Annotated in this window: 52 protein-coding genes, 2 tRNA genes and 1 pseudogene (2 of these 55 cut by a window edge); 27 read left to right on the top strand and 28 right to left on the bottom strand. The window is 62.3% G+C overall.

All coding sequences use genetic code 11. The annotated features are described in order from the left end of the window. Both ABEH27_RS10810 and ABEH27_RS10805 read left to right on the top strand, forming a co-directional pair. A protein-coding gene (locus tag ABEH27_RS10810; protein ID WP_346613573.1) for a hypothetical protein crosses the window boundary here: on the top strand, positions 1–30 show its 3' end. Its footprint begins 240 nt before the window's first position; the window shows 30 of its 270 coding nt (coding positions 241–270); its start codon lies beyond the left edge, outside the window; it ends in the stop codon at positions 28–30. 4 nt (positions 31–34) lie between these two features. Beyond that, on the top strand, positions 35–307 hold the full coding sequence (locus tag ABEH27_RS10805) for a DUF3077 domain-containing protein (RefSeq protein WP_346613695.1): 273 nt from the start codon (positions 35–37) through the stop codon (positions 305–307). A gap of 129 nt (positions 308–436) precedes the next feature. Here ABEH27_RS10805 and gbcB read toward each other — a convergent pair whose 3' ends face one another. Beyond that, entirely contained in the window at positions 437–1,537 is a 1,101-nt protein-coding gene (gbcB, locus tag ABEH27_RS10800) for a glycine-betaine demethylase subunit GbcB (RefSeq protein WP_346613572.1), read from the bottom strand. Positions 1,538–1,832: 295 nt separating this feature from the next. Between gbcB and gbcA the strand changes: the two genes are divergently transcribed. Beyond that, on the top strand, positions 1,833–3,125 hold the full coding sequence (gene gbcA, locus ABEH27_RS10795; protein ID WP_346613571.1) for a glycine-betaine demethylase subunit GbcA: 1,293 nt from the start codon (positions 1,833–1,835) through the stop codon (positions 3,123–3,125). 35 nt (positions 3,126–3,160) lie between these two features. Here the strand turns inward: gbcA and ABEH27_RS10790 are convergent, their stop codons facing one another. The 7 genes from ABEH27_RS10790 to ABEH27_RS10760 form a co-directional block, all read right to left on the bottom strand. Then, positions 3,161–4,027 carry an RHS repeat-associated core domain-containing protein gene (locus tag ABEH27_RS10790; protein ID WP_346613570.1) on the bottom strand — a complete coding sequence of 289 codons (867 nt, stop codon included), beginning with the start codon at positions 4,025–4,027 and terminating at the stop codon, positions 3,161–3,163. A gap of 807 nt (positions 4,028–4,834) precedes the next feature. Next, positions 4,835–5,605, bottom strand: coding sequence for an electron transfer flavoprotein subunit beta (locus ABEH27_RS10785; protein ID WP_346613569.1), 771 nt, complete (start codon positions 5,603–5,605; stop codon positions 4,835–4,837). A gap of 10 nt (positions 5,606–5,615) precedes the next feature. Next, complete coding sequence (locus ABEH27_RS10780) at positions 5,616–6,848, bottom strand: electron transfer flavoprotein subunit alpha/FixB family protein (protein WP_346613568.1); 1,233 nt, start codon at positions 6,846–6,848, stop codon at positions 5,616–5,618. Further along, the gene (dgcB, locus tag ABEH27_RS10775) at positions 6,848–8,800 is read right to left on the bottom strand and encodes a dimethylglycine demethylation protein DgcB (protein ID WP_346613567.1); all 1,953 of its coding nucleotides are present in this window, start codon (positions 8,798–8,800) and stop codon (positions 6,848–6,850) included. Before dgcB ends, ABEH27_RS10780 begins: the two co-directional genes overlap by 1 nt. A 164-nt stretch (positions 8,801–8,964) precedes the next feature. Continuing rightward, positions 8,965–11,025 (bottom strand): dimethylglycine demethylation protein DgcA, encoded by a 2,061-nt coding sequence (gene dgcA, locus ABEH27_RS10770; RefSeq protein WP_346613566.1) that lies wholly within the window; start codon positions 11,023–11,025, stop codon positions 8,965–8,967. Positions 11,026–11,040: 15 nt separating this feature from the next. After that, a complete protein-coding gene (locus tag ABEH27_RS10765) occupies positions 11,041–11,571 on the bottom strand; it encodes a DUF5943 domain-containing protein (RefSeq protein ID WP_027594293.1) in 531 nt (176 codons plus the stop codon). Between the two features lie 77 nt (positions 11,572–11,648). Next, positions 11,649–12,626, bottom strand: a complete 978-nt coding sequence (locus tag ABEH27_RS10760; protein WP_139667934.1) for a dipeptidase — start codon at positions 12,624–12,626, stop codon at positions 11,649–11,651. A gap of 285 nt (positions 12,627–12,911) precedes the next feature. On the opposite strand from ABEH27_RS10760, the gene ABEH27_RS10755 reads away from it, so the two are divergent. Continuing rightward, a complete protein-coding gene (locus tag ABEH27_RS10755) occupies positions 12,912–13,313 on the top strand; it encodes a lysozyme inhibitor LprI family protein (RefSeq protein ID WP_346613565.1) in 402 nt (133 codons plus the stop codon). 127 nt (positions 13,314–13,440) lie between these two features. On the opposite strand, the gene ABEH27_RS10750 is transcribed toward ABEH27_RS10755, so the two are convergent. After that, the gene (locus ABEH27_RS10750; protein WP_346613564.1) at positions 13,441–14,385 is read right to left on the bottom strand and encodes a GlxA family transcriptional regulator; all 945 of its coding nucleotides are present in this window, start codon (positions 14,383–14,385) and stop codon (positions 13,441–13,443) included. Positions 14,386–14,531: 146 nt separating this feature from the next. Between ABEH27_RS10750 and choX the strand changes: the two genes are divergently transcribed. The 4 genes from choX to ABEH27_RS10730 all read left to right on the top strand — a co-directional run bounded on the left by choX (position 14,532) and on the right by ABEH27_RS10730 (position 17,961). Further along, positions 14,532–15,476, top strand: a complete 945-nt coding sequence (choX, locus tag ABEH27_RS10745; RefSeq protein WP_346613563.1) for a choline ABC transporter substrate-binding protein — start codon at positions 14,532–14,534, stop codon at positions 15,474–15,476. A 123-nt stretch (positions 15,477–15,599) separates the two neighbouring features. Further along, positions 15,600–16,484: a 3-keto-5-aminohexanoate cleavage protein gene (locus ABEH27_RS10740; protein WP_346613562.1), complete on the top strand. Its 885-nt coding sequence runs from the start codon at positions 15,600–15,602 to the stop codon at positions 16,482–16,484. Positions 16,485–16,502: 18 nt separating this feature from the next. Next, positions 16,503–17,468: an L-carnitine dehydrogenase gene (locus ABEH27_RS10735; protein ID WP_346613561.1), complete on the top strand. Its 966-nt coding sequence runs from the start codon at positions 16,503–16,505 to the stop codon at positions 17,466–17,468. Positions 17,469–17,478: 10 nt separating this feature from the next. Continuing rightward, a complete protein-coding gene (locus tag ABEH27_RS10730) occupies positions 17,479–17,961 on the top strand; it encodes a thioesterase family protein (protein WP_346613560.1) in 483 nt (160 codons plus the stop codon). 67 nt (positions 17,962–18,028) lie between these two features. Here ABEH27_RS10730 and ABEH27_RS10725 read toward each other — a convergent pair whose 3' ends face one another. After that, positions 18,029–19,615, bottom strand: coding sequence for a M12 family metallo-peptidase (locus ABEH27_RS10725; protein ID WP_346613559.1), 1,587 nt, complete (start codon positions 19,613–19,615; stop codon positions 18,029–18,031). 372 nt (positions 19,616–19,987) lie between these two features. Between ABEH27_RS10725 and ABEH27_RS10720 the strand changes: the two genes are divergently transcribed. Then, positions 19,988–20,245: a hypothetical protein gene (locus ABEH27_RS10720; protein ID WP_346613694.1), complete on the top strand. Its 258-nt coding sequence runs from the start codon at positions 19,988–19,990 to the stop codon at positions 20,243–20,245. Between the two features lie 198 nt (positions 20,246–20,443). Here the strand turns inward: ABEH27_RS10720 and ABEH27_RS10715 are convergent, their stop codons facing one another. From ABEH27_RS10715 to ABEH27_RS10685, 7 genes are all read right to left on the bottom strand, one after another. Beyond that, complete coding sequence (locus tag ABEH27_RS10715) at positions 20,444–22,111, bottom strand: ABC transporter ATP-binding protein/permease (RefSeq protein WP_346613558.1); 1,668 nt, start codon at positions 22,109–22,111, stop codon at positions 20,444–20,446. Further along, entirely contained in the window at positions 22,108–24,876 is a 2,769-nt protein-coding gene (locus ABEH27_RS10710; RefSeq protein WP_346613557.1) for an insulinase family protein, read from the bottom strand. The genes ABEH27_RS10715 and ABEH27_RS10710 overlap by 4 nt, the downstream gene beginning before the upstream one ends. A gap of 29 nt (positions 24,877–24,905) precedes the next feature. Continuing rightward, positions 24,906–27,686, bottom strand: a complete 2,781-nt coding sequence (locus tag ABEH27_RS10705; protein WP_346613556.1) for a TonB-dependent receptor — start codon at positions 27,684–27,686, stop codon at positions 24,906–24,908. Positions 27,687–27,890: 204 nt separating this feature from the next. Next, positions 27,891–28,862: a FecR family protein gene (locus ABEH27_RS10700; RefSeq protein WP_346613555.1), complete on the bottom strand. Its 972-nt coding sequence runs from the start codon at positions 28,860–28,862 to the stop codon at positions 27,891–27,893. A gap of 88 nt (positions 28,863–28,950) precedes the next feature. Further along, positions 28,951–29,466, bottom strand: a complete 516-nt coding sequence (locus ABEH27_RS10695; RefSeq protein WP_346613554.1) for a sigma-70 family RNA polymerase sigma factor — start codon at positions 29,464–29,466, stop codon at positions 28,951–28,953. Between the two features lie 186 nt (positions 29,467–29,652). Continuing rightward, positions 29,653–30,759: a GlxA family transcriptional regulator gene (locus ABEH27_RS10690; RefSeq protein ID WP_346613553.1), complete on the bottom strand. Its 1,107-nt coding sequence runs from the start codon at positions 30,757–30,759 to the stop codon at positions 29,653–29,655. Between the two features lie 394 nt (positions 30,760–31,153). After that, entirely contained in the window at positions 31,154–32,530 is a 1,377-nt protein-coding gene (locus ABEH27_RS10685) for an L-serine ammonia-lyase (protein ID WP_346613552.1), read from the bottom strand. A 442-nt stretch (positions 32,531–32,972) separates the two neighbouring features. Between ABEH27_RS10685 and ABEH27_RS10680 the strand changes: the two genes are divergently transcribed. The 3 genes from ABEH27_RS10680 (at position 32,973) to choV (ending at position 36,025) form a co-directional block, all read left to right on the top strand. Then, positions 32,973–33,920: a choline ABC transporter substrate-binding protein gene (locus tag ABEH27_RS10680; RefSeq protein WP_346613551.1), complete on the top strand. Its 948-nt coding sequence runs from the start codon at positions 32,973–32,975 to the stop codon at positions 33,918–33,920. Positions 33,921–34,001: 81 nt separating this feature from the next. After that, positions 34,002–34,850 carry a choline ABC transporter permease subunit gene (gene choW / locus ABEH27_RS10675; protein ID WP_346613693.1) on the top strand — a complete coding sequence of 283 codons (849 nt, stop codon included), beginning with the start codon at positions 34,002–34,004 and terminating at the stop codon, positions 34,848–34,850. Further along, on the top strand, positions 34,847–36,025 hold the full coding sequence (gene choV, locus ABEH27_RS10670; RefSeq protein WP_346613550.1) for a choline ABC transporter ATP-binding protein: 1,179 nt from the start codon (positions 34,847–34,849) through the stop codon (positions 36,023–36,025). Before choW ends, choV begins: the two co-directional genes overlap by 4 nt. Positions 36,026–36,146: 121 nt before the next feature. On the opposite strand, the gene hisF is transcribed toward choV, so the two are convergent. From hisF to ABEH27_RS10640, 6 genes are all read right to left on the bottom strand, one after another. Further along, positions 36,147–36,917: an imidazole glycerol phosphate synthase subunit HisF gene (gene hisF, locus ABEH27_RS10665; protein ID WP_176509087.1), complete on the bottom strand. Its 771-nt coding sequence runs from the start codon at positions 36,915–36,917 to the stop codon at positions 36,147–36,149. A 10-nt stretch (positions 36,918–36,927) separates the two neighbouring features. Beyond that, on the bottom strand, positions 36,928–37,665 hold the full coding sequence (gene hisA / locus ABEH27_RS10660; RefSeq protein WP_060494680.1) for a 1-(5-phosphoribosyl)-5-[(5-phosphoribosylamino)methylideneamino]imidazole-4-carboxamide isomerase: 738 nt from the start codon (positions 37,663–37,665) through the stop codon (positions 36,928–36,930). Between the two features lie 27 nt (positions 37,666–37,692). Beyond that, positions 37,693–37,953 (bottom strand): DUF2164 domain-containing protein, encoded by a 261-nt coding sequence (locus ABEH27_RS10655; protein ID WP_346613549.1) that lies wholly within the window; start codon positions 37,951–37,953, stop codon positions 37,693–37,695. Continuing rightward, the gene (gene hisH / locus ABEH27_RS10650; protein WP_346613548.1) at positions 37,954–38,592 is read right to left on the bottom strand and encodes an imidazole glycerol phosphate synthase subunit HisH; all 639 of its coding nucleotides are present in this window, start codon (positions 38,590–38,592) and stop codon (positions 37,954–37,956) included. It lies immediately after the preceding gene. Further along, entirely contained in the window at positions 38,593–39,186 is a 594-nt protein-coding gene (gene hisB, locus ABEH27_RS10645; protein WP_346613547.1) for an imidazoleglycerol-phosphate dehydratase HisB, read from the bottom strand. A 212-nt stretch (positions 39,187–39,398) separates the two neighbouring features. Then, positions 39,399–41,057: an OFA family MFS transporter gene (locus tag ABEH27_RS10640; protein WP_346613546.1), complete on the bottom strand. Its 1,659-nt coding sequence runs from the start codon at positions 41,055–41,057 to the stop codon at positions 39,399–39,401. 370 nt (positions 41,058–41,427) lie between these two features. Between ABEH27_RS10640 and ABEH27_RS10635 the strand changes: the two genes are divergently transcribed. The 5 genes from ABEH27_RS10635 to ppk2 all read left to right on the top strand — a co-directional run bounded on the left by ABEH27_RS10635 (position 41,428) and on the right by ppk2 (position 46,351). Beyond that, a complete protein-coding gene (locus tag ABEH27_RS10635; RefSeq protein ID WP_346613545.1) occupies positions 41,428–43,671 on the top strand; it encodes an AsmA family protein in 2,244 nt (747 codons plus the stop codon). Beyond that, entirely contained in the window at positions 43,668–44,735 is a 1,068-nt protein-coding gene (gene mutY, locus ABEH27_RS10630) for an A/G-specific adenine glycosylase (protein ID WP_346613544.1), read from the top strand. The genes ABEH27_RS10635 and mutY overlap by 4 nt, the downstream gene beginning before the upstream one ends. After that, positions 44,732–45,004, top strand: coding sequence for an oxidative damage protection protein (locus tag ABEH27_RS10625; RefSeq protein WP_346613543.1), 273 nt, complete (start codon positions 44,732–44,734; stop codon positions 45,002–45,004). The genes mutY and ABEH27_RS10625 overlap by 4 nt, the downstream gene beginning before the upstream one ends. Positions 45,005–45,094: 90 nt before the next feature. Further along, positions 45,095–45,170, top strand: a tRNA-Phe gene (locus ABEH27_RS10620). Between the two features lie 194 nt (positions 45,171–45,364). Next, the gene (gene ppk2, locus ABEH27_RS10615; protein WP_346613542.1) at positions 45,365–46,351 is read left to right on the top strand and encodes a polyphosphate kinase 2; all 987 of its coding nucleotides are present in this window, start codon (positions 45,365–45,367) and stop codon (positions 46,349–46,351) included. 4 nt (positions 46,352–46,355) lie between these two features. Here ppk2 and ABEH27_RS10610 read toward each other — a convergent pair whose 3' ends face one another. Further along, positions 46,356–46,892, bottom strand: a complete 537-nt coding sequence (locus ABEH27_RS10610; protein ID WP_346613541.1) for a hypothetical protein — start codon at positions 46,890–46,892, stop codon at positions 46,356–46,358. Positions 46,893–47,018: 126 nt separating this feature from the next. Here ABEH27_RS10610 and ABEH27_RS10605 point away from each other — a divergent pair, with 126 nt between their 5' ends. Further along, a complete protein-coding gene (locus tag ABEH27_RS10605; RefSeq protein WP_346613540.1) occupies positions 47,019–47,462 on the top strand; it encodes a hypothetical protein in 444 nt (147 codons plus the stop codon). Positions 47,463–47,633: 171 nt separating this feature from the next. Here the strand turns inward: ABEH27_RS10605 and gabP are convergent, their stop codons facing one another. After that, positions 47,634–49,019 (bottom strand): GABA permease, encoded by a 1,386-nt coding sequence (gene gabP, locus ABEH27_RS10600; protein WP_346613539.1) that lies wholly within the window; start codon positions 49,017–49,019, stop codon positions 47,634–47,636. A 649-nt stretch (positions 49,020–49,668) separates the two neighbouring features. Here gabP and ABEH27_RS10595 point away from each other — a divergent pair. The 5 genes from ABEH27_RS10595 (at position 49,669) to ABEH27_RS10575 (ending at position 53,969) form a co-directional block, all read left to right on the top strand. Beyond that, positions 49,669–50,442, top strand: coding sequence for an ABC transporter ATP-binding protein (locus tag ABEH27_RS10595; protein WP_346613538.1), 774 nt, complete (start codon positions 49,669–49,671; stop codon positions 50,440–50,442). Between the two features lie 13 nt (positions 50,443–50,455). Beyond that, entirely contained in the window at positions 50,456–51,217 is a 762-nt protein-coding gene (locus tag ABEH27_RS10590) for an ABC transporter substrate-binding protein (RefSeq protein ID WP_346613537.1), read from the top strand. Positions 51,218–51,271: 54 nt separating this feature from the next. Beyond that, complete coding sequence (locus ABEH27_RS10585; protein WP_346613536.1) at positions 51,272–51,967, top strand: ABC transporter permease; 696 nt, start codon at positions 51,272–51,274, stop codon at positions 51,965–51,967. Further along, positions 51,964–52,653: an ABC transporter permease gene (locus ABEH27_RS10580; protein WP_346613535.1), complete on the top strand. Its 690-nt coding sequence runs from the start codon at positions 51,964–51,966 to the stop codon at positions 52,651–52,653. The genes ABEH27_RS10585 and ABEH27_RS10580 overlap by 4 nt, the downstream gene beginning before the upstream one ends. A 110-nt stretch (positions 52,654–52,763) precedes the next feature. Next, complete coding sequence (locus tag ABEH27_RS10575) at positions 52,764–53,969, top strand: methyltransferase (RefSeq protein WP_346613534.1); 1,206 nt, start codon at positions 52,764–52,766, stop codon at positions 53,967–53,969. Between the two features lie 364 nt (positions 53,970–54,333). Here the strand turns inward: ABEH27_RS10575 and ABEH27_RS10570 are convergent, their stop codons facing one another. Beyond that, the gene (locus ABEH27_RS10570) at positions 54,334–54,606 is read right to left on the bottom strand and encodes a DUF3077 domain-containing protein (RefSeq protein WP_346613533.1); all 273 of its coding nucleotides are present in this window, start codon (positions 54,604–54,606) and stop codon (positions 54,334–54,336) included. Next, complete coding sequence (locus ABEH27_RS10565; RefSeq protein WP_346613532.1) at positions 54,603–54,878, bottom strand: hypothetical protein; 276 nt, start codon at positions 54,876–54,878, stop codon at positions 54,603–54,605. The genes ABEH27_RS10570 and ABEH27_RS10565 overlap by 4 nt, the downstream gene beginning before the upstream one ends. A gap of 544 nt (positions 54,879–55,422) precedes the next feature. On the opposite strand from ABEH27_RS10565, the gene ABEH27_RS10560 reads away from it, so the two are divergent. From ABEH27_RS10560 to ABEH27_RS10550, 3 genes are all read left to right on the top strand, one after another. Beyond that, positions 55,423–55,671, top strand: coding sequence for a hypothetical protein (locus ABEH27_RS10560; protein WP_346613531.1), 249 nt, complete (start codon positions 55,423–55,425; stop codon positions 55,669–55,671). A gap of 98 nt (positions 55,672–55,769) precedes the next feature. After that, a tRNA-Thr gene (locus ABEH27_RS10555) sits at positions 55,770–55,845 on the top strand. 299 nt (positions 55,846–56,144) lie between these two features. Then, complete coding sequence (locus ABEH27_RS10550; RefSeq protein ID WP_346613530.1) at positions 56,145–56,468, top strand: helix-turn-helix transcriptional regulator; 324 nt, start codon at positions 56,145–56,147, stop codon at positions 56,466–56,468. On the opposite strand, the gene ABEH27_RS10545 is transcribed toward ABEH27_RS10550, so the two are convergent. Then, entirely contained in the window at positions 56,465–56,815 is a 351-nt protein-coding gene (locus tag ABEH27_RS10545; protein WP_346613529.1) for a type II toxin-antitoxin system RelE/ParE family toxin, read from the bottom strand. The two genes, ABEH27_RS10550 and ABEH27_RS10545, sit on opposite strands and share 4 nt — an antisense overlap. A 184-nt stretch (positions 56,816–56,999) precedes the next feature. Here ABEH27_RS10545 and ABEH27_RS10540 point away from each other — a divergent pair. Beyond that, positions 57,000–57,042 (top strand): annotated as a pseudogene (locus ABEH27_RS10540) (tyrosine-type recombinase/integrase) (its annotated part continues 398 nt past the right edge of the window); the annotation flags it as partial.

The following is a 57,042-nucleotide window of genomic DNA, read 5'->3' as shown; positions in this document are numbered from 1 at the left end:
CGGCTTTATGGCCAAAAGGCAGAGGGATGACGATATGGCGGACGAAACCAAATCCACGGCCACGATCGGTGCAGAAACGTTCCTCGAAGTGGGTAACCCGCCGATTGACCTGTTAAGGGTCCAGCCGGGTATTCCCATCGATGATACCTATGAACAGGTCTCGGTCCTGCTGGGCTACATCAAGCATCTGGTTCGAGAGGGAGATATCGAGGATGACCACAAGTTGCTGGGCGCTGCGGACTACCTGAGTGCTTTGGCCAAAGCTTTGATGAATGACATCGAGATGGCCAAGAACAGATTGCATTGACCTCTAGGGCCTCTTCGCGGGGCAAGCCCGCTCCCACAGGTACTCCACTGCCCTCAGGTTCAGTGCAATACCTGTGGGAGCGGGCTTGCCCCGCGAATGGGCTGCAAAGCAGCCCCCTGGGCCCTCGGATCAGTAATCGATCCGCACATCCCCTTTAGGCACACTGCAGCACGACAGAATGTAACCCTCAGCCTCGTCTTCCTCGGTAATCCCGCCGTTGTGTTCCATCTCCACCTCGCCACCCAGCTTGAGCACCTTGCAAGTGCCGCAGATGCCCATGCCGCAGGCTTTCGGAATCATCAGGCCAACCTTGGCCGCCGCCGCATGCACGGTCTCGCCCGGGGCGATGCGGATGCTCTTCTCGCTGCCGATGAACTCCACCAGGTTGAGATCCGAGACGTCCACCTCCGGCGCGTCGGCGGCCTGCTCGGCGTGCTCCACGGCATCGGCCTTGGCCTCCGCAGGCGTCGCCCCAAACGACTCCTCGTGGTAGTTCTTCATGTCGAAGCCAACCGCTTCGAGCATGCGCTTGACGGCGGTCATGTACGGCGTCGGGCCGCAGCAGAACACCGTGCGCTCCATGTAGTCGGGCGCGATCAGCTCCATCAGCCGCTGGTTCAGGTAGCCGCGGTAGCCCGCCCAGGGCTCGCCCAAACCGTGCTTCTCGCAAATGATGTGCAGGCTGAAGTTGGGGATGCGCGAGGCCATCTGCTCCAGCTCGCGGTGGTAGATGATGTCTTTCGGCGAACGGGCGCTGTGCACGAAGACCATATCGACGTTGGCGTTGGTGTCGTAGAACCAGCGCGCCATCGACATCACCGGGGTAATGCCGACACCACCCGACAGGTACAAGGTCTTGCCCGCCGGGAAATCGATGGCGTTGAACAGCCCCACCGGGCCGTGCACCGGCAGCTCGGCGCCTTCGTGCATGGTGTCGTGCAGGTGATTGGAAACCAGACCGCCCGGTACGCGCTTGACGGTGATCGAGAAGCTGTAGGGCACCGATGGCGAACTGGAGATGGTGTAGGAGCGCATCACCGGCTTGCCTTCGATTTCCAGCTCCAGGGTGACGAACTGCCCAGGCTTGAAGAAGAACATGATCGGCTGGTCGGCCATGAAGCAGAAGGTGCGCACGTCCCAGGTCTCCTGGATGACCTTGACGCAGCGCACGATGTGGCGGCCGTTGGCCCAGGTCTGGGTGGTGACCGGATTGAGGAAGGTATCGGACATGTTCATCTCCAGCGGCCGACTCTGGCCCTTTTCATGGCTGCGATAATGCGCAAGCTGAACGCGACGTACATTCCTGCCTGCGACATCGGCGTGCTTATCGCGACCAGCCCCGTGATACAAGGGCTGGCGCGTCGTAATTCAAATCGGCCATGTCGCCCATGGATACGGTTCGCGCCGCCTTCGGACGCACACTCCACGGCAAAAGAAACTGCCTTTTTCTGGCAGCCAGTCTTGCGGCACCACAACAACGATTAGCCACCTTTTGCCGGCCGCACACGGCCCCGAGGATTACACGATGGACGTCACCGCAACCCTGAGCCTGGGCGATCCACTTGAACCTGCACGCAAGGCAACCGCCGAGATGCTGCAGACCCGCGAGCGCACCTACTCGCTGCCCCAGCCGTTCTACACCGACGAGCGTCTGTTCCAGATCGACATGCAGGAGATCTTCCAGAAAGAATGGCTGATCGCCGGCATGACCTGCGAGATCCCGGCAAAGGGCAACTACATCACCCTGCAGATCGGCAAGAACCCGATCCTGGTGGTGCGTGGCGCCGAGGGCAAGGTGCACGCCTTCCATAACGTCTGCCGCCACCGCGGTTCGCGCCTGTGCGTCAGCGACAAAGGCAAAGTGGCCAAGCTGGTCTGCCACTACCACCAGTGGACCTATGAACTGGACGGTCGCCTGCTGTTTGCAGGCACCGAAATGGGCGCCGACTTCGACATGAAGGCGTACGGCCTGAAGCCTGTGAACGTGAAGGTTGCCGGTGGCTACATCTTTATCAGCCTGTCGGAAAACCCACCTGCCATCGACGAGTTCCTGGCCACGCTGGAACACTACATGGAACCTTACGACATGGAGAACACCAAGGTAGCGGTGCATACCACCTTGATGGAAAAGGCCAACTGGAAGCTGGTGCTGGAAAACAACCGCGAGTGCTACCACTGCAGCGGTTCGCACCCGGAGCTGCTGCAAACCCTGCTGGAGTGGGACGACACCAACGACCCGCGCGCCAGCCAGGAATTCAAGGACCACGTAGCCGCCTCGGCCGCCGCCTGGGAAGCCGAAAAAATCCCGTACCTGCACAAGAGTCACGGCCTGCGTAACCGTATCGTGCGCATGCCGCTGCTCAAAGGCACGGTATCGATGACCATGGACGGCAAGCAGGCCTGCCAGAAGCTGATGGGCCGCATCAAGAACCCGGACCTCGGCTCGATGCGCATCTTGCACCTGCCACACTCCTGGAACCACTGCATGGGCGACCACATGATCGTGTTCACGGTGTGGCCGATCAGCGCCCAGGAAACCATGGTCACCACCAAGTGGCTGGTGCACAAGGATGCCGTGGAAGGCGTGGACTACGACCCTGAGCGCATGCGCAAGGTGTGGGACGCCACCAACGACCAGGACCGCCGCCTGGCGGAGGAAAACCAGCGTGGCATCAACTCCACGGCGTACCAGCCTGGGCCTTACTCGAAGACTTACGAGTTTGGTGTGGTGAACTTCATTGACTGGTACAGCGACCGTGTGCTGGCCAATTTGGGCGCAGAGCCTGCTGCTTACCTGAAAGAGGTGAAAGCGCAGTAACCCGCCCCACCCCGCTGGCACGGCGCATCGCCGTGTCAGCGTCTGATATTCCCCACAGGTGTCGAAGGGGGTGCACTCGGAGTTTGATTGGCACCCCAGCTCCGCCAAGCCTCTGCAGCCGCACTATAAGCCGAGTTTATCCGCGCCCCCAATGCCCTTGCGCCTCCCCATAAGTATGAAGCCCCTTCAACCATCATCCTCGCGCCAGTGACTTCATAGAACGTTTCCCACGCCACCCTGCCCGCTGACACACCTGGCTGTCCCACTCCGCGCCATACGGCCTGCGCCGCCTCGACGTTGGAGAAAAGACCACCTGTTATGTTTCCTACCGCGCTACCCACCCCCAGCCGACGGCCGTGGCTGGTCAGCACATTACCTATCCACCCTTGCTCTACACCGCTCAACGCCGTCCCTGCCCCCCCCGCCAATCCTGTGTACAAGAAGACGGTGTTACCTACCCTTGATCTCAGGCTCGGCTCGTTGATAAGGGAGCCGGAATGTTGGGCTTCCAGGCGAATGACCACATTCCGGGCCGTCCGCGCGGTAGCCCCGATTGAAGTGACCGAGCTAGACAATAGGCTGAAGCCACTTATCAACTTGCTCAGCCAACTCGCTCCACTGGGATCTACCCGGTTGACAGGGTCGCCACCACAATAGGCGTAAGTATTCAGCCCGCCGATTGAAAATGGGCTGAAAGGATCAGGGGATTGAAAGCGCATCAACACCGGGTTATATACCCGCCGGCCGTTGCCCAAGTGGTAGCAGCCCGTCAGAGGGTCGACAGGCTGCCCGGTAAAGGCGAGCAACGCGACATCGTCCAGTATGCGGGCACCGTAGGGTAGATAGGCCCTTGAACCCCCGCCCGCACGGGTTCGCGTGGATGGTCGCAGCGCATGGTGCATGTAAGAGCCCCACTGTTTGTGATAGCTCACCCTAACAGCTGGAAGCAATGCTGCTAACTGACAAAAATGACAGGTCTGCAAGACTTACCCACAACTTGTAAGGAACTCAGTGCGGAGTGCACTTGCACTTCTGTGAGGAGTGTCCCGAAGGAATTGGTCAATATTTGATCAAAGCACTGAAGCCCTTGGATCTCGGGGGCTACAGGCTACTCCGTACACGTTGTCCACAGAGACACCAACAGAGATTGTGGGCAATCAGGACAACCGCTGCAATCAGGTTGTGGATAAAGGATTCAAGGCCTTGATATGCCTGGAACATAGGATTCAGACCCAATTTGATCGTTTTCTGATCAGTTCTTCAAAAGCCTTGTGTTGCACGGCTTACAGCTAGTGCCGAACAGATTATCCACAGACCAGCTAACAGCGATTGTGGGCAAAACCACCCAGAGACTCGCATATCTGTGCCTGAAGAGCCGGCTCAGACCTGATCAATTTATGATCAAAGCTCTGTAAGCCCCGTTATATATGGCCCCCAGCCATGCACCAACACTTTATCCACACCTTGACGAACAGATTCCGTGGGCAAAACAGAGTTGCACCTGATGGTTGAGCCATTTTCGCCAAATCCAGCGGTGTGGTGGGCAACAGGATGGACTTATGCACAGGCAGAATGTGCATGCAGCAGATCAGGGGATCATTGTGGGGGCGGGCTTGCCCCGCGGTGTATGGCACCGGCTGGGCCGGTGTTCGCGGGGCAAGCCCGCTCCCACAAAGTGAGGGCGGCCTTGCCGGCGAGCGCGGAGGGCTTTAGCGCAGCACGCCCTCTTCCACCAGCAGCTTGAGGATGGCCTCGGCGCCCTCCTGTGGCGAAACATCCTTCAGCACCTTGCCGCCACCGCCACTGGCCTTGGCGGTCGCAGCCTTCATCCGGTCGGCGCCGCTCTTGGCCTTGATCACCTTGAGCCGCTTGGGCCGTGGCCGTGCAGGCTGCAACTCGGCTTCGGCCAGCAGATCATCCTCGACTATCGCCACATTACGCGCCGCCAGCACACCCCGGCGCGCCGGCCCGAATGCGCTCTGGCGCGGTTTAGGCGCAGCGTTATCCACAGTCGCCAGCAACGGCAGGCGCACTTTCAGCCGGCGCCGCTGACCACGCGGCAAGGCCTGCAATACCTGGGCGGTGCCGTTCTCGATCGACTCCACCTCGGCCAACCCCACGATCAACGGCCAGCCAAGTTTTTCGGCCAGCAGGAACGGCAACATGCCCGACCCTTCACCCGTCTCGGCCTGGCTGCCGGTCAGCACCAACTGCGCCCCGGCGTCGCGCAGGTAATCCCCCAGCACGCCCAGCACATCGGCCCCGGCGGGCTGCTCCAGCACATCCAGGTGGTCCAGGCCCATGCCCAGGTAGGCGCGCAATGCTTCTTCTTGCGGGTCGCCGGCATGCACCACCTGCAAGTTATCCCCAGCCAGCTGCAAACCCAGCTCCACAGCGCGGGCATCCTGCTCGGCGCGGCGTGCGCGGCCGGAGCTGGGGTGGGCACCGATGGAAACCAGGCTGATGACGTTCGTACTCATGCTCGTGCCCTTATGCCGCGTCGCGCTGGCCGCCGCTGCGGAAGTTGTCCACAGCCTCGATCAGTGCCTGGAGAATTGCCGAACTGTCGCCAATCACCGACAGGTCGGCACGTTTGATCATGTCGCAGCCCGGGTCCATGTTGATCGCCACCACCTTGTCGCAGGCGCCGATGCCCTGCAGGTGCTGGATCGCGCCAGAGATACCCACAGCCACGTAAACCCGCGCAGTAACCCAGGTACCGGTTGCACCCACCTGGCGGTTGCGCGGCATGAAGCCGTCGTCCACTGCCACCCGCGAGGCGCCTTCAGTGGCGCCGAGGGCTGCGGTAGCCTTGTGGTACAGGTCCCAGTCCTTGACGCCGTTACCACCCGAAACGATGAACTCCGACTCGGCCATGGCAATGGTGGCCGGGTCTACGGCCACCGAGCCGAGGTCCTCGATACGCGACAGGCTGCGTGCGAAGCCTGTGGACAACTCCACCGGCAGCGCTTCGTGGCGGGTCTCGCTGACAGGTTCGGCACATTCCGCCGCAGCCAGGATCAACCGTGGCAGGGCGCGTTGCAGGTCTTGCTGGCCCGCGCCAGCACGGCCGATGCACTGGCCGTCCTTGACCTGCCAGACCCGCGTCGCCGGCCGCTCGCCCAAGGCGGCAGCGAAGCGCCGGCCCAGTTCGCCACCACCGGTGCGGCTATCGGGCAGCAGCCAGTGGCGCGGCGTGAACTGGTTATCCACAGCCCGCAGCCCCTGCACCCGTTGCTCAGGTGCATAGCCTTCGAACGCCTCGCCTTCGATAACCAGCAGGCGATCGACCCCGGCTGTGGAAAAGTTGTTTTCCTTGTGTTCGCCAAACACCACGGCCAACACTGCGCCGTCCGTGCCGGCCAGGCTGTGCGCCAGGCCCAGCAGGTCGCGGTCGTGGCTGCTCAGGCGGCCACCGACCATGTCGGGCACTACGGCAATGTAGAACGCCGGCGCCGGCACCTGGTGCAGCGGCAACTGCACCACCGCTGCCGCTGCGCGCCGCCCGCCGACACCGGTGCCCTGCTGGGCACCGCTGCGGTCGATACGCTTGAGGCCACTGGGGCCGATGAACCCGGCGGCGATGGCATGCGGGTTCTTGCGGATGAGGCCGTTCGGCCCCATCCAACGGGTTTGTTGCGTCTGCAGGGCCGCATGCAGCGGGTGCAGACGGTTACGGGCGATCCACTCGGCGCGTGGGTCGCGGCGGATGATGTCGCTCATCAGTGCACCTCCGCAGGTTCACGTTTGACCGTTGGCGACTTTGCGGCCGCCGGGGTTTCCTCTTCGATCAGCACATCGGCTACCAACTCGGCGAGGTCCTTGATCTGTGGGCGCGGTTCGACCACGCCTTCGAGCATCGCGGTGCACTGTGGGCAACCCACTGCAACCAGCTCGGCCTTGGTCTCGCGGATGTCGTCCATGCGCATGTCGGGGATACGTTGCTTGCCCGGGATATCGGTGATCGGCGCGCCGCCGCCACCGCCGCAGCAACGGGAACGGAAGCCCGAACGCTCCATCTCGCGCACTTCGATACCCAGTGCCTTGAGCACTTCGCGGGGCGCTTCGTATTCACCGTTGTAACGGCCCAGGTAGCACGGGTCGTGGTAGGTGACACTGCCGCCCTTGTGCTGGCCGAGGTTGAGCTTTTTGGCTGCGATCAGTTCGGCGATATAGGTGCTGTGGTGCTGCACCTGGTAATCCCCACCCAGTGCGCCGTATTCATTCTTCAACACATGGAAACTGTGCGGGTCGCAGGTGACGATGCGCTGGAACTTGTACTTGGCCAGGGTCTGGATATTGCGCTTGGCCAACTGCTGGAAGGTGGCTTCATCGCCCAGGCGGCGCGCCACGTCGCCACTGTCGCGCTCTTCCAGGCCGAGTACGGCGAAGTCCACACTGGAGGCCTTGAGCACTTTGACGAACGCACGCAGGGTGCGCTGATTGCGCATGTCGAACGCGCCATCACCTACCCAGAACAGTACGTCGGTGGTTTTCACTTCCGGCAGCAGTTTCAGGCTGAGGTCGGCTGCCCAGTTCATGCGGCCACCGGGTGCGAAACCACCCGGGTTGTCGGTGGCGATCAGGTTTTCCAGTACTTCGGCGCCTTTGTTCGGGGTCGCGCCCTTCTCCAGCGTGAGGTGGCGGCGCATGTCGACGATGGCATCGACGTGCTCGATCATCATCGGGCACTCTTCGACGCAGGCGCGGCAGGTGGTGCACGACCACAGCGTTTCGGCATCGACCAGGCCGTTGACGATCGGCTGGTGCGGGTTGCCGCCGTGCTCGCCAATGGGTTTGCCCGGGTAGGGGCTGCCAGCGAATTGTGCGTCGGTGCCACCGGCCAGGCCGATGACCATGTCCTGGATGAGTTTTTTCGGGTTCAGCGGCTGGCCTGCGGCGAACGCCGGGCACATGGCTTCACATTTGCCGCACTGCACGCAGGCATCGAAGCCCAGCAGCTGGTTCCAGGTGAAGTCCACCGGTTTTTCCACGCCAAGCGGCGCGTTGCGGTCTTCCAGGTCCAGCGGCTTGAGGCCGGTGGAGCGGCCGCCGCCGAAGCGTTCGGCACGGCGGTGCCAGGCCAGGTGCAGGGCACCGGCGAAGGCGTGTTTCATCGGGCCGCCCCAGGTCATGCCGAAGAACAGCTCCGACACGCCCCACAGCACGCCCAGGCCAAGTACCGCGACCATCACCCAGCCACCGCTGTTGGCAGGCAGGATGCCGGCAACCGGCAAGGTGGCAATGAAGAAGCTTGCCGCAAACACCAGCAGGCTTTTCGGCAGGCGCATCCACGGGCCTTTGGACAGGCGCGAAGGCGGGTTGAGCCGCCGTTTGAAGACGAAGATGGCACCGCTGAACATGATCACCGTGGCGACCAGCAGCGCGTAGCCGAGGATCTTGCTCTGCAGGCCGAAACCGTGCACCAGAATGGCCAGCGCGGCTGACAGTACGAAGCCGCCTGCGGTGGCCACGTGGGTCTTGGACATGTATTTGTCGCGCTCGACCACGTGGTGCAGATCCACCAGGTAGCGGCGCGGCATGGCCAGCAGGCCGCCGATCAGGTTGACCTTGGACGGCCGGCCACGCCGCCACATGCGCACCCGGCGCAGGGCGCCGAGCACCGCCAGGCCAAGGGCAGCGAACAGCAGAATAGGTAGAAGGGTGTTCAACATGGGAGGCTCCCACAACAACAGCTGAATTCTTGCGCCGCTATGCCCCTTGTGGGAGCGGGCTTGTCCCGCGAAGACGTCCGGCCTGACAACATCGTTGTTGGTGCTGACGCATTCGCGGGGCAAGCCCGCTCCCACAGGGGTCTACGGCGTTTAGGCGCGCTGGATCAGAAATCCTTGCACAGCCGCAAGGCGTCGTAGATCGCCGCATGCACGTTGCGCTGGGCCACGCAGTCGCCGATGCGATACAGCAGGTAGCCTTCGCCCGGCTGGCTGAGGATCGGCTGCGGCTTGATGGCGAACAGTGCCTCCACATCGATCTGGCCCTTGTTGCGCGAACCGTCCTTCAGCGCGTAGTACAGTTCTTCATCAGGCCGCACACCGTTCTCGACCACCACCTGGTCGACCACGCGTTCTTCCTTGGCGCCGGTGTACTCGTTCTCGAGCACCGCCACCAGCTTGTCGCCCTCGCGGTAGACCTTTTCCAGCATCATGTCGCCGGTCATGATCACTTCTTTCGGGTACATGCTGCGGTAGTAAGTCGGGAACGTGGTGCCACCCATCGCCACGCCTGGCTTGATGTCGTCGGTGACGATCTCGACCTGGCTGCCCTTGTCGGCAATGAAGTCTGCCGTCGACATGCCGGTGAATTCGCAGATGGTGTCGTACACCAGCACGTTCTTGCCCGGCGCAACCTTGCCGTCGAGCACATCCCAGCTGCTGACCACCAGCCCTTCGGCGGCGCCCCAGTGTTCGTTCTGCTCGACGAACGGATGGCCGCCCACCGCCAGCACGATGACGTCCGGGCGCAGGTCCTGGATGGCGTCCACGCTGGCAGCGGTGCCCAGGCGCAGGTCGACTTTCAGGCGCGCGAGTTCCAGCTGGTACCAGCGGGTGATGCCGGCGATCTGATCACGCTGCGGGGCCTTGGCGGCGATAGTGATCTGCCCGCCGATCTGGTCTTTCTTCTCGAACAGGGTCACGTCGTGGCCGCGTTCGGCCGCCACGCGGGCGGCTTCCATACCGGCAGGGCCGGCACCGACCACCACCACCTTGCGTTTGACCCCGGTGGTTTTCTCGATGATGTGCGGTACGCCCATGTATTCACGGGAGGTCGCGGCGTTCTGGATGCACAGCACATCCAGGCCCTGGTACTGGCGGTCGATGCAGTAGTTGGCACCCACGCACTGTTTGATCTGGTCGATCTGGCCCATCTTGATCTTGGCGATCAGGTGCGGGTCAGCCATGTGCGCGCGGGTCATGCCGACCATGTCCACGTAGCCGCCTTCGAGGATGCGCGTGGCCTGGTTCGGGTCCTTGATATTCTGCGCGTGCAGCACCGGAACCTTGACCACTTCCTTGATGCCGGCCGCCAGGTGCAGGAACGGCTCCGGCGGGTAGCTCATGTTGGGGATGACGTTGGCCAGGGTGTTGTGGGTGTCGCACCCCGAGCCGACCACGCCAATGAAGTCGAGCATGCCGGTCGCATCGTAATACGCGGCGATCTGCTTCATGTCCTCGTGGCTCAGGCCATCGGGGTGGAACTCGTCACCACAGATACGCATGCCCACGCAGAAATCGTCGCCCACCTCGGCGCGCACGGCCTTGAGCACTTCCAGGCCGAACTTCATCCGGCCTTCGAAGGTGCCGCCCCATTCGTCGGTACGTTTGTTGACCCGCGGGCTCCAGAACTGGTCGATCATGTGCTGGTGCACTGCCGACAGTTCGACGCCGTCCAGGCCGCCTTCCTTGGCCCGACGCGCAGCCTGCGCGTAGTTGCCGATAACCCGCCAGATCTCTTCCACTTCGATGGTCTTGCAGGTGGCGCGGTGCACCGGCTCACGGATGCCCGACGGCGACATCAGGGTCGGCCAGTTGAAGCCGTCCCAACGCGAGCGACGGCCCATGTGGGTAATCTGGATCATGATCTTGGCGCCATGCTTGTGCATGGCGTCGGCCAGGTTCTGGAAGTGCGGGATGATGCGGTCGGTCGAGAGGTTGACCGATGCCCACCACTCTTGCGGGCTGTCGATGGCCACTACGGACGAGCCGCCGCAGATCGCCAGGCCGATGCCGCCCTTGGCCTTCTCTTCGTAATACTTCACATAGCGGTCGGTAGTCATGCCGCCGTCAGTGGCGTAGACCTCGGCGTGCGCAGTGCTGAGCACGCGGTTGCGGATGGTCAGTTTGCCGATCTGAATCGGCTGGAACATTGCTTCGAATGCCATGACGCTATCTCCGGCTTACAACGGCTTTGTAACGAACAGGCCATCTTCGTGGCCTTCTTCCGACCCGCCATAGACCTGTTCGGCCACAGTGCGAATCTTGCTGCCGCGGGCAGCGAGAATCTGGTCCATTGCGCCGGCGAACCAGCCGGTGAACATGTAGTCGACCTTGCGGCCAACCTTGCCGTACACGTACACGAACGCAGAATGCTTGAGCTTGACGCTGCAGGTGCCTTTGTCCAGGTCGATGTCCTGGATCTCGAACAGGCCCCAGCCACGCTGGCTCAGGCGCTTCATGTAGTGTTCGAACACCGCCACGCCTTCCAGGCCATGGCACTCGGCTTCTTTTTCACACCAGTGCCAGGCGGACTTGTAGCCAGCCTTGTAGAGGATCTCGGCGTAGGCGTCGGCGCCCAGCACTTCCTCGATGCCGATGTGGTTGTTGACGAAGAAATGGCGCGGTACATACAGCATCGGCAGGGCGTCGCTGGTCCAGACACCGGTCTCGCTGTCGACTTCGATTGGCAATTGCGGGGCGATCTTGGCCATGGAAACTCAACTCCATAAAAATTTTCATGTGGGTGCCCCGGCGTTGCTGGCAGGGGCTATCAGGCTTGGAGAGCGGCTTACTCGCCCCAGACGTCCTTGAGGACGTTTACCCAGTTCTCGCCCATGATCTTGCGTACCACGCGCTCGGAATGGCCGCGCTTGAGCAGGGTCTCGGTGAGGTTGGGGAATTCGCCGACAGTGCGGATGCCCAGCGGGTTGATGATCTTGCCGAAGTTGGTCAGGCGACGGGCGTAGCCCTTGTCGTGGGTCAGGTACTCGAAGAAGTCCTGGCCGTGGCCCTGGGTGAAGTCGGTGCCGATGCCGATGGCGTCTTCACCCACGATGTTCATGGTGTACTCGATGGCTTCGGCGTAGTCGTCGATGGTCGAGTCGATGCCCTTGGCCAGGAACGGCGCGAACATGGTCACGCCGACAAAGCCGCCGTGGTCGGCGATGAACTTCAGTTCTGCGTCCGACTTGTTGCGTGGGTGCTCTTTCAGGCCCGAGGGCAGGCAGTGCGAGTAGCACACCGGCTTTTTCGATTCGAGGATGACTTCTTCGGACGTCTTGGAGCCGACGTGGGACAGGTCGCACATGATGCCCACGCGGTTCATTTCGGCGACGATCTCGCGGCCGAAGCCGGACAGGCCGCCGTCACGCTCGTAGCAGCCGGTGCCGACCAGGTTCTGGGTGTTGTAGCACATCTGCACGATGCCCACGCCCAGCTGCTTGAATACATCGACGTAGGCAATCTGGTCTTCGAACGCATGGGCATTCTGGAAGCCGAAGAGGATGCCGGTCTTGCCCAGCTCCTTGGCCTTGCGGATGTCGGCGGTGGTACGCACCGGCATGACCAGGTCGCTGTTGTCGCGAATAAGCTTCTGGCTGGAGGCGATGTTGTCGACGGTAGCCTTGAACCCTTCCCAGACCGACACCGTGCAGTTGGCCGCCGTGAGCCCGCCTTTGCGCATGTCTTCGAACAGCTCGCGGTTCCACTTGGCAATGATCAAACCGTCGATGACGATGCTGTCGGCGTGTAATTCGGCTGGGCTCATCAGGCTGTCCCCTTTTATTGAGTTGGGTCGCACCGAACGTTGTGCCGGCGCTTTGGGGCCAGCATATGCCTGTGCCCCGAGGCGCCCCGATGCAAAAACGACAGGGGGTTTGCCGAAAGCGTCAATGCGCGACAACACGCCCTCTGGCACGCCGTCTGGCGATGAGAGACAGTCTCGATAACGACCTTTCTGGATGCTTTATGAACATTTGGACAGGTGGCTACCCAGGCGCCTTCGTCTGAGCGAGAATCCCTGCGATTCGTCAGCCTGTTGAGGAGAAAAGGGATGAAATCATTGGCATGGCTGGCGCTGCTGGCCGTCGTATCGGGCGCCCAGGCCGGCGAGGAAGAAAGCACCCCGTGCGACAACGTCGAGACCGACCAGCAGACCTACGCCTGCGCGGCGTTCAGCAAGCAGACGGCCGAGCGGGAGCTGAAGTCGGCTTACGATGACTTGATACAGCGGATTCGCGATCAATATGCCGACGAAGGCGACCAGGCCACTGCGCTGATCGGGCGCATGGACGCGGCAGAGAAGCTGTGGACGCAACTGCGCGATGCTGATTGCAAGGTCGAGACCTATGCCGAGAAGCAGGGGAGCAAGGCATTCCAGGCGGCCTGGGATACCTGCGTGGCGCAGCGCAGTGATGACCGGTCGGAGTATTTGCAGTCCATCGGCCAGCAGTGAAATCCCTGTTTCCTGCGCAGGCCCTATCGCCGGCAAGCCAGCTCCTACAGGTACCCCACGGCATTCAACGCCTGTGCAATACCTGTGGGAGCTGGCTTGCCGGCGATAGGGCCAGTGCAGGAGGAAATCAAACTGCCCTGGCCAACCTGTCCTCCCGCGGGCAACACTGGTACCGCGCCCGATAACACCGGGTGAAATACGAAGCCGACTCGAACCCACACGCGACCGCCACTTCCAGCACGCTCATATCGGTCTGGCGCAGCAACTGCCGCGCCTTGTCCAGCCGCAACCGCAGGTAGAAGCCACTGGGCGTATCGTCCAGATGCAACCGGAACAACCGCTCCAGCTGCCTACGCGTCACCTGCACCGCATCGGCCAGCACCTGGGTATTGAGCGGCTGCTCGGTATTGCGCTCCATCTCCCCAATCACCTTCACCAGCTTCTTGTTGCTGATGCCGTAACGGCTGGCGATCTGCATGCGCTGGTGGTCCTGTCGCGGGCGGATACGCCCGAGCACGAACTGCTCCGACACCTGCACCGCCAGCTCACTGCCATGCGCTTGCGCAATCAGGTCGAGCATCAGGTCGATCGACGCCGTGCCACCGGCGCAGGTGATGCGCCGTCGGTCGATCTCGAACAGCTCCTGGGTCGCCTGCAGGCGCGGATAGCGCTCCTTGAATGCGTCCAGCGCTTCCCAGTGCAAGGTCGCGCGATGGCCGTCGAGCAGGCCCGCCTCGGCGAGCACCACAGGGCCCGTGTCGATGCCGCCAAGGATCACCCCTTGGTGATCGAGGCGGCGCAGCGCCTGCTGCAGCGCCGGGCCGTAACACGCCAGCGGCTCGAAGCCGGCGACGATCAACAGTAGGCCTCCCGGCTCACCCTCCCCCAGCGCGCCATCGGCATTCACCGACATGCCATTGCTGGCCTCCACCGCACCGCCATCCAGGCTCAGCACCCGCCAACGGTACGAAGGCCCCTTGAACCGGTTGGCCACGCGCAACGGCTCCAGGGCGCTGATGAAGCCCATGGCCGAGAACCCCGGCAGCAGCAGGAAATGAATCAGTTGCGGCATTGCTTGCTCCACGTCACAGGTGGTCGCTTCCGTGCAAGTGTTGGTCGCCAGGGTGCGATTTCCCACCCTGCCGCCAGCGTAGCGTATTCACACGGTCCGCAGAGGCCGCCCTCAATAACAATATGCACTGCCGATGGAGAGCCACCATGCACAGCTTGATCCGCCGCAGCCTGTTGTCCCTTGCCCTGAGCAGCATCGTTGCAACCCCGCTTTTCGCCGCCGAGCCTGCGGCCTGCAAGAATGTGCGCCTTGGCGTGGTCAACTGGACCGACGTCATCGCCACCAGCGCCATGGCCCAGGTGCTGCTCGACGGCCTGGGTTACCAGACCAAACAGACAAGTGCCTCGCAGCAGATCATCTTTGCCGGCATCCGCGACAAGCGCCTGGATATGTTCCTGGGTTACTGGAACCCGATCATGACCCAGACCATCACCCCGTTCGTCGACGCCCAGCAGGTCAAGGTGCTCGACAAGCCGAGCCTGGAAGACGCCCGGGCGACCTTGGCCGTGCCCAAATACCTGGCCGACAAAGGTTTGAAGACCTTCGCCGATATCCACAAGTTCGAGAAGGAGCTGGGCGGGAAAATCTACGGCATCGAGCCGGGCTCCGGCGCCAATACCCAGATCAAGGCGATGATTGCCAAGAACCAGTTCGGCCTGGGCAAGTTCCAGCTGGTCGAGTCCAGCGAGGCCGGCATGCTGGCCGCCGTCGACCGCGCCGTGCGGCGCAAGGAGGCGGTGGTGTTCTTCGGTTGGGCGCCGCACCCGATGAACGTCAACATCGACATGGCCTACCTGGGCGACAGCCAGGACGCGCTTGGCCCGGACGAAGGCCGCGCCACGGTGTGGACGGTAACCGCGCCGGACTACGCCGACCGCTGCCCCAACGCGCACCGCCTGCTGGCCAACCTGAAATTCAGCGCCGAGGACGAGAGCCGCATGATGCAGCCGCTGCTCGACCACAAGGACGCACTGGCCTCGGCCCGCCAGTGGCTCAAGGACCACCCCGACGACAAGGCCCGCTGGCTCGAAGGGGTGACCACCTTCGACGGCAAGCCTGCGGCCGAGAACCTCAAGCTCACCGCCAACTGATCCGGCCTCTTCGCGGGGCAAGCCCGCTCCCACAGGTACAGCGTAAAACTCAGGATCTCGCTGATCCTGTGGGAGCGGGCTCGCCCCGCGAAAGGGCCAGCACAGACATCACAAGGAACCGCCATGAACCACGACGTCATCATCACCTGCGCCCTCACCGGCGCCGGCGACACGGTCGCCAAGAGCCACCTGGTCCCGGTCACCCCGAAACAGATCGCCGAGTCCGCCGTGGAGGCCGCCAAAGCCGGCGCCACCGTGGTCCACTGCCACGTCCGCGACCCGCAAACCGGTCGTTTCAGCCGCGACGTCAACCTCTACCGCGAAGTCATGGAACGCATCCGCGAAGCCGACGTGGACATCATCGTCAACCTGACCGCCGGCATGGGCGGCGACCTGGAAATCGGCCCGGGCGAATCGCCCATGGAGTTCGGCCCAGGCACCGACCTGATCGGCCCGCTGGAACGCCTGGCCCATATCGAAGCGCTGCTGCCGGAAATCTGCACCCTCGATTGCGGCACCCTCAACTTCGGCGACGGCAATGCCATCTACGTCTCCACCCCCGCGCAGCTTCGCGCCGGCGCCAAGCGCATTACCGAGTTGGGCGTGAAAGCCGAGCTGGAAATCTTCGACACCGGCCACCTGTGGTTCGCCAAGCAGATGATCAAAGAAGGCCTGCTCGACGACCCGCTGTTCCAGCTGTGCCTGGGCATCCCGTGGGGCGCGCCGGCTGACACCACCACCATGAAGGCGATGGTCGACAACTTGCCGGCCAACGTCACCTGGGCGGGCTTTGGCATCGGCCGCATGCAGATGCCCATGGCAGCACAAGCCATGCTGCTCGGCGGCAACGTGCGGGTCGGCCTGGAAGACAACCTGTACCTGGACCGTGGCGTGCTGGCCAGCAACGGCCAGTTGGTGGAACGCGCAGCCGAGATCATCACCCGCCTGGGTGGGCGCGTGCTCACGCCGGCAGAAGGCCGGGAAAAAATGAACCTCAAGCGCCGCTGATCCCTTCAGGAGACCGATATGCCCTTCATTACCGAGATCAAGACTTTCGCCGCCCTGGGTAGCGGCGTGATCGGCAGCGGCTGGGTCGCCCGCGCCCTCGCCCACGGCCTGGATGTAGTGGCCTGGGACCCGGCGCCCGGTGCCGAGCAAGCCTTGCGCAAACGCATCGCCAACGCCTGGCCGGCGCTTGAGCAACAAGGCCTGGCTCCAGGGGCGTCACAGGACCGGCTGAAATTCGTTGCCACCATCGAGGAATGCGTACGCGAGGCCGATTTCATTCAGGAAAGCGCACCAGAGCGTCTTGACCTCAAGCTCGACCTGCACGCCAGGATCAGCGCCGCCGCCAAGCCCGACGCGATCATCGGCTCCAGCACTTCGGGCCTGTTGCCCAGTGAATTCTACGAGTCGTCCACCCACCCGCAGCGCTGCGTAGTCGGCCACCCGTTCAACCCGGTATACCTGCTGCCACTGGTCGAGATCGTCGGCGGCAACCGCACCACCCCTGAAGCCATCGAAGCTGCCAAAACCATCTACACCGCGCTCGGCATGCGCCCGCTGCACGTGCGCAAGGAAGTCCCCGGTTTCATCGCCGACCGCCTGCTAGAAGCGCTGTGGCGCGAGGCGCTGCACCTGGTCAACGACGGCGTGGCCACCACCGGCGAGATCGACGATGCCATCCGCTTTGGCGCCGGCCTGCGCTGGTCGTTCATGGGCACCTTCCTCACCTACACCCTGGCCGGTGGCGATGCCGGCATGCGCCACTTCATGTCGCAGTTCGGCCCAGCCCTCAAGCTGCCCTGGACCTACCTGCCAGCGCCGGAGCTGACCGACAAACTGATCGACGATGTGGTCGACGGCACCTCGGCACAACTGGGCGAGCGCAGCATCGCCGCGCTGGAGCGCTACCGTGATGACACCCTGCTGGCGGTGCTGGAGGCAGTGAAGACCAGCAAGGCAACACATGGCATGGCCTTTGGCGATTGAGGAGCAAGCAATGCCAGCACTGACCACCTACCGCACCCCGATCCAAAAGGATTGGGTGGACTACAACGGGCATCTGCGCGATGCCTATTACCTGCTGATATTCAGCTATGCCACCGATGCGCTGATGGAACGCATCGGCCTGGATGCCGACAGCCGTGGGCACAGCGGAAATTCGCTGTTCACCCTGGAAGCGCACATCAACTACCTGCATGAAGTAAAACTAAGTACAGAAGTGTGGGTGCAAACGCAGATCATCGGGTTTGATCACAAGCGCCTGCAGATTTATCACAGTCTGCATCGAAAAGAATCCGACGAAGCATTGGCAGCAAGTGAACAAATGTTGCTTCACGTAGACTTGGCCGGACCAAAGTCGACCCCATTTGGCGACCGAACCCTACAAGCGCTGGAACAAATAATTGAGGAGCAAAGAAACTTGCCAAAGCCCAAACACCCGAGTAGAACCATTCAGCTATCCAAGCAGCACGATGATTAATAGGGTTTGAAGCGCCGGCACTGGCCAGCCCAACACAAAAGGCTGACCGTGCCGGTTACACTGACCACTAGCGGTAAAGGAGCTGGTACCGAGCTTGCAACACATTCCCAATGGCGCCAGCCCCAATTTTTCTATGCGTTACATTGGGTGGCAGATTACTAGGGTTGTCCAAATTGGAAGCGGAATAGTCGCCGGTTTCGCTGCCAACGATGTAGCAAGATTCGCTGGTGGCTTGACCATTACCGATGCAGAAACTCGATTTCACCGCAGCGCCTTGCACCCTGGCAGACCTCGCGTTCATGCAGGCGCCCTTTATATCAAGGTGTTGAAGGGTCATAGTACAGCTGCGACCCGAAAAATTATCCTGTTCGAACAGAGTAACGGTAATCGGTGTGTAGTATGGCGGATAGAAATTCGCCACCGTTTCCCGATACTCGTTGAAACGGCGAGCATTGTCATGGTTTCGCACGGTACCAATCGCTACACCTTGATGCTGTATGCGCGGGTTGGAAAAATAAGGGATCGCACCGTGGGGTGTCCGCATAATGGTGTGGAATGCTGGAGAAGCGTGCTCATAACCATGGTTGTAGCTATTGGGCGGGTCTGTTGCTTCACGCCCATGCCCCCCGCCCAGGTTATGTCCTAGCTCATGCGCCAACGTGCCGTCTATGCAGCTGAAGACCGAGTAACCCCCTCCCCTGCTGTCAGCGGGCTGATAAGCTACACCGCATACATCGCTGAATGTCGAAAGCATCGAAACCAGATCAGCCCTTAGTGCGTCCCGGTGCACATAGACAGCTCTGCCCAAGTCGGAATTGGCATTCTGCAATTCAGCAAGCTGCTCGCCGTAACTACCGGTTTCGTTATAGTTTGCGTCATAATATCCGGCCAACTCATAGGTAATTTCAACTTGACTATTTCTTAGATATTGATTGGCATCCTGCAGCACTTGCGCTACCCGCAACCGATAGTCCGGATACTTGGTACGCGATTGATTAGTCGAGACAATAAGCAGCCTAATGATGCTGTGTGTAGAGGCAGGCGCGCTCGAAGCTCGGCTGGCTTTGGTTGATCCCTCGTTAGCCCTGATGGGCTCACCCTCTGGCGGTAACTTTGACTCGTCAACTTTGACCAGTGCATATTGCCCCTCGCCGACAGGATCAATTCGATAGCGCTGCCCTTCGACTACAAGATTGCCCACTATACGATTGCCTTGTTTGGCGATAGATAAGTAATAAAACGGGTCGTTGTCCATCTCTGCAGAGTTCGATGGCGCATGCGTCTGTTTCCAGGTGGATTGCGTGTAACCGACCCAGCCTTCAATACCCGCCGTAAGGGTATTGAAGTCACGAAGGTTGAACGCTGCCGTCTTACCGCTCGGCAGCGTTACTGCCAACGCTTTGGTTTCATTGCTGACTAACGCTGAGTTCACCTTGATCCACGTGATTTCCTGGGTCGAAGGATCAGACAGTACAGTGGCCAAATAACCTGTGGCCGTTTTCTGAAGCACGTTGCGATCAGGGGTGGGCTCAAGCGTGAACAGTTGCGTCACCGCGCTTGAAGTGCTGTTGTCCGACGAGGTCGATGACGAGCACGCCGAAGCCATGGTCAACACCGTCCCTAGCACTAAGGCCTTACACATATTCTTAATCACGCTTTCCGCTCCTTTGGAATTCCATCCCCTACAGAAGAGCAATAAATTGTGCAGCCCGTCATCTGGCAAAAATGCTAGGTGTATGGTTGTACAGGGAGAACAAGCAGAATAAAAATAACCCCGCAAAGCCGTGAGCTAGCGGGGCCAAGAGCGAGCAACATCCACTGTGCATGAGCGAGGGTGACCAAACCCTCTGGTACCGTGAAGGGCTTCAGTGTGCGGGCTTGCCGGGTTGGCGATTTAGCCGTAAACGACCTGTTCTTAGCCAAAGCAGTCATCGCGACATACAACCCTTGCGGGCATGTCGCGGTAGACACAGAATCGGTCGTAAATCACAGCAGCACTCTCTTAGCGATAAAAGGGACAACAGCCATGATGCATGCGGATTTGATTGATCAGGACGACCTCGCCGGCCAGCTGCGCGCGCGCGGTTTCGAGATTCCGGCGGGCGCCAGTGCCGAGCAGGCTTGCGAAGCGGTGGTGCGTGGGCTGACAGAGCCTAATGCGCGGGCGCTGAAGGGTATGGTCGAGCAGATGTATACCGGGAGTGCGACGATTCTGCCGGCGGTGCGCCAGGCCATCGACAAGAATCTGTTGCCGGCGTTGGCGAGTTTCAACAAGCGGGCCTGATTTATTTTTCCTGTACTGGCCCTATCGCCGGCAAGCCAGCTCCCACAGTGACTACACAAAGCCCGAGGCCTGTGCAGTACCTGTAGGAGCTGGCTTGCCGGCGATAGGGCCAGGCCTGCCTTACAGGAATTACTCAAGGCCCGAGGCCTGTGCAATACCTGTGGGAGCTGGCTTGCCGGCGATAGGGCCAGGCCTGCCTTAAACCGGCTCGGCCAGCTTCTCCAGTTCTGCAGTCCGGTCAAACAGCCGTGCCAGCCCTTCCTGGTGGGTCACCCCCACCACCGTACACCGCGGCAACTCCCGTCTGAGCATTTCCAGCAAGCCCCGGGCACTGCCCAGGTCGAGCTGGCTGGTCGCCTCATCCAGGTACAAGGTATCCGGCCGGTACAGCAACGCCCGCGCCAGGCTCAACCGCTGCTGCTCCCCGCCGGAAAGCACGCGTTCCCACTCAGCCTGCTTGTCCAGTTGCCCAATCAGGGCTCCCAGCCCCACCTGGCCCAGCACACCGATCAACTGCACATCGTCTATCGACCGCACCTGTGGATAAGCCAGTAAGGCGCGCAGGCTCATGTGCGGCATGTAGGGTTTCTGCGGAAGCAGCAAGCTGCGACCCGGTGGCAGTTGCCAGTCGCCCAGGCAGTACGGCCAAAGCCCCTGCAAGGTGCGCAGCAAGGTCGACTTGCCAACCCCGCTGCGGCCACCCAGCCGCAACCACTGACCCTGCCCTGCATGCAGGTCCAGGTTGCGCAGCATCGCACTGCCATCCGGCCGGAAAAGCGTCAGCCCTCGGGTAGACAGGCAGTCGCCCGGTATGGCGCTAACGGCCTGCCTGCGGCTGGCCGCAATCGCCTGCTCGAACTGCTCCAGCCGCTGTAACGCCGCGCTCCAGCGCACCAGCTTGTTGTACAACTTGATGAACCAGCTGAGCGAGCCATGCACGGCATTGAAGGCGCTGCGGATTTGCATCAGCCCACCCAGGGTGATGGACTTGGCCATGAATGCCGGCAACGCGGCGAACACCGGGATAATCAGGCTCAAACGCTCGTAGGAGACGGTGAACAGGCTGAGGTTGCGCTCGCGCCCCATCAACTGCCGCCAATTGTCGGCGATGGCGCGAAAGCGTTCGGCCAGCTGCTCGCGCTCGACGGCCTCACCACGGTACAGCGCAATCTGCTCGGCATGGTCACGCTTGCGCAGCAGGCTGGCGCGAAAATCCGCCTCGCGGTGTTCACGCGCGTAGTTGAGCGCATGCAGCGGCTTGCCGATCAGGTGGGTGAGCAGGCTACCGATCAAGGTGTAGGCCAGCACGAGCCACAGCAGATAGCCATGCACCGTGAAACGCTCACCGAACAGGCTGAAGGTCTGCACCCCCGACAGGTTCCACAAGATCACCACGAATGCGCCGACCTGCGCGAGGTTGATCACCAGCGAAGCGACCAGCTCGATGCTCAAGCCAACCATCAGGTCGACGTCCTGGGCGATACGCTGGTCGGGGTTGTCCGGCTCGCCGGTCAGCCCAAGGCGGTAGAAGGCCTGGTCGGCCAGCCAGGCGTCGGTCAGGCGCCCGGTCATCGCCTGGCGCCAGCGCAGCTCCAGCCCTTTGCGGATGTAGTCCATGGCCACGATGATCAGCACATAGCTGCCCAGGTACAGCGCGTACTCGCCGACCAGGCCGTACAGCCCCGTCGTGTCGAACGCGGCCAAGGTGTCGTAGAAGGTCTTGCTCCAGCTGTTGATCAGCACATTGATCTGCACCACCAGCAAACCCAGGCCGATCACCGCCGCCAGCATCAGCCATGCCACCCATTGCCGGCGGTCGTGCCAGAACGGGCGGCTCAGGCGGTAGAACGTGCGCAAGGTATTCACAAGGCCTGCTCCAGCGCGGCGGGCGATGGCAGCAGGCGCAGCTGCACCTGGTTGGCGGCGGGGAACAGCTGCCGCGCCATGTGCTGCATGGCCGGCAGGGTCAACGCTTCGGGCAACCTGGCCTGTTCGCTGAGGTAGCGGGGGTCTTGCCAGTGGCGCTCGCTGAGGATCAGGCGCTTGAACTGGGTTTGCGGGTCTTCGCGGCGCTTGGCTTCCTGGCGTTGCAGTTCGTGGCGTGTGGTCTTCAGCCACTGCTCATCCACGCTCAAACCGGCCAGGGTCTTCTGCGCCAGCGCCCAGAGTTCGTCCACCCGCGCCGGGTCGCAAGTAAAGCTCAGCGTACTTTCGATACGCTGCGAATCGGGGTCGAGCTGTGCATCGAAGCTCAGGCGATACACCCCCGAGGCTTCACCGCGCAGCTGCTGCTTGAGCCGTTGGTTGGCGAGGTCGCGCAGCAGCGCTACGCGCATGGCCGCTTGTGGTTGCCAGGCTTGAGGTAGGTAGCTGCTGGCGTGCAGAACGGCCCGCGGCTCCAGCGCGATGGCCAGGTCTGTGCGGCGCTGGCCAGGCTGCTGTACGGCCGGTTGCGCGTTTGCCGCAGCGCCGCGCGGCAGGTTGGCCAGGTAACCGCGTACCAGCGGTTCGAGCTGCTCTGCGGGCACGTCGGCCATCAGGTAATAGGTCACGGGGGCGCTGGCAAGGCGCTGCCAGTCGGCCTGCAACTGCTCGCGGTCCAGCTGTTGCAGCGCTAGCGGGTCGGGGCTTTGCCAATGATCGGCGCCGTACTTGAGTACGCGCTGCGCGCTTGCCTGGCGTGAACGTACATCTAAGGGGCTGCTGCGCACCCGCTGCAGCAGGTCGTTGCGCGCTTCGTCGAACAACGTCGGGTCGATGCCCGCCAGCTGGCTCAGGCGATAGCTCTGCAACAAAGCCGGCAGTTGCCCGGGAGCACCGCTGAGGTTCAACTGCAGGCGCTGCGGCTGATGCTCCAGGCCGAGCGTGGCCCGCTGTGCCTGGCGCCACGCTTGAGCGCCCTCCGGCCCGCTGCGCACCGCCAGTTGCGCAGCCATCTGCAGGCGCCAGGCTGGCGCATCGGCAAGGCGGTAGCCTGCGGATGATTCGGCCTGTAGCAGCCAGTTGCCGTCCGGGCCGTTGCGGCGCAGCCACACCAGCTTGTCACCGTTGCCCAGGGCCCAGTGCTCGACGTGCTCGGCGGCGAACGCCTGGCGCCCGACGATTTGCCCGGCTGGGCCCGGTGCATCGGGCTTGTAGGTTGCCACGGTGGGGGCGTCAGTTCGCTGCTGCGCAGGTGCGGGCAGTACCTGGCTGGCGATCTGCGCCTGCAATGCCTCGACCGCCGCAACAGTTGGCACCTCGACCTCCGACTGCCTGGGCACGCTGAACTGCAGCACGCGGTCGGCACTGCCTAGCCAAAGCTTCAGCCTGCCGTTGAGGTCGTCGAGGTCGATGCCTGGCAACACCTGCAGATAGCGTCGCGCTGCAGCATGGCGTTCGACCACGCTGCCTTCAGGCGCCGTGGCGTTGGTGAGCTGCTCGACCCATTGCTCGAACGTACGTGGCGTGTGGTTGGCCAGGGTCTTGTCGCCCAAGGCGCTGATATGCGCCCGCTGGTGTTCGAAGTCCTGCTCGCTGAACCCATGCTGGCGCAAGCGCTCGATCTCGGTCAGCAACTGGCGCAACGCTTGTTGGTGCTGCAGGCCGTCTACGCCAGCAGCGATGCCGAGCACCGTCGACTGGCTGCCGATCAGGGTTTTCTGCGCGGTCAAACTGCGCACACCCGCCTGCCTGGGCTGACGACGCACGTTGTCGACCAGCGCCGCCAGGGCCATGCGGTCGATCAACCGCTCACGCATTGCCGCGCGGCTGGTACCGCGGCTTTCCGGCTCGTGCAGGCGCAGCAGCAACGACACCTGGCTGCTGCCGGATTGAGGGTCCTGCAGGCGGAAGACCTTCAGCTGGCCATCCAACGGCAGGTCACGATGCCCGCGCGGCGGTACCGCGCCGCCTCGCGCTTTACCGAAGGCCGTTTCGAGCTGCGCCAGCATCGCTCCAGGCTCGAAATCGCCCACGGCTGAAATGACCATGTTCGACGGCTGGTACCAGGTGGCCTGGAACGCTTGCAGGTTGGCCAGGCTGGCTTCTCGGATAGCCGCTTCGTTGCCGATGGTGCGGTGCGCCGGGTAGCGCGAACCGACGCGTTGCGATGCCGTGCGCTGTTCGTTCATGCGCTGCGCCACACCCAGCCCGCCACGCCATTCCTCGATGACGATCGGCCGTTCGCGCTCGAGGTCCGCCGCGCTGTAGTCGCCGGCGAACGCCATGTCGGCCAGCACCTGCAAGGCCTGCGGCGCCTGGCGCATGCCCGATGGTGGGCTGAGCATGTACTGGGTGCGCTCGTAGTTGGTCATGGCGTTGAAGTGCCGGCCTTGCACCCAACCCAGGCCGACCATGCGTGCGCGCACGTTTTCGGCATGCCCGGCACGGCTGTGGAACACCAGGTGCTCGACCAGGTGGGCGACACCGACCTGGTCGTCGGCCTCGTCCACGGAGCCGGCGTTGACGGTCATGCGCAGGTCGAGCCTGCCGGGCTGGGCCGACTCGCGCACCAGGCGGTATTGCATGCCGTTGGCCAGGGTGCCTTGGGTGACCTGGGGATCCCAGGGCAATGGCGCGTCAGGTTCAGGCAGCGACGCACAGGCGCCGAGCAGCAGCGGGCCGAGCAGGCCCGCAAGGAGCTTTTTCATCAGGGTGTCCACGGTTTTTTTTTCAGGGATCAGAAGCGGTAGCCGACTTCCAGCCAGTACTGGCGGCCGACTTCGTATGTGGTCCGGGCGGTGCTGCTGTTGCTGACGATAGGGTTGACCTTGTCGGTGACGTTGGTCACGTCCACAGCCACGAACAGCGCCTGTTCTTTTGCCGTGGGGATCTCCCACTTGACGCGCATGTCCCAGGTTGGGGCGGCGGCCACCGATGCGGTGTCGTAGACACGCAGGGCCTCGCCGTCGATATCTTCGGTGCGGCCTGTGTCGATGATCTGCTCGTAGGCGCCGCGGTAGCGGAAGAAATTGCTGATGCTCAGGTGCCAGCTGGGGATCTCGGTGATGGTGGTCAACCGCGCTGTCCATGGGCGGTTGAAGTCGCTGGCCGGCAGCTCGCTGTATGCCAGGCGTTTGCCATCGTAGATCACGTCGTCATCGGCATATTCAGCTTCGCTGAAGCCGCTTTCGTAGGTGCTGTAGGCATTCTTGCTGCGCGACCAGTCCAGCGCCAGCTGCAGGCTGGTGATGCTGCCCAGCACGCGGAACGACTGATTGGGGGTGATCGTCAACGAAACATTGTCGCTCTCGCTGGCGCCGGCGTTGACGTAGGTGTAGTAGATGCTCTGGTAGCCATCGACGGGGTCGAGGCCGAGCGTACGCGACGAGGTGCGCACCACTTGGTCGTTACCCTTGCGGTGCACGTACTTCAGGCGGATGTCGGTGTTCAGCCAGCGCTGCTCCAGGCCCAGCATCAACTCGTCGTCGTAGGGGATGTTCATGTCCGAGAAGCGGTTGGTATTGAGCACCTGACGCCCCACCCACGCGCCGTCCTGGCTGGCCCGGGTGTAGGTAGTGTTCAGGGCCTGGCGACCATCGGCCAGGCGGTACTTGAAGAGGTTGCGCCCGTAGTAGCGGTTGGCGCCGAACACCAGCACAGTGCTGCGATCGCCGAAAAAATCATAGTCACCGGCAAAGCGCGGCGAAACGGTTTTCTGCTTCATGTAATCGTCGCCTTCGAAGCGCAGCCCCGGGCGCAGGCTGAGCTTGCCGATCTGCACCTGGTCGTCGATGAAGAAGGCGTAGGCGTTTTCGGTCAGGTCGATCTTGCCGGCATTGTACTGGGTACGGATGCTGCCCCACTGGCGGGTGTTGCCATTGAGCAGCGGGCTGACCGAGCACCATGGGTCGCTGCCCGCGCAACCTGTGCCATTGTCGCGCTTGAAGGTGTTGACGCCCTGCCCGGTCTCTTCGCGCTCCCACACGGCGCGCTGCTGCGAAAGCTCAAGGCCCGTGGTGATGCCGTGACTGACACCGGCGAAGTCGAAGGTCTGCCATTCGCCTTTGAGGGTGTAATCGATGCCGCGCTGGGTCTGGTCGAGGTTGCCGAACGCGCCTTCGCCGCTTTTCGCGGTGTTGCTGCTGGGGTTGCCCCAGTTCTTGGCGTCGGAGTACCACCAATTTACGGTGTCTGTTTCATCTGACTCACGCGAGCTGTACAGATTGGTCAGCGCCAGGGTATGGGTCCAGCGCGCCTGGTCACCTTCCCAGATCGCCTTCAGCGAGCCCTGCCAGCCACCGTTCTTGTTGGTGAACCCAGAGTTCAGGAAATTCTCGCGGAAGAACACGTTCTCCTGGGGCGCCTGGATGAACGAGCTTTCCACGGTCAGCCGATCATTGACGTCCCAGTATGTCTTGAGCATGTAGTTGTCGAGCTGCCGGGTCTGGTCTTCGCGGCTGTCGGCATTGGGGCTGGTGTAACCGTTCTCGTAGCGGTTGAGCGGGATCACCGAACGGCGCTGGGAAAAGCTCAGGATCGCGCCGAAGTTGTCGGTGAGGTGGCCTTCGAGCATGCCACGCAGCGTGGTTTTCTCGAACTCGGGCTGGTACTGCTCGGAGGACGAGTTGGCGAAGCTTTCCTGATCCTGTTCGGTGATGTGATAACGCGTCCACTCCGAGCGGCTGATCCCATAGGAGAACTTGCCGTGCAAGCCTTTGCTCGGGCGGCGGGTGATGGCATCGATCACACCGCCATTGAAGCCGCCGTACTCGGCCGGCACGTTGCTGTCGTAGACCTTGACTTCCTGCAGCAGGTCGGCGTCCAGGGCGATGCCGTGGGGGTTGCTGGGCGCGGCGTCGAACTGGCGGTTCTCGCTGTAGCCGTGGGCGCCGGGGTCCAGGTCGTTGTTGATCGAGATGCCGTCGATCATGAAGTTGTTCTGGTAGAACTTGGCGCCATTGATGCTGATGTCGGCGGGGTCGATCTCGCCTGGGGTGTTGGAGCTTTTCTGCGCGCCGGAAAACTGCACGCTAGGGTGCATCTGCAACAGCGTGGTGATGTCGCCGTTGGCGCCGGGGAAGGCACGGATGGCCTTGCCGCTGATGACCGTGGCGCCCATGTAGCCGTTGCCTTCGGTGTCGCCCAGCACCAGGGTGTCATGCAGCTCCAGCGGGCCGGCATCTGCCTCGCTGTGCAGCAGGCGCAGGCTGATCACATCACCGTCCGTGTCCCAGGTCAGTCCGCTACCTGAGAGCAGCCGCGACAGAGCCGCCTCGCTGCTGAAGTTTCCCTGCACCGGGTTGCCCTGGGCGCCTTCGAGCAATTGTGCATCCGCGCTGACCTGCAGCCCGCTCTGCTGGCCGAAGGCGATCAGCGCGCCAGCCAGTTGCTGCGCCGGGATGGCGAAGGCATGTACCTGCGCCAATTGCGCGGGCGCCTCGGTGGCCCACAGCAGCGGCGCGGGCATTACGCCACCCAGGCCCAGCAGCCCACTGCCCAACACGCATTTCAGGCGCAACGACCAATCCCGCGCGCTGCGCGGCTTCCGGCTTATTGTTTGTGTCATGCCACATCCCCGCCCCGGGCAGTTGCCGGAACCAAAATTGAATACGAATCGCTATCAGTTGTTGCGCGCGGGGGAGAAGACGGGGCAGTACGCGGATTTTTCAGAAAAATCAGGAAATATTTTTGCAGGGGGGGGGCTGAGCAGCGGCCCGGCGGCTCAAGGCTTGCTCAGTACCAGAACCCAAGGCCCGTAGCTGTGCACGTTACCGCCATGGGGACGAAGCACAGCCCGCAAGGCAGCCTCAGGCTTGCGCAGGTCATACACACCGGTAACACGCTTGTCGCCCAGTGCATCATCGCGCAGCAACACCTTACCCGGCAGGTACCGCGCCAGCTCCTGCACCACTTCGGCGACACGCTCGTTATCGGCGATCAACTGCCCCTGGCGCCAAGCCGCCGCCTGCGATGGCACCAAGGTGTTCACCTGTACGAGGCCATCGACATAACGCAGCCGTTCACCGGCCGTGAGCGCATCCGACAGCACATGCCCATTGACGGCATCCTCGACCCTCACCGAGCCATGCTGCACATCCACCCCCGCCCTGCCCGGCCGTAGCGCGACGTTGAAGGCAGTGCCGGTCACCGTCACTTTTATCGCATCGGCGCGTACGTGGAATGGCTTGGCCTTGTCGGGCATTACCTCGAAGAACGCCTGGCCCGTCAGCAGTTTCACGTCGCGGTGATCGCCGGAGTAGTCCACGGCAATAGCGGTGTCGCTGTCCAGCTGCACCACGCTGCCATCGGCCAACGTCACATCGCGGGTCTCGCCTTGGGCGGTGCGGTAGTCGGCCTGCAGGCGCAGGCTCAGCGAAGGTGCTACGGCCACCATCAGGCAGGCCGCCACCGCCGCGCCCAACCACCAGCGCCGGGTCGGTTTTTTCCTGGGCAGCGGCACCACCGTAGCCGTCGCAGGTGGTTCGGGCCACTGCTCGGCGGTGGCAGGCGCCAGCTGGCCGGTCAGGCGCCACACCCGCTCGGCCTTGCCGTAGGCCTGGGCATTGGCCACATCGCTGGCGCACCACTGCGCCAGCTCGGCACGCAGTTGCGCATCGTGCGGCGCCTGCTGGATGCGCAGGAGCCAGTCGAGGGCTTGGTCGCGGCGGCTGGATACGCGGTCTGCTGACGTCATGTCCGGCAAGTCTCCAGGGGGCTCGGGGGCGCGAAGGGTCGCACAGAGTCGGCCCATTGAGCAAAGGACGCGCCAGCAGCAGGCATTTTCACAGGTCGTCCTCCAGCTGTGCCATGCAATGGCGCAAGGCATCGTGGACCAACTGGTGCACCAGGCTCACTGAAACGTTCAGGTGGGCCGCCACCTGCTGCAAGGTGAAGCCACCGAGGCGGTGCATTTCGAAGGCCAGGCGGGTGCGCTCAGGCAGCGCCTCGAGGGCACGGTTGATGGCGGCGAGCTCGTCCTGCTGGGTGATGGTCTGCTCGGGCGAGGCGGTGCTGGAAGGCAACTCGGCAAGCATCTCGTCGCCACCGGGCTGGGCCTTTTCGGTTGCCGTGCGGCGGATTTGGTCCAACGACAGGTTACGGACGATGCGGTAGAGATAACTGGCCGGGTGGCGGATATCGGCATGGCTGTCCTGGCGGCTGAAGCGCAGCCAGGCTTCCTGTACCACGTCTTCGGCACGGGCGCGGCAACCCACGATTGGCGTGGAATAGTCGACCAATGCTGCCCGGTGGGCGAGGTAGAGCTGCAGTTTGTCGTCCGCCACGGGGTGGTGTGCCAAGCGATTTCGGGGGCGGCGATGTTACCTGTAGTCGAGAATCATTATCAACCAATGATGCAGCGTTGCCCTCTTGGCCCTCATCGCCGGCAAGCCGGCTCCTACAGGTACCGCACCGATCTCACGCCTTGCGGTGAATCTGTGGGAGCCGGCTTGCCGGCGATTGGGCTGCAAAGCAGCCCCGAAGCCTTAAAGCCTCACGCTGGCAAACGTCGACTCGTTACGCGCCTGGCTCAGTGCAGCCATCGGCCCGCTGTGCGGCGACAGGGTCATGGCCTGTGGAATCGGCATCATTGCCACCTGCTGCGCAGTATTGGAGCCTACGCGCTCATCCCGCGGCGGAATGCCGAAGTACTCGCGGTAACACTTGGAGAAGTGCGGCGTGGAAACGAAGCCGCACACCGACGCCACTTCGATGATCGACATCGGCGTCTGCTTGAGCAGCTGCCGCGCGCGGATCAGGCGCAGCTTCAGGTAATAGCGCGATGGCGAGCAGTGCAGGTACTTCTGGAACAAACGCTCGAGCTGGCGCCGCGACACGGCTACATAGACCGCCAGCTCGTCCAGGTCGATCGGCTCTTCCAGGTTGGCCTCCATCAGCGCGACGATTTCCTGCAGCTTCGGCTGGTTGGTGCCGAGCATGTGCTTGAGCGGCACGCGCTGGTGGTCCTGTTCGTTGCGAATACGCTCGTAGACGAACATCTCGGAGATCGCCGCCGACAGCTCGCGGCCATGATCGCGGCTGATCAGGTGCAGCATCATGTCCAGCGGCGCGGTGCCGCCGGAGCTGGTGAAGCGGTTGCGGTCGAGGGTGAACAGGCGCGTGCTCATGTTCACCCGCGGGAAGGCCTCCTGCATCGCGGCCAGGCACTCCCAGTGCACGCTGCAATCGAAGCCGTCGAGCAGGCCGGCGCAGGCCAATGCCCAGCTGCCGGTGCACACCGCACCCAAGCGGCGCGACTGGCGGGCCTGGGCCTGCAGCCAGGTAACGTGCTCACGGGTAACGGTGCGCTGGATGCCCACACCGCCGCAGACGATCACAGTGTCGATCGGCGGGGCGCTGTGCATGGCGGCGTCGGGGGTGATCTGCAAGCCGTCGCTGGCCCACACCTGGCCGCCATCCACGGTCAGCGTGTGCCAGCGGTACAGCTCACGGCCGGACAGCTGGTTGGCCATGCGCAGCGGCTCGACGGCCGACGCCAGGGAAATAAGGGTGAAATTGTCCAGTAGGAGAAAACCGATGGACTGGGGTGCTGTGCGGTTCTGGGTTGGGTTCCCGGAGGTGTACGACGTCATCGCGATTTCTCCTCACACAAATGCAGGGTGTGCCTCAGGCGGGCACTGATTTCTTGTTATGACCCCCCAGTCAGTTTCCGAGGGGTAGGTTGCCAATCTCAACGCAAACGCCGTGCCGGAAGTTGAACAGCCATTCGAAAACTCCTGAAAACGACGCCTTTGCTGAGCAATTCAGGGGCTTGCGATGCGTTTGCCAGTCGGCGCAAACCGGCGAGCTAGCGCCTCCCGTGTAACCGTTGAGCACTTTGGTGACACGCGCAGTGTAGGTTTCCCAGAAACGACACTCTTGAGTGTCACCGACAATGCCCACACTGATCACGACACCCGACGATCGGTAGATGCACAAACGCCCCATAACGGGGCGTCGTGTCGAGAATAGCGCGAGATCAGCGCATCAACATTCGATGGCGCTGACCGCCAGCCCACCGCGCGAAGTCTCTTTGTATTTGTCGTGCATGTCCGCTCCGGTATCGCGCATGGTGCGGATGACCTGGTCGAGCGAGATGAAGTGTTCGCCGTCACCACGCAGGGCCATCTGCACGGCGTTGATGGCTTTGACTGCAGCAATCGCATTGCGCTCGATGCACGGCACCTGCACCAGGCCACCGACCGGGTCGCAGGTCAGGCCAAGGTTGTGCTCCAGGGCGATCTCGGCCGCGTTCTCCACCTGCCCCGGCGTGCCGCCAAGCACTTCGGCAAGGCCCGCCGCCGCCATGGCGCATGCGGAACCGACTTCACCCTGGCAACCGACTTCGGCACCGGAAATCGAAGCGTTCTTCTTGCACAGGATGCCCACCGCCGCGGCGCCGAGGAAGAAGTCGACCACGCTGGACTCATCGACCTCGTCACTGAAGCGCATGTAGTAGTGCAGCACCGCCGGGATGATGCCGGCGGCGCCGTTGGTGGGTGCGGTGACCATGCGCCCGCCGGCGGCATTCTCTTCGTTGACCGCCAGCGCGAACAGGTTGACCCACTCCATGGCGCTCATGGTCGAGCCAATCACATTGGGCTTGCCGATCTCCTGCAGGCTACGGTGCAGCTTGGCGGCACGGCGGCGCACGTTCAGCCCGCCGGGCAGTGTGCCCTCGTACTTGAGGCCGTTGTTGACGCACTCCTGCATGGCTTCCCAGAGCTTGTGCAGGCCCGCGCGGATTTCCGCCTCGCTGCGCCAGACCTTCTCGTTGGCCATCATCAATTGCGACACGCTGAGGTCGTTTTGCTTGCACAGGCGCAGCAGCTCGGCGGCGCTGTTGAAATCGTACGGCAGCACCGTCTGGTCGGCGTCCAGCACACCGCTGGCAGCCTGCTGCGCATCGACCACGAAGCCGCCGCCCACCGAGTAGTAGGTGTCACGGTGCAGCTCGGCGTGCTCGCCCTCGGCAATCAGGGTCATGGCGTTGGGGTGGTACGGCAGGTTTTCGTCCAGCAGCAGCATGTCGCGGGCCCACACGAATTCGATGGGCAGGCGGTTATCCAGCTTGAGGATGTTGGTTTCGCGCAGGTCGGCGATGCGCGGGACGATCTGGGTCGGGTCGATGGCGTCGGGCCAATCGCCCATCAAACCCATGATGGTGGCGTTGTCGGTGCCGTGGCCGATGCCAGTGGCCGACAGCGAACCGTACAGCCGCACCTCGATACGTTTCACCTGCGCCAGCTCCCCGCGTTCACGCAGGCCCTGAACGAACAAAGCACCCGCACGCATGGGGCCGACGGTATGCGAGCTGGAGGGCCCGACACCGATCTTGAACAGGTCGAACACGCTGATGGCCATTGTCGCTTCACCTCTTGCTGGGCTTGTCTCTGCGCGCCATGCGCAGGGCGGGGCAACTGCTAGGCTGAAGCTGCGAGCCGCCACGAATGCAAGCATCATCGGGCTTTTACGCACCCCCTCGCCGTCTGCAACCGACGTAATTTTGTCCAGCAGCGCCGCGCTGTTTTGGCCATTTGTGCGCCGCTTTTCAGCGCTTGAGTGACGGAAAAATGCGCCGGTCGGGGTGGATAAATCCATAAGCGACATCGCCCTCACTGGATGCGACCCGTTGCGTACTGGATACGACCCCACCAGTAGGCGATTGCTCGGCGCTGGAGGATTATCGAAAGCGACTCGTATTGCACGGCCTCGCAACCTGCCCTCTGCAGGCCTGGTCGACCGGACCCTGAGAAAGCCCCGGCGGCCCCCGCGAACCCGAAGATAAAATCACAGGAGTCCATCCATGAAAGGTTCACCCTCGCTGTTGCTGGTCGCGTTGCTGTCCGCACCGTTACTGGCCCAGGCTGCAGAACCCGAGCAGTGCCAGACGGTGCGTTTCTCCGATGTCGGCTGGACCGACATCACCGTTACCACAGCGACCACCAGCGTCGTGCTCGAAGCCTTGGGTTACAAGACCCACACCACCATGATCTCGGTACCGGTGACCTACAAGTCGCTGGCCACCGGCAAGGACCTGGACGTGTTTCTCGGCAACTGGATGCCGACCATGGAGAACGACATCAAGCAGTACCGCGACGCCGGCACTGTAGAAACCGTGCGCGCCAACCTGGAAAACGCCAAATACACCTTGGCCGTGCCACAGGCGCTGTACGACAAGGGCCTCAAGGATTTTGCCGACATTCCCAAGTTCAAGAAGGAACTGGACGGCAAGATCTACGGCATCGAGCCGGGCAACGACGGCAACCGCACCATCCAGAGCATGATCGACAAGAACGCCTTCGGCCTGAAAGACGCCGGTTTCAAGATCGTGCAGTCGAGCGAGGCCGGCATGTTGTCGCAGGTCGACCGGGCGCAGAAACGCGGGGATGCCATCGTGTTCCTGGGTTGGGAACCCCACCCGATGAACACCCGGTTCAAGATGCAGTACCTCACCGGCGGGGATGATTTCTTCGGCCCCGACTACGGCAAGGCCACCGTGCTGACCAACACCCGCAAGGGCTATGCGCAGGAGTGCAGCAACGTTGGCCAACTGCTGAAGAACCTGTCGTTCGAGCTCAAGGATGAAAGCACCATGATGGGCTATGTCCTGGACGACAAGATGAAACCCGAGGCTGCCGCGCAGAAGTGGCTCAAGGACAACCCAGGCAAGCTTGACGCCTGGCTGGCCGGGGTAACCACCGTGGACGGCAAACCCGGCCTTGAGGCGGCCAAAGCCAAACTGACGCAATAACGCAAGACGCTCAAGCAACACCGCGGGGCGGGACCGTGCCCGCCCCGGACTGATTTCAATCTTTGCAGGTGGAAGCTCGCTATCATGCTTATCGATCAGAAAATACCCCTGGGTCAGTACATCGCGTCATTCGTCGAATGGCTGACCCAGAATGGCGCCGCCTATTTCGACGCCATCGCCCAAGGCTTGGAATTCATGATTCATGGGGTCACCAGCACCCTGACCTGGTTCAACCCGTTCGTCCTCATTGCCCTGTTCGCCGGCCTCGCGCACTTGATCCAGCGCAAATGGGCGCTGACCGTGTTCGTTGCGCTGTCGTTCCTGTTGATCCTCAACCTGGGTTACTGGCAGGAAACCATGGAGACGTTGGCGCAGGTCACCTTCGCCACGGTGGTGTGCGTGGCCATCGGCGTGCCGCTGGGCATCGTCGCCGCACACAAGCCGATGTTCTACACCGCCATGCGCCCGGTCCTCGACCTGATGCAGACGGTGCCGACCTTCGTCTACCTGATCCCTACCCTGACCCTGTTCGGCCTGGGCGTGGTACCCGGGCTGATCTCCACGGTGGTGTTCGCCATCGCCGCACCCATCCGCCTCACTTACCTGGGCATCTGCGACGTGCCGCAAGAGCTGCTCGACGCCGGCAAGGCCTTTGGCTGCTCGCGCCGCCAGCTGCTGACCCGCATCGAACTGCCCCACGCCATGCCGAGCATCGCTGCCGGGGTTACCCAGTGCATCATGCTGTCGCTGTCGATGGTGGTGATCGCCGCCCTGGTGGGCGCCGACGGCCTGGGCAAACCCGTGGTCAACGCACTGAACACCGCCGATATCTCCCTGGGCTTCGAAGCGGGCCTGGCGATCGTGCTGCTGGCGATCATGCTCGACCGTATCTGCAAGCAACCGGAAGCCACGGTAAGGGGTGAAGCATGAGCATCATTCGTTTCGAAGACGTCGACGTCATCTTCTCCAACAAGCCGCGCGAGGCACTGGCGCTGCTGGACCAAGGCAAGACCCGCGAGCAGATCCTCAAGCAGACGGGCCTGGTGGTCGGCGTCGAAAAGGCCAACCTGGACATCAACAAGGGCGAGATCTGTGTGCTGATGGGCCTGTCCGGTTCGGGCAAGTCGAGCCTGTTGCGCTGCATCAACGGCCTCAACACGGTCAGCCGCGGCAAGCTGTTCGTCGAGCATGAAGGCAAGCACATCGACATCGCCCACTGCACCCCGGCCGAATTGAAGATGATGCGCACCAAGCGTATCGCCATGGTGTTCCAGAAGTTCGCCCTGATGCCCTGGCTGACGGTGCGCGAGAACATCAGCTTTGGCCTGGAAATGCAGGGCCGCCCTGAAAAGGAACGGCGCAAGCTGGTGGACGAGAAACTTGAGCTGGTGGGCCTGACCCAGTGGCGCAACAAGAAGCCGGACGAGCTATCCGGCGGTATGCAGCAGCGCGTGGGCCTGGCCCGGGCGCTGGCCATGGATGCCGATATCCTGCTGATGGACGAACCGTTCTCCGCCCTCGACCCGCTGATCCGCCAGGGCTTGCAGGACGAGTTGCTGGAGCTGCAACGCAAGTTGAGCAAGACCATCGTGTTCGTCAGCCACGACCTGGATGAAGCGCTGAAGCTGGGCAGCCGCATCGCCATCATGAAGGACGGCCGGATCATTCAGTACAGCAAGCCCGAAGAGATCGTGCTGAACCCGGCGGACGAGTATGTGCGTACGTTCGTCGCCCACACCAACCCGCTGAACGTGCTGTGCGGCCGCAGCCTGATGCGCACGCTGGACAACTGCAAGCGGATCAATGGTTCGGTGTGCCTGGACCCAGGCATCGATTCGTGGCTGGACCTGGGCGAAGGCGGTTCTCTGCAGCGTGCACGCCAGGGGCAGAACGGGCTGGACCTGCAAAACTGGGCGCCGGGTGAGGATGTGGAGTTGCTGGAGCGTCGGCCGACGCTGGTGAATGCTGATATCGGCATGCGCGAGGCGCTGCGGATTCGTTATCAGACCGGCAACAAGCTGGTGTTGCAGGATAACGACAAGGTGGTGGGGATTCTTGGGGATACCGAGCTTTACCACGCGTTGCTTGGCAAGAACCACGGCTGAAGCCATTGGGGCCGCTTTGCGGCCCATCGCCGGCAAGCCGGCTCCCACAGGGCCGGCGTACACTGTACCTGTGTGAGCCGGCTTGCCGGCGATGGGCTGCGCAGCAGCCCCAATCACTCGATCAGCGAACCACGATCCCGCGCGAAGCCATGTAGGCCTTGGCCTCCGGCACGGTGTACTCACCAAAGTGGAAGATGCTCGCCGCCAGTACCGCGCTGGCATGCCCTTCCAGAATCCCGTCCGCCAGGTGCTGCAGGTTGCCTACACCACCCGAGGCAATGACCGGAATACCCAGCGCATCGCTGATGGCACGGGTTACACCCAGGTCGAAGCCGTTCTTCATGCCATCCTGATCCATGCTGGTCAGCAGGATCTCACCGGCACCCAGGCCTTCCATCTTCTTCGCCCACTCGACGGCATCCAGCCCGGTCGGCTTACGCCCACCGTGGGTGAAGATCTCCCAGCGCGGCGCTTCGCCAGGGGCGGAAACCTTCTTGGCATCGATGGCCACCACAATGCACTGCGACCCGAAACGGTCGGCAGCTTCACCCACGAACTCGGGGTTGAACACCGCGGCGGTGTTGATCGAAACCTTGTCGGCACCGGCATTGAGCAGGTTGCGGATGTCTTGCACGGTACGCACGCCGCCACCCACGGTCAGCGGGATGAACACCTGGCTGGCCATGCGCTCGACGGTATGCAAGGTGGTGTCGCGGCCATCGACACTGGCGGTGATGTCGAGGAAGGTGATTTCGTCGGCACCCTGCTCGTTGTAGCGACGGGCGATCTCCACCGGGTCGCCGGCGTCACGGATGTTCTCGAACTTGACGCCCTTGACCACCCGGCCGTTGTCCACGTCCAGGCAAGGGATGATGCGCTTGGCCAGTGCCATGGTTCAGTCCTCAGCCTTGGTAGTTGTCGCAGAAGGCCTGGGCCTCGGCGACATCGAGAGTGCCTTCGTAGATGGCGCGGCCAGTGATGGCGCCGACGATGCCTGGCGCCTTGGCGTCCAGCAGGGCCTTGATGTCACCCAGGTTGTGGATGCCACCGGAAGCGATCACCGGAATGCGCGTGGCTTCGGCCAGGGCCTTGGTGAACGGCACGTTGCAGCCCTGCATCATGCCGTCCTTGGCGATGTCGGTGTAGACGATCGCCGAGACGCCATCGGCCTCGAAACGCTTGGCCAGGTCGATGACCTGCACCGAGCTCACTTCAGCCCAGCCGTCGGTGGCAACGAAACCGTCCTTGGCATCCAGGCCAACGATGACCTTGCCCGGGAACGCTTTGCACGCTTCAGCGACGAATTCTGGCTGTTTGACCGCCTTGGTGCCGATGATCACGTAGCTGACGCCAGCCTTGACGTAGTGCTCGATGGTTTCCAGCGAACGGATGCCACCGCCGATCTGGATCGGCAGGGTCGGGTAACGCTTGGCGATGGCGGTAACCACTTCACCGTTGACCGGCTGGCCTTCGAAGGCGCCGTTGAGGTCGACCAGGTGCAGGCGGCGGCAGCCACCTTCGACCCACTTGGCGGCCATGCTCACCGGGTCGTCGGAAAATACCGTGGAGTCTTCCATGCGGCCCTGGCGCAGGCGCACGCAAGCGCCGTCCTTCAGATCGATAGCGGGGATAATCAGCATCTTGGGAACCTGTCTATTTGTTGGGTTTCAGGGCTTCTCGAGTGCCCACAGGTCGCTTTCGATGCTCTCGAACCGCTCCTTGAGGTGCAGCTGAACATCGGCAATCGCCCTGTTGTAGTAATGAGGTGCAATTTCTTTGCTGAACAGGTCGAGGACTTCGGCCACCTCGAACGACCCCAGCTGCAGCTCGAAGCGGTCTTCCAGGAAGCGCTTCAAGGTGTCGAGCGCCTCGCGCTCTTGCTCGGCGGCCAGGGTGATGACCGGGGCCTTGGTCTTCGACCTGCTCATTTACCAGCGCCCGTCCCAGGCGACGAAGTTCTGCAGCAGCTGCAGGCCATGGGTATGGCTCTTCTCCGGGTGGAACTGCACAGCAAAGCGCGAACCGTCGGCCAGCGCGGCGGCGAAGTCGACGCCATAGTGGCCGCGGCCGACCACCTGGCCCGGCTTGCCGGCATTGATGTAGTAGCTGTGCACGAAGTAGAAGCGCGCGCGGTCAGAAATGTCGTGCCACAGCGGGTGGTCGATGGTCTGGGCGACTTCGTTCCAGCCCATGTGCGGCACCTTCAGGTGCTCACCGTCTTCACGCAGGTCTTTGCCGAAAAAGCGCACATTGCCTGGGAACAGGCCGATGCAATCGACACCGTCGTTTTCTTCGGAATGGTCGAGCAGCGCTTGCATGCCGACGCAAATGCCGAGGAACGGGCGGTCCTGGCTGACTTCACGCACCAGGCTGTCGAAGCCCAGGCGGCGGATTTCGGCCATGCAGTCGCGAATCGCACCCACACCGGGAAACACCACACGGTCAGCCTCGCGGATTACCGCGGCATCGCTGGTGACCAGCACCTTGCCGGCGCCGACGTGCTCAAGCGCCTTGGCCACCGAGTGCAGGTTGCCCATGCCATAGTCGATTACGGCTACCGTCTGCATTTACAGGCATCCCTTGGTGGATGGCATCTGCCCGGCCATGCGCTCGTCGAGGGTCACGGCCATGCGCAGCGCGCGGCCGAAAGCCTTGAACACGGTTTCGATCTGGTGGTGGGTATTGTGGCCACGCAGGTTGTCGATGTGCAGGCTCACCAGGGCGTGGTTGACGAAGCCCTGGAAGAACTCCTGGAACAGGTCGACATCGAAGCCACCGACCGTGGCACGGGTGTACGGCACGTGCATCTGCAGGCCCGGGCGACCGGAGAAGTCGATGACCACGCGCGACAGCGCTTCGTCCAGCGGCACATAGGCATGGCCGTAGCGGAAGATGCCTTTCTTGTCGCCGATGGCCTGGGCGAATGCCTGGCCCAGGGTGATACCGACGTCTTCGACGGTATGGTGATCGTCGATATGCAGGTCACCCTTGCACTCGATATCCAGATCGATCAGCCCGTGTCGGGCGATCTGGTCGAGCATGTGTTCAAGGAAAGGCACGCCGATATCAAATCGAGCCTTGCCACTGCCATCGAGGTTGATCGAGCACTTGACCTGGGTTTCCAGGGTATTGCGCTCGACGGAAGCCTTACGTTCGACCATCACCAGCTCCGCAAAATCATTGGGCGAAAAGGGCTCCATTATAGGCCCAGAACGCTCAAGCTTGAAACGCGGATGACATATGGCAATGCAAGGGGCTGCTTTGGCTCCCACAGAGACCCCACAAAATTCGTGCACTGTGGAGAAACCTGTGGGAGCCGGCTTGCCGGCGATGAGGCCATGACAGCCAGCCAATCAGCTGGCTGTCATGCCCCTCAGTGGAACAACACCGCCGTCTTCTGCAGGGTAATCCACACCCCCCAGGCCAGCGGAACCACCACCACGGCCCAGGCAATCAGCACCAGCGGCAGGCTGCCCGGCGCGGCATGCCATTCCAGCGAGCGCGCACCATCGGCACCTTTGTCGTGGCTCAGCGCACGCTCGGCCGCCAGTTGTGCATCGCTCATGAAGTGCTTGTCGGCCACCGGGCGCACCAGCAAGTTGCAGATGAAGCCCAGCACCAGCAGGCCGGCGAGGATGTACAGGGTCATGTCATAGGCCGCTGCACGCTCCACACCGGCTGCCAGCTGATACTCGCGCAGGTAGGTGATCAGCACCGGGCCAAGCACGCCGGCAGCGGCCCAGGCCGTCAGCAGGCGGCCGTGAATGGCGCCGACCATCTGCGTGCCGAACAGGTCGGCCAGGTAGGCCGGCACTGTGGCGAAACCACCGCCGTACATGGATAGGATGATGCAGAAGGCGGCCACGAACAGCGCCACGTTCCCCAGATGGCCCATGTTCGGCACCAGGCTGTAGAGGCCAACGCCCAGGGCGAAGAAGGCGAAGTAGGTGTTCTTGCGGCCGATGTAGTCCGAGAACGACGCCCAGAAGAACCGCCCACCGATGTTGAACAGGCTGAGCAGGCCGGTGAAGCCCGCCGCAATGGCGGCAATCTGCGCCAGCTGCGCGGCGTTCAGCTCACTGAACGTCAGCTCGTTGCCCAGCAGCTTGCCGGCAAACACTTCCTGCAGCAGCGGCGAGGCCATGCCGAGGATGCCGATGCCCGCCGACACGTTCAGGCACAGTACCAGCCAGATCAACGCAAACTGCGGGGTTTTCCACGCCACACTGACGTGCACATGGCGGTCGGTGACCATCGCGTTGGCTTTTTTCACCGGCGCGGTCCAGCCTTCCGGCTTCCACCCGGTAGGCGGCACGCGATAGGCCAGGGCGCCAGCCGTCATGAACACGAAGTAGATCGCCGCCATGGCGACGAAGCTCTGCCATACGCCGACTTCATGCTCGTTGCCGAAGTGGCCCATCAGCGCAGTGGCCAGCGGGGCGCCGACCATCGCGCCGCCGCCGAAGCCCATGATCGCCATGCCGGTGGCCATGCCGCGCTTGTCCGGGAACCACTTGATCAAAGTCGAGACCGGCGAGATGTAACCCAGCCCCAGGCCGATGCCGCCGATCACGCCAGAGCCCAGCCACATCAGCCACAGTTGGTGGGTTTTAACGCCAATCGCCGAAATCAGCATGCCGCCGCACCAGCACAGCGCCGACACCAGGCCAGCCTTGCGTGGGCCGGCGTGCTCCAGCCAGCCGCCCAGCACGGCTGCCGAACAGCCGAGGAAGACGAAGAACAGGGTGTAGATCCAGCTGAGCATGGAAATCGGCCAGTCGCACTCGGCGCTGAACATTCGGGCGATGAAGCCCATGTCAGCCGAGCACGCAACCGGTGCGGTAATGCCGATGGCCTGCGACAGTGGCAGCCAGAATACGGAGAAACCGTAGGCCATGCCGATGCACAGGTGAATGGCCAGCGCCGCCGGGGGTACCAGCCAGCGGTTGAAGCCCGGGCGGGCGATGATGCGCTCCTTCGACAGGAAGCCCGGCGCGCTGGCCACCGCTCCTGCCGTGATACTGCTGTTCATGGATTCGATCCTTTTGTAGGTAGACGGTGCTTGCGGATTGAATGCCCGGCTCTTCTGAATGCACGTGAGGCGTGGCCGTTGCATGGCAACGCGCCGCGACAATGGGTCGCGGGCGCTTCGAAAGCGGCGCAAGAGTACCAGTTCGCTCATGACATGGAAGCAATCTGATATCGTTATTTTTTGCCCGGCTGAATCGGTACTTCTGGCTCGTCACTAAAAAGGAACTGCCCGGCCAACCGCTGTCGAAAGTCGCAATGTCTGATCAATTAGTAGGAAATGCCCTGTATCTCTTGTCTGATACTCAGGGCCCACCGCTGCGGCGCTATACTCTGCCGCTTGAAATTCAAATACGGACTACAAGGACTCGCCCATGAAAGCGTTCGGCAAAATCCTGGGACTGGGGCTTCTCGGGTTGCTGCTGATCATCGTGGCGCTGGGCTTCGCCCTGACCCACCTCTTCGATCCCAACGACTATAAAGACGAGATCCGCCAGTTGGCGCGCGACAAGGCCCATGTCGAGCTGACCCTCAACGGCGATATCGGCTGGAGCCTGTTCCCGTGGCTGGGCCTGGAACTGCACGAGGCCAGCATCGCCACGCTGAACAAGCCCACCGAGCCGTTCGCCGACCTGCAGATGCTCGGCCTGTCGGTACGCGTGCTGCCCTTGCTGCGCCGCGAAGTGCAGATGAGCGATGTGCGCGTCGAAGGGCTGAACCTGACCCTGGCCCGTGATGAACAGGGCCATGGCAACTGGGAAGACATCGGCAAGCCGCTGCCGGCGAAGGACGGCGCAGCCGCCAGCACCCCAGCGCCCGCCGAACAGCCAGGTGCGCCGGCAGAAAGCAGCAGCGAGCGCACGGTGAAGCTGGACATCGACAGCCTCACCGTGAACAACGCCCGCGTGCAGTACACCGATGCCAAGACCGGCAAGAGCTACAGCGCCGAAAGCATCCAGCTGAGCACTGGCCCGGTCCACGAAGGTGCGAACATCCCGCTCAAGGCCAGCGCCTTCCTCAGCGCCAGCCAGCCGAACCTCAAGGCGCGCACGGAGCTTGCCGGCGAGCTGCGCTTCGACCGCAAGCTCAAGCGCTACAACTTCGAGGACATGCGCCTGACCGGCGAAACCTCGGGCGAGCCGCTGGCCGGCAAGACCATGACCTTCGCCGCCCAGGGCCAGGTGCTGGTCGACATGGCGGCCAATGTGGCGTCGTGGAACGGCCTCAAGATCTCCGCCAACCAGCTGCGAGCCCTGGGCGAGCTGAACCTGCGCGACCTGGACAAGGCGCCGCAGCTCAGCGGCGGCCTGTCCATCGCCCAGTTCGACCTGCGCACCTTCCTCGACGGCATCGGCCACCCGCTGCCGGCCACCAACGATCCCGCTGCCTTCAACAAGCTGGAGCTGGTCAGCCGCCTGCAGGGCACGCCGAACAGCCTGGCCCTGGAAGACCTGGCGGTAAAACTGGACGACAGCACCTTCAGCGGCCGCGTGGCCGTCGAAGACTTCGCCAAGCAAGCCCTGCGCGTTAAGCTCAAAGGCGACAAATTCGACGCCGACCGCTACATGCCGGCCAAGAGCGAAGAAGCCAAGGGCGCCACCGCGGCGCGCCAGAACGAGGTCAAGCAACAGGAAGCCAGCGCCGTGGCCGGGGCAGGCAGCTCACCGCTGCCGAACGCGCCGACCCAGGTGGCCTGGAGCAACGACAAGCTACTGCCGGTCGATCGCCTGCGCGCCCTCGACCTGCAGGCCGACCTGGCCTTCGGTTCGCTGACCCTCGACAAGTTGCCAATCAGCGACGCTCAACTGCAGGCGACCGGCCAAGGCGGCCTGGTCACCCTGCAAACCTTGCGCGGCGGCCTTTACAACGGCAGCTTCGAGGCCAAGGGCACCGTCGACGTGCGCCCTGCCGTGCCGCAGATCGGCCTCAATACCAAGATCAACCGAGTACCGGTGGAACACTTCATCAAGGCCGACGACAAAGAGCAGGCCCCGCCGGTAAAAGGCCTGCTGACCCTGACCAGCGATCTGACAGCCACCGGTAACAGCCAGAAGGCACTGGTCGACACCCTCAACGGCAGCGCAAACTTCACCATCAACGACGGCGTGCTGGTCAACGCCAACCTGGAGCAGCAACTCTGCCAGGCCATCGCCACCCTCAACCGCAAGTCGCTGAGCGGCGAGCCGCGCGGCAAGGACACACCGTTCGAAGAACTGCGCGGCAGCCTGGTGATGCGCAACGGCGTGGCCAGCAACCCGGACCTCAAGGCACGTATCCCCGGCCTGACCGTCAACGGCCACGGCGACCTCGACCTGCGGGTGCTGGGCATGGACTACAACGTCGGTGTGGTCGTTGAAGGTGACCAGCGCGCCATGCCCGACCCGGCCTGCCAGGTTAACGAGCGCTACGTCGGTGTCGAAGTGCCGCTGCGCTGCCGTGGCCCGCTGGAGCTGGGCGCCAAGGCCTGCCGCCTGGACCAGGACGGCCTGGGCAAGGTCGCAGCCAAGCTGGCCGGCAACCGCCTGAAAGACAAGATCGATGAAAAGCTCGATGAAAAACTCGGAGATAAAGTGAGCCCAGAACTGAAAGACGCGCTCAAGGGGCTGTTCAAGCGATGACCCCTGCGCAGTTCTCCAGCGCCGTGCTGGATTGGTACGACCAGCACGGCCGGCACGACCTGCCCTGGCAACAGGGCATCAACCCATACCGGGTGTGGGTGTCGGAAATCATGCTGCAACAGACCCAGGTCAGCACCGTGCTGAACTACTTCGACCGCTTCATGCAGGCGCTGCCTACCGTGCAGGCCCTGGCCGAAGCACCGGAAGACGAGGTGCTGCACCTGTGGACCGGCCTGGGTTACTACACCCGCGCGCGCAACCTGCAGAAAGCCGCGAAGATCGTGGTCGAGCAGCATGGCGGCGAATTCCCGCGCAGTGTCGAGCAGCTTACCGAGCTGCCCGGCATCGGCCGCTCCACCGCCGGTGCCATCGCCAGCATCAGCATGGGCATCCGTGCACCGATCCTGGATGGCAACGTCAAGCGCGTGCTGGCCCGCTACACCGCGCAGGCCGGCTACCCGGGCGAGCCCAAGGTGGCCAACCAGCTGTGGGCCACCGCCGAGCGCTTCACCCCGCCCACCCGCGCCAACCATTACACCCAGGCGATGATGGACATGGGCGCCACGCTGTGCACGCGCAGCAAGCCCAGCTGCCTCATATGTCCGCTGCAGCGCGGTTGCGAGGCGCACCTGCACGGTGTAGAAACCCGCTACCCCGAGCCCAAGCCGCGCAAGGCCCTGCCGCAGCGCCGCACACTGATGCCGCTGCTGGCCAACCACGAAGGCGCGATCCTGCTTTACCGTCGCCCTTCCAGCGGCCTGTGGGGCGGGCTGTGGAGCCTGCCCGAGCTTGAAGATATCCAGCAGCTCGATGACCTGGCCTACCAGCACGGCCTGCGCCTGGCAGAAAGCCGCGCACTGGACGGCCTGACCCACACATTCAGCCATTTCCAGCTGGCGATCGAGCCGTGGCTGGTGCGTGTCGACCCGGTCGGCCAGCACGTGGCCGAGGCCGACTGGCTCTGGTATAACCTCGCCACCCCGCCGCGCCTGGGCCTCGCCGCCCCGGTCAAGAAGCTGCTCAAACGCGCGGCCGACGAACTGATTGCAGGAGATGCCCGATGACCCGTACCGTGATGTGCCGCAAGTACAACAAAGAATTGCCAGGCCTGGAGCGCCCGCCCTACCCCGGCGCCAAGGGCCAGGACATCTTTGATCACATCTCGCAGCAAGCCTGGGCCGACTGGCAGAAACACCAGACCATGCTGATCAACGAAAAGCGCCTGAACATGATGAACGCCGAGGACCGCAAGTTCCTCCAGGCCGAGATGGACAAGTTTTTCGCCGGCGAAGACTATGCCCAAGCGGAAGGCTACGTTCCCCCGGCCGAATGACCCCAAAAATCGTAAGCGACGGAATTAATTTAAAATTTTTTCAAAAAGTCGTTGACGAGCGGTCTGGAAATCTATTTAATTCACCTCGTCGCCCAGATAGCTCAGTCGGTAGAGCAGAGGATTGAAAATCCTCGTGTCGGCGGTTCGACTCCGTCTCTGGGCACCACCTTCAAGCTTCTGGTGGTTGCAAAGTTACCCGAAGCGACAACAAGAAACCCGCCTAGTGCGGGTTTTTTGTTGTCTGCGATTTTTTCGTTCCCTTCTGCCTCACTGCTCATTGTTGACCAACATCAACAAGCGCCTTCTCGCTCAAACCCACAATTGCAGACGGACACACGACCCGACCCTGCAAGGACCTCCATGAGCGAAGAAACTCCCCTGCTGCTCCCCGCCCCCGACAGCCCCACGCCAAGCCCCTCGCCAAAACCGCGCCCCCGCCGCCCCCGTCAGCGCAAACCCGAGCCGGCCATCACCCAGATCAGCCAGGCACCGGCCGCGCTGGAAGTGGCCAGCGCACCGAAAGGCAGCAACGAGGACAGCACCTCTGCGCGCCTGCCGGCCAGCTACCCCTATCCCACCCGCATGCGCCGCCAGGAATACGAGACGGCCAAGCACGCGCTGCAGATCGAGCTGCTGAAGGTACAAAGCTGGGTCAAGGAAACCGGGCAGCGTATGGTGGTGCTGTTCGAAGGGCGCGATGCTGCGGGCAAGGGTGGCACCATCAAGCGCTTCATGGAGCACTTGAATCCGCGCGGCGCGCGCATTGTCGCGCTGGAGAAGCCTTCCGAGCAGGAAAAGGGCCAGTGGTATTTCCAGCGTTACATCCAGCACCTGCCCACAGCAGGCGAAATGGTGTTCTTCGACCGCTCCTGGTACAACCGCGCCGGGGTCGAAAAGGTGATGGAATTCTGCTCGCCCCTGCAGTACCTGGAGTTCATGCGCCAGGCGCCGGACCTGGAGCGCATGCTGTGCAACAGCGGCATCCTGCTGTTCAAGTACTGGTTCTCGGTGAACCGCGAGGAGCAACTGCGCCGCTTCATCTCACGCCGGGATGACCCACTCAAGCACTGGAAGCTTTCACCCATCGACATCAAGTCGCTGGATAAGTGGGAGGACTACACCGCCGCCAAAGAGGCGATGTTCTTCCACACCGACACCGCCGATGCGCCGTGGACGGTAATCAAATCCGACGACAAGAAGCGCGCCCGGATCAACTGCATCCGCCACTTCCTGCATTCGCTGGATTACCCCGGCAAGGACCTCAGTGTTGCGTATGCGCCCGACGCACAATTGGTAGGGCGCGCCTCACGCGGTTTCGAGGAAGATGAGCTGGCACCGCAAGCCTGAAGGCTTAGAAGTTAGCGATGGCACTGCAATAGTCCGCCTTGCGCTTGGGCACTTCCCGCGTGTTGCCCAGGCGCTTGAGCGAACCATCGCAGGCACTGTAGCCATGCACGACAAACTCATAGTCAGCGCCTTTTTCCGGCACGAACGAGAACATCCCCAGGCAGTTCTGCACCCTGTCATACCCCACCGACTGGCCGCGATCGAGAAAGTGCAGGGTAAACGGCTTGCCCGCCGGGACCAGCACCTCGCTGACCGCATCCCCCGCCTGCACCGCCGCACTGGCAGGCATACCCAGGCTCTCGCCATTACGGTCGGCGAAGCCTTCGGTGGGCACCGCGATTACCCCCGCGCCAGGGCTGTACCAGTCCACGCAGTCCTTTTCCGGCACAGCACGCACCATGCCATTGGCCACCACCCGCAGCCTTGCGGTATCGCCTGCAACCGGCGAGGCGTAGGGCGTATTGAACGATTTGACCGCAGCCATATTGCCGCAACCACAGAGCGCCGCAGCCAGCAGGCCAAGCGAGAGTGCTGTTTTCATCCGTGAAACCTCATCAATGGATACCGGATATCCGGCGGCCTGCCTCAGACCACTGCCTGCCGCTTGGGTTTCCTCGGCAAGTACGATTCAATACGCACATTTTCGCCCCCAAGGATTTCCAGCCCCATGGCTACCCATACCAAGCAACAGAAACGCGCCAAACGCGCCGCCACCAAGGCCAAGCAGAACCGTATGGTGCGCAGCGGCCAGGCAGTCAAGGCCAGCGCCGGCGACAGCGCCAGCATCGAGCAGGTGTTCAACAAGGCCATGGAATCGGACAGCTACAAAGATATGTTCGAGAAGATGAAAGCCGCGCAGGAAACCAGCCTGGTGGCGATGATCTCGGTGTTCCTGGTCGACCCGCTGCTGGCGCTGGTGCTCAAAGGGCACAAGGAAGAGCACGCCACCGACTACATCGTGCTGGTGTTCAACGCCTACCGCACCTGGCTCGATGGCGCCGACGAAGACACCACCATGGCGTGGCTGGAGAGCGACGAGTTCCAGGAAGCGTACATCGCCGCCTCCGAGCTGGTGGCCAAGCAGCAACAGCAGCAGAAACAGTTCGGCTGAGCCAGTACCGGCCTCTTCGCGGGGCAAGCCCGCCCCACAGGTTGTACACAGGCCTCGGGCATTGTGGAGAAACCCGTGGGAGCGGGCTCGCCCCGCGAAGAGGCCGGCACTGACAACCAAAAAGGCCGCGCCCCTCACAGGGCGCGGCCTTTTAATTGCAGCCAGCGCGGGTCAGTTATCCAGCGCCACCCGCCCAGCCGCCTGGCGCTTGCGATGCACCAGCAAGCCAGCCGCTACAACACCAATGCTCAGCAGCGCGGTGGCGATGATCTCTGCACGGTGGTCTTCACGCAGCCCCATCACCACCAGCACCGCAACGATGAAGGCAATGGTCGCCCAGGTCAGGCCCGGGAACAGCCACATCTTGAAGTCGATCTTCTCGCCACGCGCTTCACGCTGGCTGCGCATGCGCAGCTGCGAAACGGCGATCACCAGGTACACCAGCAGCGCGATGGCGCCGGAGCTGGCCAGCAGGAACTCGAACACCTGGGCCGGCGCAACGTAGTTGGCGAACACGCAGAGGAATGCCGCTGCGGTCGACAGCAGTACCGCCACATGCGGGGTAGATGCCTTGGTGGTGCGCTGCGCGATAGCCGGGGCATCGCCACGCTTGCTCAGCGAGAACAGCATGCGCGAAGAGGTGTACAGCGCCGAGTTGAGGCAGCTGGTCACGGCGATCAGCACCACGATGTCGACGATCAGCTTGGCGTTCGGCACACCGATGCGGCTCAGCACGGTCTGGTAGGAACCGGTTTCGGCCAGCGCCGGGTCGTTCCAAGGCACCAGGGCCACGACCAGGAAGATCGATACCAGGTAGAACAGGCAGATACGCCAGATCACCGAGTTGGTGGCGCGGCTGATCTGCTTGCCCGGGTCTTTCGATTCGGCAGCAGCGATCGTGACGATTTCGGTCCCCATGAACGAGAACATGGTGGTCAGCATCGCTGCCAGCACTGCGCCCAGGCCATTAGGCATGAAGCCTTGGGTATCGAAAAGGTGGCTTGCACCGCTGACCTGGCTATTGGGCACGAAGCCGAACATGGCCACGCAACCCACGACGATGAAGCCGATGATCGCCAGCACCTTGAGTAGGGCAAACCAGAACTCGAACTCGCCGTAGTTCTTGACGCTGCACAGGTTGGTCAGGGTAAGTGCCAGGGTGATCAGCAGGGAGAAGGCCCAGAGATCGACCGCAGGGAACCAGGCGTGGAGGATTGCTGCGGCGGCGTTGGCTTCCAGCGGGATGACAAGCACCCAGAACCACCAGTACAGCCAGCCAATGGTGAAACCGGCCCAGCGGCCAATGGCGCGGTCGGCATAGGTTGAAAACGAACCGGTGTCTGGCGAGGCAATCGCCATTTCGCCGAGCATGCGCATCACCAGCACCACCAAGGTACCGGCGGCGGCATAGGCCAACAGCACGGCAGGGCCGGCAGCAGCGATGGCGTGGCCGGAGCCTACGAACAGACCGGCGCCGATGACGCCAGCAATGGACAGCATGGTGACATGCCGTTGTTTGAGCCCCTGAGCGAGGTCATTGGAATTGTTACCGCTCATAAAACTACCTTTGTAAGGAGTGGACCACCCGATTGCTAAAACGAAGCGCGCCCGGGGTTGGTTTAGGCGTCGCTGCAATCGGCGGTTTCGATAGGGCAATAAGCGGGCCATCTGCTGAATGCATTCGTCAGATTGATCTGGCAGCCGTGAAGGGCGCGGGTTGCAGGGCATTCGGCCAAGTCTGACCGAAAGGCCGCCAAATTCGCAGTAAATGACTAGATTACGGAAATACCCACTTACAAACGCACCAAAGGTGCTCCTGGGTAACACCTATGCACCATGGCAATACAGAAAAGTGCAACCTTGGGGTACAACCTGGGATCAGGTTGATGGCTATCGCGGCTGAAGCCGCTCCTGCGGGGGATCGGTGTGCCTGGCGCGGCTGGTTTGGCGCGAAGGGGTCAAAAGCGCTTCCCACACCTGCTCAAAGCTGGCACCATCGCGCCTTTTTTCATCAAGGCTCTGGAGTTGGGCGAGCCCCTTGCGGACATCTGCGCGACGTTGCGCTGCAACGATGCGACAAATCCCCCGGCAATGCCCCGAGCCCCCTGCGCCCCTGTTGGCCGCCATAATGCCGCTATGCTAGCTTGGCGCACGCCAGGAAGGCCGCCAACAGCTGGGAACGCACCCGAACACATGAGGACCGCACATGGCCCAGGCCACGCCCGCGCTGGAAATCCGCAACCTGCACAAACGCTACGGCGACCAGGAAATTCTCAAGGGCATTTCGCTGACCGCGCGTGACGGTGACGTGATCTCCATTCTGGGATCTTCCGGCTCCGGCAAGTCCACCCTGCTGCGCTGCATCAACCTGCTGGAAAACCCACACCAGGGCGAAATCCTCGTGGCCGGTGAGTCGCTGAAGCTCAAGGCTGCCAAAAATGGTGACCTGATCGCTGCAGACAACCGCCAGATCAACCGCCTGCGCAGCGAAATCGGCTTCGTCTTCCAGAATTTCAACCTGTGGCCGCACATGTCGGTGCTCGACAACATCATCGAGGCGCCACGCCGCGTGCTCGGCCAGAGCAAGCCCGAGGCGATCGAAGCGGCCGAAGCACTGCTGAACAAGGTCGGCATCTTCGACAAGCGCCACAGCTACCCCGCCCAGCTTTCCGGTGGCCAGCAGCAGCGTGCCGCCATCGCCCGCACCCTGGCCATGCGCCCCAAGGTCATCCTGTTCGACGAGCCAACCTCGGCGCTCGATCCGGAAATGGTCCAGGAAGTGCTTAACGTTATCCGCGCACTGGCCGAAGAAGGCCGTACCATGCTGCTGGTGACGCACGAGATGAACTTTGCCCGCCAGGTGTCCACTGAAGTGGTCTTCCTGCACCAGGGCCTGGTTGAAGAGCAAGGATCGCCGCAGCAGGTCTTCGAGAACCCGACCTCGGCGCGTTGCAAGCAATTCATGTCCAGCCACCGCTAACGGAGCAACACGAATGCAGACCTACAAGAAATTCCTCCTGGCAGCTGCCGCCACTCTGGTGTTTTCGGCCAATGCCATGGCAGCCGAAAAACTGAAAATGGGCATCGAGGCGGCCTACCCGCCCTTCAACAACAAAGATGCCAGCGGCCAGGTGGTCGGCTTCGACAAGGACATCGGCGACGCGCTGTGCGCCAAGATGAAGGTCGAATGCGAAGTGGTCACCTCCGACTGGGACGGCATCATCCCAGCGCTGAACGCCAAGAAGTTCGACTTCCTGATCTCCTCGCTGTCGATCACCGACGAGCGCAAGCAGGCGGTTGATTTCACCGACCCGTACTACTCCAACAAGCAGCAGTTCATCGCACCGAAAAACGTCGACTTCAAAACCGACCGTGCTTCGCTCAAGGGCAAGACCATCGGTACCCAGCGCGCCACCCAGGCCGCGACCTGGCTGGACGACAACGGTGGCATGGACGGCGAGTTCAAGGTCAACCTGTATGACGGCCAGGAAAACGCCTACCTGGACCTGACGTCCGGCCGCCTGGACGCCATCCTCGCCGACAAATATGCCAACTATGACTGGCTGAAGTCCGACGCTGGCAAGAACTTCGAGTTCAAGGGCGACCCGGTCAACGACAGTGACAAGGTCGGCATCGCCGTGCGCAAAGGCGACAACGAGCTGCGCAACAAGCTCAATGCCGCACTGAAGGAAATTGTCGCCGACGGCACCTACAAGAAGATCAACGACAAGTACTTCCCGTTCAGCATCTATTGATTCGCCCCGACCGGCACGCCCTGCGGCGTGCCGGTCCCTAGAACGACCCTGCCCATGAATATCGACCTGCACGGATTCGGTCCGGCCCTGGCGGCTGGCACCTTGATGACCGTAAAACTGGCGCTTTGCGCCCTGCTGCTTGGGCTGGTCCTGGGCCTGCTCGGCGCCCTGGCCAAGACTTCCCCGATCAAACCGCTGCAATGGCTTGGCGGCTTCTACTCGACCCTGGTTCGTGGTGTGCCCGAACTGCTCTGGGTATTGCTTATCTACTTCGGTACCGTCGGGCTGATGAACAGCCTCGGCAACGCCCTCAACATGCCGGGCCTGGAACTCAGCGCCTTTGCCGCCGGCGTGATCGCCCTCGGCCTGTGCTTCGGCGCCTATGCCACCGAAGTGTTCCGCGGTGCCATCCTGGCGATCCCCAAGGGCCACCGTGAGGCCGGCCTGGCGCTTGGCCTGTCGAAGGGGCGCATCCTCTCGCGGATCATCCTGCCGCAGATGTGGCGCATCGCCCTGCCCGGCCTTGGCAACCTGTTCATGATCCTGATGAAGGACACCGCGCTGGTGTCGGTGATCGGCCTTGAAGAAATCATGCGCCACGCACAGATCGGCGTGACCGTGACCAAAGAGCCCTTCACCTTCTATATGGTTGCGGCCTGCATCTACCTGAGCCTGACCATCGTCGCCATGACCGGCATGCACTTCATGGAAAAACGCGCCGCTCGCGGCTTTGCGAGGGCTGAGCAATGAATTGGGAAGTGATCATCAAGTGGCTGCCACGCCTGGCTCAAGGTGCCACCCTGACCCTGGAGCTGGTCGCCATCGCGGTTGTCGCCGGGCTGATTTTGGCGATCCCGCTGGGCATCGCCCGCTCCTCCAGGCACTGGTATGTGCGCGCCGTGCCTTACAGCTACATCTTCTTCTTCCGTGGTACGCCCCTGCTGGTGCAGCTGTTCCTGGTCTATTACGGCCTGGCGCAGTTCGATGCGGTGCGGGCAAGCAGCCTGTGGCCGTACCTGCGCGACCCGTTCTGGTGCACGGTGCTGACCATGACCCTGCACACCGCCGCCTACATTGCCGAGATTCTGCGCGGCGCGCTGCAATCGATCCCCAAGGGTGAAATCGAGGCGGCTCGGGCGCTGGGCATGTCGCGCGGCAAGACGCTGTTCTACATCATGCTGCCCCGCGCTGCGCGCATCGGCCTGCCGGCGTACAGCAACGAAGTGATCCTGATGCTCAAGGCCAGTGCGCTGGCCAGCACCGTGACCCTGCTGGAACTGACCGGCATGGCACGCACCATCATCGCCCGCACCTACCTGCCGGTGGAGATCTTCTTCGCGGCAGGCCTGTTCTACCTGCTGATCTCGTTCATTCTGGTACAGGGCTTCAAGCTGCTGGAGCGTTGGTTGCGCGTAGACGCCTGCCAGGGGCGCTGAGATCTCGCTGACCTCATCGCGGGCAAGCCCGCTCCTACAAACCGGTGCTATGCCTGTAGGAGCGGGCTTGCCCGCGATGAGGCCCTATAACCCCCACACCCCTCAAGCCCATGCCCCCCTACCTCCACAGCCACCACCTAAGCGACCGCTTCCAGGCCCTCGACCAGTTCCTGACCGAGCACCAACAGCTGTGGAAACCCAGGCCCTTCACCACCCTGCGCCTGGACTGGGAAGACCAACACCCCGAACTCTCCGCCCACCTGCGCCACTGCAGCCTGACCGACGCCGAAACCGACCTCGACCCGCAAGCCCTGCCCGCGCCTTATCCACAGTTAGCCGATAAAGCTCGACAGCTCTGCGCCCTTGGCGACCTACCCGACACCGGCCTGCCCCCCGCCGCCCACCGCCTGGACGTCAACGTCCCCGGCCGTAAATGGCAGCAGATCGAAGCCTTCAGCCGCCGCCTGGGCTTTCGCACACAAACCCAGCACTGGCTGGACTGGTGCTCGGGCAAAGGCTACCTCGGCCGCCGCCTGCTGCAGCCCGGCCAGCAGCTGACCTGCCTTGAGTACGACGCCGCACTGGTCGCTGCCGGCCAGGCCTTGAGCGACCATCACCATTTGCCGGCCAACCACGTCCATCAGGACGTGATGGCCGCCGACAGCCGCCGCCATCTCGACAGCGACAAAAGCGTGGTGGCCCTGCACGCCTGCGGCGACCTGCACGTGCACTTGCTGCGCGTGGCCAGCCAGCAAGGCTGCCGCCACCTCGCCGTGGCGCCGTGCTGCTACAACCGCATCCAGGCCGAGCACTACCAGCCGTTATCCACAGCCGCGCAGCACTCGCCGCTGCAATTGTCACTGACCGACCTCGGCCTGCCCCTGAGCGAAACCGTCACCGCCGGCGCACGCGTGCGTCACCAGCGCGACTGCTCCATGGCCCGGCGCCTGGGCTTCGACCTGCTGCAGCGCCAACAACGCCAAACCGACGAGTACCTGCCCACCCCCTCGCTGCCGGTTGCCTGGCTGAGCAAACCCTTCGAGCAGTACTGCCGCGACCTGGCCGCGCTGCGCGACCTGGAACTCACCCTTACTCCCGATTGGGAAGCCCTCGAAGCCGCCGGCTGGCAGCGCCTGGCTGCAGTGCGCAACCTCGAACGGGTGCGCAACCTGTTCCGCCGGCCGCTGGAGCTGTGGCTGGTACTCGACCGTGCGCTGTTCCTTGAGGAGCAAGGCTACGCTGTGCGCCTGGGTACCTTCTGCGATTACTCGCTCACCCCACGCAACCTGCTTTTACTGGCAGAACGCGACAGTTAGCCACAGCACAACCTGTGGATAAGTCTGTGAACAAGCTTGTGATGAATGTTTGCAGCCAAGCGCTATTTCAAACGCCTGGCTTATTCCGAAGTGCTCGCCAAGCCCAGTAAAAACAGGCATTTGCGCAAAGACCGACGGCGTGTGGAATCGGCATGCCTTTCGCGCAAGGCATGGATGCCTCTTGTGCATAAACAAAAATTCGATTAGGCAAAACCCACTCTTTGTAGGAGCGGGCTTGCCCGCGAAAAGGCCCCAAGTCGCTCAACGGTCATGCGCGGAGACTGTGGGGCCTTTGTGTCGCGATGGGCCGCAAAGCGGCCCCACCTCAGGCGATGCATAACTCAAGTGAACAGCATTACCCACTTCAACGGACTCTATTCCTGCCCATCTCAATATCGTTCATCAAAGCCTTAGCCAATGAACTGAGGTAATCCGCCGCACCCAGCAGCTTATGGTCGTCCTCCATATCACCTTCACGTACCAGGTGCTTGATGTAACCCAGCAGCACTGACACCTGCTCATAGGCCGCATCGATTGGGATACCGGGCTGCACACGCAAAAGGCCCACCGGCGGGTTACCGACCTCGAGAAACGTTTCGACACCAGCAGTGGTAACAGGCTTTGGTTCCGGACTCATTCCAACGCCTCCGTAGCCTGGGCGTCTTCCAATCGCCGCTTTGCATGCTGCACCAGCACGCACGCCGAATCGGCTGCATGGGCGGCGTTGACCAGGAGGTGCAGGCCGGGTTTTCCGGCGTGGTCCCGGCAATGGTTATCGATGGTTTCGGCTACGACACGCATAAGCTCGAGGGCGTGGGCGATGGCGTCGGTTGGGGAGATGTCGCTGTGGATACAGAAGTATGGCGTGGTGATGAGGGGGCGCGGTGGGTCGGGAACGATTTTCTTCATGGCTAATTCCTTATTCCAATGGAAAGGCCTGCCACGAAAATCTTTCTCACGGATTTGGGTGGCAGCCGTACGCGGGGTGAGAAACCGAGGGAATAAGGAAGCTCGGCCAGACCGAAGTCTGCCCGCGTACGGCCACCATGTGGCTACTGCTTATTCGCGATCGGGTTCTCACACCCTGTCACCAGAATCGGCGACCCAGGAACGGTATCCCTGAGTGTCTTTCACGCCAATCGTGAAGCTTCAGCAGCGCGCGTAGGATAATTCCCAAACACCCCAACCCTGAAGCATTTGGTTTCAGCTTCAGAAATCCCTTACAGATGCCCCCGAATCTGACAGCACCACCGCCCGGTTTTTGTGGGAGCGGGCTTGCCCCGCGAAGAGGCCCGCACATTCAGCGCACCCCCGCCCCAAGGCACCGCAATCCCGAGCCAACGGTGTATCATCCCCACTCCAAATCATTAAAAAGCTACGTCGCGCGCTGCCCCCAGCCCCGCGACCGTCTGGCGTTGCGCCGGACCGACATGGACAAACGGACTTAGACATCGTGACCCAAGCCAAACCCCTCACCCTGCTGGCCTTCGCGCTCACCCTGACCGCCTGCAGCAACAGCCCCGCCCCCCAGCCCACCAGCAACCTGGGCTGGAACACCCCAGCCATGCAGCTGGGCGGCGACAACGGCCTGCCCCTGCGCACCGAAAGCCCCTGCCGCAAGCGCGGCTGCGACAACGACAAGCTGTTCTTCAACCCCGGCAAGACCGAGCCAAACGTCAATACCATCCACCGCGGCTGGTAGGAAAATTCTCCTTTTAGGCCGGTGACTTAGGTCATTTTCGAGTATTTGAAAGGAAGTGGTTTACAGGCGTCGAACGATCGTTATAATGACGCCCCATTGCCGGTATAGCTCAGATGGTAGAGCAACTGACTTGTAATCAGTAGGTCCCGGGTTCGATTCCTGGTGCCGGCACCATACGCATTATCAAAGAGGCTCACCGAAAGGTGGGCCTTTTTTGTTCCCCCTCCCCCCGCACTCCACCCTTCGCCCAGCCAACGTCCTGTTGTTACAAATCACCTGAAGCCACCACGACCGGTGTAGGAGCTGGCTTGCCTGCGATGGGCTGCACAGCAGCCCCAACAAAGCAGACGCAAGGCTCTAACCACCAGCACAGCTCAAAAACAGACACCCCTCCACCAGAAACGCTTTGACTCTCCAGCAAACGCCCGCTACGCTTTATCGCAAATTTTAGATATTTCTACTGAGGCAAGCCCATGGCGCTTCAATTCCACGAAAGCCCTTTCCACGCCACCCACGACGCAGATGCCGCCAGCAAGATGGCCTTGAAAATGGACTTATCCATCTTCATCACTGACTGCATCAAAAAAATGGGCCTCAAGCAGCATGAGGCTGCGGCCAAGCTGAACGTAACCCAATCCCGCATATCCGAGCTTGCAAATGGCAAGATCGAGAAATTCACCTTGGACGCCATGATGGACATGCTGGACAAGCTCGGCTTTCGCACCACCCTGACCCTGCCCTCGAACGATGCTGGTTCGCCCCCACAGATCGTGATCACCCAAACGCCTGGCAGCTAAACCCTGTATCCCATTTTTCTCAGTTCTTGCTTCAACTCCTTCATCCGCTGTTCGGCGACCTGCATCGCGTGCCGGTCAGACCCATTGGTCGTTTTTACGAACGAATGCAACACGACGACCATGTCTGCATATTTGGCCACATACACGCATCGGAATGCAGGGCTGCCGTTGATGATGAGCTCAATCGCACCCGCCCCTACAGACTCGGTCAACGACTTGATCGGCCGCTCTGGGTCCTGGCCATACTGGATGCGTCGCAGATCTTTACCAAAATCGTCCTGAACGTCCTTAGGTAGGTCTTTGTATTCACGCTCAGCAGCTGCACTCACAAACGCAAACTTTTTCAACGGTCTACCCACAACGAGATGCTGGATTGGGACGGCATGAAAGCCAGGAGGGAGAAATTTAGCGCAAGGGCTTGCAGTTGGTGGAAATAGAACTGTTTCGCGGAATAACCCTGAAATATCGTGTTACTCCCGCCGATGAAATGAGTTCGCCCTCATTCGGGGTCGCTGTCTTTCACCTCGTGCCGTGCCCTTGTCGCCACAGAGAGTGACCTTGCTCCAGCAGCTCC

Origin of the sequence: Pseudomonas sp. P39-UII1, from assembly GCF_039672635.1 — a bacterium.
Taxonomy (GTDB): Bacteria; Pseudomonadota; Gammaproteobacteria; order Pseudomonadales; family Pseudomonadaceae; genus Aquipseudomonas.
The sequence above is the reverse complement of the archived record's forward strand: the minus strand, read 5'-3'. Positions and strand labels throughout refer to the sequence as shown.

Bases quoted from the DNA above. Each gene is read 5' to 3' on its own strand.
- ABEH27_RS10710 (WP_346613557.1), bottom strand. From the start codon at position 24,876: ATGAAAAAGCTCCTTGCGGGCCTGCTCGGCCCGCTGCTGCTCGGCGCC.
- dgcB (WP_346613567.1), bottom strand. From the start codon at position 8,800: ATGTTGAACACCCTTCTACCTATTCTGCTGTTCGCTGCCCTTGGCCTG.
- ABEH27_RS10595 (WP_346613538.1), top strand. From the start codon at position 49,669: ATGGCCCAGGCCACGCCCGCGCTGGAAATCCGCAACCTGCACAAACGC.
- ABEH27_RS10730 (WP_346613560.1), top strand. From the start codon at position 17,479: ATGCCAGCACTGACCACCTACCGCACCCCGATCCAAAAGGATTGGGTG.
- hisB (WP_346613547.1), bottom strand. From the start codon at position 39,186: ATGGTCGAACGTAAGGCTTCCGTCGAGCGCAATACCCTGGAAACCCAG.
- hisA (WP_060494680.1), bottom strand. From the start codon at position 37,665: ATGCTGATTATCCCCGCTATCGATCTGAAGGACGGCGCTTGCGTGCGC.
- ABEH27_RS10565 (WP_346613532.1), bottom strand. From the start codon at position 54,878: ATGAAGAAAATCGTTCCCGACCCACCGCGCCCCCTCATCACCACGCCA.
- ABEH27_RS10655 (WP_346613549.1), bottom strand. From the start codon at position 37,953: ATGAGCAGGTCGAAGACCAAGGCCCCGGTCATCACCCTGGCCGCCGAG.
- ABEH27_RS10605 (WP_346613540.1), top strand. From the start codon at position 47,019: ATGGCTACCCATACCAAGCAACAGAAACGCGCCAAACGCGCCGCCACC.
- ABEH27_RS10585 (WP_346613536.1), top strand. From the start codon at position 51,272: ATGAATATCGACCTGCACGGATTCGGTCCGGCCCTGGCGGCTGGCACC.
- hisF (WP_176509087.1), bottom strand. From the start codon at position 36,917: ATGGCACTGGCCAAGCGCATCATCCCTTGCCTGGACGTGGACAACGGC.
- ABEH27_RS10580 (WP_346613535.1), top strand. From the start codon at position 51,964: ATGAATTGGGAAGTGATCATCAAGTGGCTGCCACGCCTGGCTCAAGGT.
- ABEH27_RS10625 (WP_346613543.1), top strand. From the start codon at position 44,732: ATGACCCGTACCGTGATGTGCCGCAAGTACAACAAAGAATTGCCAGGC.
- ABEH27_RS10805 (WP_346613695.1), top strand. From the start codon at position 35: ATGGCGGACGAAACCAAATCCACGGCCACGATCGGTGCAGAAACGTTC.
- gbcA (WP_346613571.1), top strand. From the start codon at position 1,833: ATGGACGTCACCGCAACCCTGAGCCTGGGCGATCCACTTGAACCTGCA.
- ABEH27_RS10735 (WP_346613561.1), top strand. From the start codon at position 16,503: ATGCCCTTCATTACCGAGATCAAGACTTTCGCCGCCCTGGGTAGCGGC.
- ABEH27_RS10570 (WP_346613533.1), bottom strand. From the start codon at position 54,606: ATGAGTCCGGAACCAAAGCCTGTTACCACTGCTGGTGTCGAAACGTTT.
- ABEH27_RS10700 (WP_346613555.1), bottom strand. From the start codon at position 28,862: ATGACGTCAGCAGACCGCGTATCCAGCCGCCGCGACCAAGCCCTCGAC.
- ABEH27_RS10610 (WP_346613541.1), bottom strand. From the start codon at position 46,892: ATGAAAACAGCACTCTCGCTTGGCCTGCTGGCTGCGGCGCTCTGTGGT.
- ABEH27_RS10780 (WP_346613568.1), bottom strand. From the start codon at position 6,848: ATGAGCGACATCATCCGCCGCGACCCACGCGCCGAGTGGATCGCCCGT.
- ABEH27_RS10785 (WP_346613569.1), bottom strand. From the start codon at position 5,605: ATGAGTACGAACGTCATCAGCCTGGTTTCCATCGGTGCCCACCCCAGC.
- ABEH27_RS10755 (WP_346613565.1), top strand. From the start codon at position 12,912: ATGAAATCATTGGCATGGCTGGCGCTGCTGGCCGTCGTATCGGGCGCC.
- ABEH27_RS10635 (WP_346613545.1), top strand. From the start codon at position 41,428: ATGAAAGCGTTCGGCAAAATCCTGGGACTGGGGCTTCTCGGGTTGCTG.
- mutY (WP_346613544.1), top strand. From the start codon at position 43,668: ATGACCCCTGCGCAGTTCTCCAGCGCCGTGCTGGATTGGTACGACCAG.
- choV (WP_346613550.1), top strand. From the start codon at position 34,847: ATGAGCATCATTCGTTTCGAAGACGTCGACGTCATCTTCTCCAACAAG.
- ABEH27_RS10750 (WP_346613564.1), bottom strand. From the start codon at position 14,385: ATGCCGCAACTGATTCATTTCCTGCTGCTGCCGGGGTTCTCGGCCATG.
- gbcB (WP_346613572.1), bottom strand. From the start codon at position 1,537: ATGTCCGATACCTTCCTCAATCCGGTCACCACCCAGACCTGGGCCAAC.
- gabP (WP_346613539.1), bottom strand. From the start codon at position 49,019: ATGAGCGGTAACAATTCCAATGACCTCGCTCAGGGGCTCAAACAACGG.
- ABEH27_RS10790 (WP_346613570.1), bottom strand. From the start codon at position 4,027: ATGCACCATGCGCTGCGACCATCCACGCGAACCCGTGCGGGCGGGGGT.
- ABEH27_RS10690 (WP_346613553.1), bottom strand. From the start codon at position 30,759: ATGACGTCGTACACCTCCGGGAACCCAACCCAGAACCGCACAGCACCC.
- choX (WP_346613563.1), top strand. From the start codon at position 14,532: ATGCACAGCTTGATCCGCCGCAGCCTGTTGTCCCTTGCCCTGAGCAGC.
- ABEH27_RS10720 (WP_346613694.1), top strand. From the start codon at position 19,988: ATGATGCATGCGGATTTGATTGATCAGGACGACCTCGCCGGCCAGCTG.
- ABEH27_RS10680 (WP_346613551.1), top strand. From the start codon at position 32,973: ATGAAAGGTTCACCCTCGCTGTTGCTGGTCGCGTTGCTGTCCGCACCG.
- ABEH27_RS10765 (WP_027594293.1), bottom strand. From the start codon at position 11,571: ATGGCCAAGATCGCCCCGCAATTGCCAATCGAAGTCGACAGCGAGACC.
- ppk2 (WP_346613542.1), top strand. From the start codon at position 45,365: ATGAGCGAAGAAACTCCCCTGCTGCTCCCCGCCCCCGACAGCCCCACG.
- ABEH27_RS10550 (WP_346613530.1), top strand. From the start codon at position 56,145: ATGGCGCTTCAATTCCACGAAAGCCCTTTCCACGCCACCCACGACGCA.
- ABEH27_RS10685 (WP_346613552.1), bottom strand. From the start codon at position 32,530: ATGGCCATCAGCGTGTTCGACCTGTTCAAGATCGGTGTCGGGCCCTCC.
- dgcA (WP_346613566.1), bottom strand. From the start codon at position 11,025: ATGGCATTCGAAGCAATGTTCCAGCCGATTCAGATCGGCAAACTGACC.
- ABEH27_RS10740 (WP_346613562.1), top strand. From the start codon at position 15,600: ATGAACCACGACGTCATCATCACCTGCGCCCTCACCGGCGCCGGCGAC.
- ABEH27_RS10640 (WP_346613546.1), bottom strand. From the start codon at position 41,057: ATGAACAGCAGTATCACGGCAGGAGCGGTGGCCAGCGCGCCGGGCTTC.
- hisH (WP_346613548.1), bottom strand. From the start codon at position 38,592: ATGCAGACGGTAGCCGTAATCGACTATGGCATGGGCAACCTGCACTCG.
- ABEH27_RS10575 (WP_346613534.1), top strand. From the start codon at position 52,764: ATGCCCCCCTACCTCCACAGCCACCACCTAAGCGACCGCTTCCAGGCC.
- ABEH27_RS10590 (WP_346613537.1), top strand. From the start codon at position 50,456: ATGCAGACCTACAAGAAATTCCTCCTGGCAGCTGCCGCCACTCTGGTG.
- ABEH27_RS10760 (WP_139667934.1), bottom strand. From the start codon at position 12,626: ATGAGCCCAGCCGAATTACACGCCGACAGCATCGTCATCGACGGTTTG.